Annotated in this window: 47 protein-coding genes and 1 pseudogene (1 of these 48 only partly in view); 25 read left to right on the plus strand and 23 right to left on the minus strand. The window is 71.8% G+C overall.

The genetic code is table 11. The annotated features are described in order from the left end of the window. Positions 1-451, minus strand: the 5' portion of a protein-coding gene (locus tag ACZ60E_RS39335) for a chemotaxis protein CheB (protein ID WP_469446874.1). The gene continues 149 nt to the left of window position 1, outside the view; 451 of the gene's 600 nt are visible here — the first part of the coding sequence; its start codon is at positions 449-451; its stop codon lies beyond the left edge, outside the window. A gap of 1,708 nt (positions 452-2,159) precedes the next feature. On the opposite strand from ACZ60E_RS39335, the gene ACZ60E_RS39340 reads away from it, so the two are divergent. Then, positions 2,160-3,434, plus strand: coding sequence for an arsenic transporter (locus ACZ60E_RS39340; RefSeq protein ID WP_469446971.1), 1,275 nt, complete (start codon positions 2,160-2,162; stop codon positions 3,432-3,434). Positions 3,435-3,601: 167 nt separating this feature from the next. Beyond that, complete coding sequence (locus ACZ60E_RS39345) at positions 3,602-5,500, plus strand: glycoside hydrolase family 9 protein (RefSeq protein WP_469446875.1); 1,899 nt, start codon at positions 3,602-3,604, stop codon at positions 5,498-5,500. A gap of 247 nt (positions 5,501-5,747) precedes the next feature. Here the strand turns inward: ACZ60E_RS39345 and ACZ60E_RS39350 are convergent, their stop codons facing one another. Beyond that, positions 5,748-6,698, minus strand: a complete 951-nt coding sequence (locus tag ACZ60E_RS39350; RefSeq protein ID WP_469446877.1) for a helix-turn-helix domain-containing protein — start codon at positions 6,696-6,698, stop codon at positions 5,748-5,750. Positions 6,699-6,762: 64 nt separating this feature from the next. Here ACZ60E_RS39350 and ACZ60E_RS39355 point away from each other — a divergent pair, with 64 nt between their 5' ends. Next, positions 6,763-7,578 (plus strand): phytanoyl-CoA dioxygenase family protein, encoded by an 816-nt coding sequence (locus ACZ60E_RS39355; protein WP_469446879.1) that lies wholly within the window; start codon positions 6,763-6,765, stop codon positions 7,576-7,578. An 18-nt stretch (positions 7,579-7,596) separates the two neighbouring features. Here the strand turns inward: ACZ60E_RS39355 and ACZ60E_RS39360 are convergent, their stop codons facing one another. From ACZ60E_RS39360 to ACZ60E_RS39370, 3 genes are all read right to left on the minus strand, one after another. Beyond that, on the minus strand, positions 7,597-8,244 hold the full coding sequence (locus ACZ60E_RS39360; protein WP_469446881.1) for an HAD-IA family hydrolase: 648 nt from the start codon (positions 8,242-8,244) through the stop codon (positions 7,597-7,599). 45 nt (positions 8,245-8,289) lie between these two features. Then, positions 8,290-9,306, minus strand: coding sequence for an NAD(P)-dependent oxidoreductase (locus ACZ60E_RS39365; RefSeq protein WP_469446883.1), 1,017 nt, complete (start codon positions 9,304-9,306; stop codon positions 8,290-8,292). A 94-nt stretch (positions 9,307-9,400) separates the two neighbouring features. Continuing rightward, entirely contained in the window at positions 9,401-12,307 is a 2,907-nt protein-coding gene (locus ACZ60E_RS39370) for a helix-turn-helix transcriptional regulator (protein ID WP_469446885.1), read from the minus strand. Between the two features lie 606 nt (positions 12,308-12,913). Here ACZ60E_RS39370 and ACZ60E_RS39375 point away from each other — a divergent pair. Then, on the plus strand, positions 12,914-13,795 hold the full coding sequence (locus ACZ60E_RS39375; RefSeq protein ID WP_469446887.1) for an endo alpha-1,4 polygalactosaminidase: 882 nt from the start codon (positions 12,914-12,916) through the stop codon (positions 13,793-13,795). 58 nt (positions 13,796-13,853) lie between these two features. On the opposite strand, the gene ACZ60E_RS39380 is transcribed toward ACZ60E_RS39375, so the two are convergent. Both ACZ60E_RS39380 and ACZ60E_RS39385 read right to left on the minus strand, forming a co-directional pair. After that, complete coding sequence (locus ACZ60E_RS39380; protein WP_469446889.1) at positions 13,854-14,369, minus strand: flavoprotein; 516 nt, start codon at positions 14,367-14,369, stop codon at positions 13,854-13,856. A gap of 9 nt (positions 14,370-14,378) precedes the next feature. Beyond that, on the minus strand, positions 14,379-14,870 hold the full coding sequence (locus ACZ60E_RS39385; RefSeq protein WP_469446891.1) for a DUF1348 family protein: 492 nt from the start codon (positions 14,868-14,870) through the stop codon (positions 14,379-14,381). A gap of 140 nt (positions 14,871-15,010) precedes the next feature. On the opposite strand from ACZ60E_RS39385, the gene ACZ60E_RS39390 reads away from it, so the two are divergent. The 3 genes from ACZ60E_RS39390 to ACZ60E_RS39400 all read left to right on the plus strand — a co-directional run bounded on the left by ACZ60E_RS39390 (position 15,011) and on the right by ACZ60E_RS39400 (position 17,858). Then, on the plus strand, positions 15,011-15,646 hold the full coding sequence (locus ACZ60E_RS39390; RefSeq protein WP_469446893.1) for a TetR/AcrR family transcriptional regulator: 636 nt from the start codon (positions 15,011-15,013) through the stop codon (positions 15,644-15,646). A 121-nt stretch (positions 15,647-15,767) separates the two neighbouring features. Next, complete coding sequence (locus tag ACZ60E_RS39395) at positions 15,768-17,228, plus strand: aldehyde dehydrogenase family protein (RefSeq protein WP_469446894.1); 1,461 nt, start codon at positions 15,768-15,770, stop codon at positions 17,226-17,228. A 180-nt stretch (positions 17,229-17,408) separates the two neighbouring features. After that, positions 17,409-17,858 (plus strand): nitroreductase family deazaflavin-dependent oxidoreductase, encoded by a 450-nt coding sequence (locus tag ACZ60E_RS39400; RefSeq protein ID WP_384802187.1) that lies wholly within the window; start codon positions 17,409-17,411, stop codon positions 17,856-17,858. 50 nt (positions 17,859-17,908) lie between these two features. Here ACZ60E_RS39400 and ACZ60E_RS39405 read toward each other — a convergent pair whose 3' ends face one another. Next, on the minus strand, positions 17,909-18,901 hold the full coding sequence (locus ACZ60E_RS39405; protein WP_453794274.1) for a cation diffusion facilitator family transporter: 993 nt from the start codon (positions 18,899-18,901) through the stop codon (positions 17,909-17,911). Between the two features lie 95 nt (positions 18,902-18,996). Here ACZ60E_RS39405 and ACZ60E_RS39410 point away from each other — a divergent pair, with 95 nt between their 5' ends. The 3 genes from ACZ60E_RS39410 to ACZ60E_RS39420 all read left to right on the plus strand — a co-directional run bounded on the left by ACZ60E_RS39410 (position 18,997) and on the right by ACZ60E_RS39420 (position 20,934). Then, positions 18,997-20,025: a glutathione S-transferase family protein gene (locus tag ACZ60E_RS39410; protein WP_469446897.1), complete on the plus strand. Its 1,029-nt coding sequence runs from the start codon at positions 18,997-18,999 to the stop codon at positions 20,023-20,025. Between the two features lie 79 nt (positions 20,026-20,104). Next, on the plus strand, positions 20,105-20,404 hold the full coding sequence (locus tag ACZ60E_RS39415; protein ID WP_366785589.1) for a DUF4235 domain-containing protein: 300 nt from the start codon (positions 20,105-20,107) through the stop codon (positions 20,402-20,404). A 62-nt stretch (positions 20,405-20,466) separates the two neighbouring features. After that, positions 20,467-20,934: a peroxiredoxin gene (locus ACZ60E_RS39420; RefSeq protein ID WP_210886757.1), complete on the plus strand. Its 468-nt coding sequence runs from the start codon at positions 20,467-20,469 to the stop codon at positions 20,932-20,934. Positions 20,935-20,989: 55 nt separating this feature from the next. Here the strand turns inward: ACZ60E_RS39420 and ACZ60E_RS39425 are convergent, their stop codons facing one another. After that, complete coding sequence (locus ACZ60E_RS39425; protein ID WP_107022308.1) at positions 20,990-21,382, minus strand: VOC family protein; 393 nt, start codon at positions 21,380-21,382, stop codon at positions 20,990-20,992. 249 nt (positions 21,383-21,631) lie between these two features. Between ACZ60E_RS39425 and ACZ60E_RS39430 the strand changes: the two genes are divergently transcribed. After that, positions 21,632-22,663 carry a 7-epi-alpha-eudesmol synthase gene (locus ACZ60E_RS39430; RefSeq protein ID WP_469446900.1) on the plus strand — a complete coding sequence of 344 codons (1,032 nt, stop codon included), beginning with the start codon at positions 21,632-21,634 and terminating at the stop codon, positions 22,661-22,663. Between the two features lie 184 nt (positions 22,664-22,847). Here ACZ60E_RS39430 and ACZ60E_RS39435 read toward each other — a convergent pair whose 3' ends face one another. The 9 genes from ACZ60E_RS39435 to ACZ60E_RS39475 all read right to left on the minus strand — a co-directional run bounded on the left by ACZ60E_RS39435 (position 22,848) and on the right by ACZ60E_RS39475 (position 36,169). Further along, the gene (locus ACZ60E_RS39435) at positions 22,848-24,104 is read right to left on the minus strand and encodes a cytochrome P450 (RefSeq protein WP_469446901.1); all 1,257 of its coding nucleotides are present in this window, start codon (positions 24,102-24,104) and stop codon (positions 22,848-22,850) included. Further along, complete coding sequence (locus ACZ60E_RS39440; RefSeq protein WP_384801954.1) at positions 24,101-24,715, minus strand: GTP-binding protein; 615 nt, start codon at positions 24,713-24,715, stop codon at positions 24,101-24,103. The genes ACZ60E_RS39435 and ACZ60E_RS39440 overlap by 4 nt, the downstream gene beginning before the upstream one ends. Next, on the minus strand, positions 24,696-25,067 hold the full coding sequence (locus tag ACZ60E_RS39445; protein WP_384801957.1) for a DUF742 domain-containing protein: 372 nt from the start codon (positions 25,065-25,067) through the stop codon (positions 24,696-24,698). The genes ACZ60E_RS39440 and ACZ60E_RS39445 overlap by 20 nt, the downstream gene beginning before the upstream one ends. Next, on the minus strand, positions 25,064-25,474 hold the full coding sequence (locus ACZ60E_RS39450) for a roadblock/LC7 domain-containing protein (protein WP_384801960.1): 411 nt from the start codon (positions 25,472-25,474) through the stop codon (positions 25,064-25,066). Before ACZ60E_RS39450 ends, ACZ60E_RS39445 begins: the two co-directional genes overlap by 4 nt. 5 nt (positions 25,475-25,479) lie before the next feature. Beyond that, positions 25,480-27,096 (minus strand): ATP-binding protein, encoded by a 1,617-nt coding sequence (locus ACZ60E_RS39455; RefSeq protein WP_469446903.1) that lies wholly within the window; start codon positions 27,094-27,096, stop codon positions 25,480-25,482. Positions 27,097-27,491: 395 nt separating this feature from the next. Next, complete coding sequence (gene ccrA, locus ACZ60E_RS39460) at positions 27,492-28,796, minus strand: crotonyl-CoA carboxylase/reductase (RefSeq protein WP_469446904.1); 1,305 nt, start codon at positions 28,794-28,796, stop codon at positions 27,492-27,494. Positions 28,797-28,846: 50 nt separating this feature from the next. Continuing rightward, positions 28,847-29,860 (minus strand): alpha/beta hydrolase, encoded by a 1,014-nt coding sequence (locus ACZ60E_RS39465; RefSeq protein WP_469446906.1) that lies wholly within the window; start codon positions 29,858-29,860, stop codon positions 28,847-28,849. Between the two features lie 13 nt (positions 29,861-29,873). Beyond that, a complete protein-coding gene (locus ACZ60E_RS39470; protein WP_469446908.1) occupies positions 29,874-34,292 on the minus strand; it encodes a beta-ketoacyl synthase N-terminal-like domain-containing protein in 4,419 nt (1,472 codons plus the stop codon). Continuing rightward, on the minus strand, positions 34,289-36,169 hold the full coding sequence (locus ACZ60E_RS39475) for an AMP-binding protein (protein ID WP_469446910.1): 1,881 nt from the start codon (positions 36,167-36,169) through the stop codon (positions 34,289-34,291). Before ACZ60E_RS39475 ends, ACZ60E_RS39470 begins: the two co-directional genes overlap by 4 nt. Positions 36,170-36,468: 299 nt before the next feature. Between ACZ60E_RS39475 and ACZ60E_RS39480 the strand changes: the two genes are divergently transcribed. The 4 genes from ACZ60E_RS39480 (at position 36,469) to ACZ60E_RS39495 (ending at position 40,377) form a co-directional block, all read left to right on the plus strand. Continuing rightward, positions 36,469-37,902: an MFS transporter gene (locus tag ACZ60E_RS39480; protein WP_469446911.1), complete on the plus strand. Its 1,434-nt coding sequence runs from the start codon at positions 36,469-36,471 to the stop codon at positions 37,900-37,902. Positions 37,903-38,029: 127 nt separating this feature from the next. Continuing rightward, a complete protein-coding gene (locus tag ACZ60E_RS39485) occupies positions 38,030-39,319 on the plus strand; it encodes a PucR family transcriptional regulator (protein WP_469446912.1) in 1,290 nt (429 codons plus the stop codon). Between the two features lie 126 nt (positions 39,320-39,445). Continuing rightward, complete coding sequence (locus ACZ60E_RS39490) at positions 39,446-39,808, plus strand: DUF1304 domain-containing protein (protein ID WP_469446914.1); 363 nt, start codon at positions 39,446-39,448, stop codon at positions 39,806-39,808. Beyond that, entirely contained in the window at positions 39,805-40,377 is a 573-nt protein-coding gene (locus ACZ60E_RS39495; RefSeq protein WP_469446915.1) for a TetR/AcrR family transcriptional regulator, read from the plus strand. Before ACZ60E_RS39490 ends, ACZ60E_RS39495 begins: the two co-directional genes overlap by 4 nt. A gap of 227 nt (positions 40,378-40,604) precedes the next feature. Here the strand turns inward: ACZ60E_RS39495 and ACZ60E_RS39500 are convergent, their stop codons facing one another. Continuing rightward, positions 40,605-41,669, minus strand: coding sequence for a GlxA family transcriptional regulator (locus ACZ60E_RS39500; RefSeq protein WP_469446916.1), 1,065 nt, complete (start codon positions 41,667-41,669; stop codon positions 40,605-40,607). Between the two features lie 70 nt (positions 41,670-41,739). On the opposite strand from ACZ60E_RS39500, the gene ACZ60E_RS39505 reads away from it, so the two are divergent. Both ACZ60E_RS39505 and ACZ60E_RS39510 read left to right on the plus strand, forming a co-directional pair. Next, entirely contained in the window at positions 41,740-42,690 is a 951-nt protein-coding gene (locus ACZ60E_RS39505) for an NADP-dependent oxidoreductase (protein ID WP_469446918.1), read from the plus strand. Between the two features lie 373 nt (positions 42,691-43,063). Then, complete coding sequence (locus ACZ60E_RS39510; RefSeq protein ID WP_453794994.1) at positions 43,064-43,444, plus strand: STAS domain-containing protein; 381 nt, start codon at positions 43,064-43,066, stop codon at positions 43,442-43,444. A 34-nt stretch (positions 43,445-43,478) separates the two neighbouring features. Here ACZ60E_RS39510 and tuf read toward each other — a convergent pair. After that, positions 43,479-44,670 (minus strand): annotated as a pseudogene (gene tuf, locus ACZ60E_RS39515) (elongation factor Tu). Positions 44,671-44,937: 267 nt separating this feature from the next. On the opposite strand from tuf, the gene otr(A) reads away from it, so the two are divergent. From otr(A) to ACZ60E_RS39535, 4 genes are all read left to right on the plus strand, one after another. Then, a complete protein-coding gene (gene otr(A), locus ACZ60E_RS39520) occupies positions 44,938-46,938 on the plus strand; it encodes a tetracycline resistance ribosomal protection protein Otr(A) (protein ID WP_469446920.1) in 2,001 nt (666 codons plus the stop codon). 120 nt (positions 46,939-47,058) lie between these two features. Further along, positions 47,059-47,709: a DUF4230 domain-containing protein gene (locus ACZ60E_RS39525; RefSeq protein WP_384802045.1), complete on the plus strand. Its 651-nt coding sequence runs from the start codon at positions 47,059-47,061 to the stop codon at positions 47,707-47,709. 203 nt (positions 47,710-47,912) lie between these two features. Next, entirely contained in the window at positions 47,913-48,587 is a 675-nt protein-coding gene (locus ACZ60E_RS39530; RefSeq protein ID WP_384802048.1) for a VanZ family protein, read from the plus strand. A 200-nt stretch (positions 48,588-48,787) separates the two neighbouring features. Beyond that, positions 48,788-50,059 carry an RICIN domain-containing protein gene (locus tag ACZ60E_RS39535; protein ID WP_469446921.1) on the plus strand — a complete coding sequence of 424 codons (1,272 nt, stop codon included), beginning with the start codon at positions 48,788-48,790 and terminating at the stop codon, positions 50,057-50,059. 375 nt (positions 50,060-50,434) lie between these two features. Here the strand turns inward: ACZ60E_RS39535 and ACZ60E_RS39540 are convergent, their stop codons facing one another. Further along, a complete protein-coding gene (locus tag ACZ60E_RS39540) occupies positions 50,435-50,671 on the minus strand; it encodes a hypothetical protein (RefSeq protein ID WP_210886817.1) in 237 nt (78 codons plus the stop codon). A 195-nt stretch (positions 50,672-50,866) separates the two neighbouring features. On the opposite strand from ACZ60E_RS39540, the gene ACZ60E_RS39545 reads away from it, so the two are divergent. The 3 genes from ACZ60E_RS39545 to ACZ60E_RS39555 all read left to right on the plus strand — a co-directional run bounded on the left by ACZ60E_RS39545 (position 50,867) and on the right by ACZ60E_RS39555 (position 53,879). Next, complete coding sequence (locus ACZ60E_RS39545; protein ID WP_469446923.1) at positions 50,867-51,904, plus strand: PHP domain-containing protein; 1,038 nt, start codon at positions 50,867-50,869, stop codon at positions 51,902-51,904. Between the two features lie 51 nt (positions 51,905-51,955). Beyond that, the gene (locus ACZ60E_RS39550) at positions 51,956-52,621 is read left to right on the plus strand and encodes an HAD family hydrolase (RefSeq protein WP_469446924.1); all 666 of its coding nucleotides are present in this window, start codon (positions 51,956-51,958) and stop codon (positions 52,619-52,621) included. 295 nt (positions 52,622-52,916) lie between these two features. Continuing rightward, positions 52,917-53,879, plus strand: coding sequence for an SDR family NAD(P)-dependent oxidoreductase (locus ACZ60E_RS39555; protein WP_469446926.1), 963 nt, complete (start codon positions 52,917-52,919; stop codon positions 53,877-53,879). A 99-nt stretch (positions 53,880-53,978) separates the two neighbouring features. On the opposite strand, the gene ACZ60E_RS39560 is transcribed toward ACZ60E_RS39555, so the two are convergent. Both ACZ60E_RS39560 and ACZ60E_RS39565 read right to left on the minus strand, forming a co-directional pair. Beyond that, positions 53,979-54,248: a hypothetical protein gene (locus tag ACZ60E_RS39560; protein WP_384802063.1), complete on the minus strand. Its 270-nt coding sequence runs from the start codon at positions 54,246-54,248 to the stop codon at positions 53,979-53,981. 103 nt (positions 54,249-54,351) lie between these two features. Then, complete coding sequence (locus ACZ60E_RS39565; RefSeq protein ID WP_469446927.1) at positions 54,352-55,938, minus strand: ROK family protein; 1,587 nt, start codon at positions 55,936-55,938, stop codon at positions 54,352-54,354. A 167-nt stretch (positions 55,939-56,105) separates the two neighbouring features. On the opposite strand from ACZ60E_RS39565, the gene ACZ60E_RS39570 reads away from it, so the two are divergent. Further along, positions 56,106-57,422 (plus strand): ABC transporter substrate-binding protein, encoded by a 1,317-nt coding sequence (locus ACZ60E_RS39570; RefSeq protein ID WP_453794986.1) that lies wholly within the window; start codon positions 56,106-56,108, stop codon positions 57,420-57,422. The last annotated feature ends 6 nt before the right edge of the window (positions 57,423-57,428 follow it).

Here is a 57,428-nt window from a genome sequence, read left to right on the forward strand (position 1 = left end):
CGCGCGACTTGACTGCGTCCAGTCCCATCGCGCCGTCGCTGCCCGTGCCCGTTAGCACACAGGCGATCGCCCGCCGTCCGTAGGAGGCGGCGACCGATTCGAAGAGGAGGTCGGCGGAAGGGCGCACGAAGTGGACCAGTTCGGTGCGCGACAGTGCCAGGATGCCGTCGGGCCCGATGAGGAGATGCCGGTCCGGAGGGGCGATGTAGACCGTGCCGGCCAGCGCGCGCTCGTCGTCCTCGGCGAGCTTGACCGCAAGCTCGGTACGGCGGGTGAGGACGTCGGCGATCACTGTCCGGTGCCGCGGGTCGAGGTGCTGGACGACCAGCACCGGCACGGGCAGATCCGGTCGCAGGCCCCCCAGGACCGTGATGAGCCCCTGCACGCCGCCGGCGGACGATGCGACAGCGACGATGGCGAACTCATCCGTGGGGTGATTCGCTGCCGTCACATGGCCAGCCTATCGGAGTCGGGTCCGGGTGATGCGGTGCGGGACGAGGCTTCGGGCGGGCGGCGAGATTGCGCATGATGGTTCTTCGCAAGAAGTCAAGCCCTTCGGGGAGGGGTCATTCCGAAGAGAGGAGGACGTCCTACGCAAATCGCTTCTTCCGTCGTAAGTGCCTTGCTTCTCCTCAGGCTCGTCGCGATTCGTCACCCTTGCTCCCGGTGACCGTGGACATCTGCCGTCGCCCGCCCCTCCGACCCGAGGACGGCGGCCCACCGACCTCACGGTGATGCCGCCACACCCCGGGACACCACACCTCACAGCAGTGCCGCTGCACCGCGACCTCGCCGAGTCCGCGCCCATCGGGCGCACGGGCACAGGGCTGTCGAGCTCCACGTGTCGAGTTCCACGGAGAGATCGACGCCGCCGCGCACGTCACAACGGAACCGGACGCGGCGCGGGACGACCCGGACCCTTCGGTCGCCATCGGCCTCGGCCCCGTCGAGTTCCCGGACCGCTCCGGCCTGACGCTATCGTGCCGTGCTCGTAGCCGGGCCCCGGGCCCGGGGCGGACACCTGCCGCCAGTCTCCCCGTCCCGGGATCCGCAAGATCCTCGGGATCGTGCCTCAGCGAGGCCTTCACCGTGTCCGCCCGCAGGCTCTTTCCGGCGGTCGGAGACCACGGCGTCTGCCGCGTCCCCCGCCCGGACAGGCGCCCGAAGCGCAGGAGCGTGCGCCTTCGCTCCCCCCACCGACCCCCAGGACCAGCGGGACGAGGACGCATCCGCCGCCGACGAGCACGGCCAGGGCGAGGCCCCGGCGCCGACAGCGCCTGCCGGAACGGCCGGGCCCCGCGCCCACGTGGCGCAGAAGCCTCAGAGCGTGGCGGAGGCCCGGGCGCGGGGCACGACCGAGGCCCTGGGATCGAACATGCGTTCGACACCTAGTCGGCAGCCACGTGCGTCCCGGCGCCGGGACGCGAACCGCTACCCCGGACGCGAGCGTGGCGCACCCCCGTGTGGACCGGAGTCGAGACCGGGGCCGGAGTCCAACGGGGTACCGGCGGCCGGGTGAGTGGCGCCCGTGCCGGCCTCGGCAACTGCCCCGACGGGCCCGCGCCCACGGTGGAACCCGGTCGGGGGCCGGCACCTGCACGGGGATCCCGACTCCCCCTGGGACTCGTACCCCAGGCGGAGTCGGGATCCGCGTCGAGGTCGGCGGCTCCGGGTTCGGCGGCCGACCGGGGCTCGTTGCCCAGGACGCGCCGGACACCCTGCCGCGGACCGGACTCCCGACGAGAGCCCACACCCGGCCCGGACTCGGAACCGTGGCCGAAGCTCGCGCCCGACGCCGACCCGGCCCGATACCCGAATACGCCCCTGCTCCCGAACACGAGACCTCGGCCTAACGGAAGCCGACTCGCCGACAAGCCGCACCTTGACGCAGCGAACCCTCAGGCGACAAAGAAGGTTCTCAACCCCCTTCACCCATGGCGCCTTGCAGAGAAACAATTGTCAACAGCGAGCCGGGGCAATGCAATTCGGTATGAGCACGGACACCGCTTTTCCGTTGCGACAAGCAACCGAGAGTGAGCAGAAGGACTGGGCGACGACACTCGCACCCCCGTCCACCTCGGCGCTCCGTGGTCTGATTCGATTGCACAGACCTACCGACCGAACCACCGAAATCGACAATCACCTTCCAAGGACGAACCCTGAGCTCGACACTCGCGACCGCCCTTTCCGCTCTTCTGCTCGTAGCGGTACTGGCCGGTGCCGTGATCCGGCCGTTCGGTCTGCCGGAGGCCACCGTGGCCGTCCCGGCCGCCGGACTGGTGATGGCCACCGGCGCCATCTCCCTCGACCACGCGCGGGCCGAGGCCGAACTGCTCGGCCCGGTGGTGGGCTTTCTCGCCGCGGTGCTCGTACTCGCCAAACTCTGCGACGACGAGGGCCTCTTCCGGGCCTGCGGCGCCTGGCTGGCCCGTACGTCGAAGGGCCGGCCGCAACGCCTGCTGGCCGCCAACTTCCTGCTCGCGTCGGTCATCACGGCCGTACTGAGCCTGGACGCCACGGTCGTCCTGCTCACCCCGGTGGTCTTCGCGACGGTGGCCCGCCTCGGCGCCCGCCCGGGGCCCCATGTGTACGCGTGCGCCCATCTGTCGAACACGGCATCACTGCTGCTGCCCGTCTCCAACCTCACCAACCTGCTCGCGTTCACGGCCAGCGGGCTGAGCTTCACCCGGTTCGCCCTGCTGATGGGTCCCGCGTGGGCGGTCGCCATCGCCGCCGAGTACCTGGTCTTCCGGCGCTTCTTCGCCGCCGAACTGGCCGAACCCGGCGATCTGGACGGGGACTCACCGGATGGGGCCGAAAGCGATCCCGTCGACATGCCCGTGTTCGCGCTGGCCACGGTCGCCTGCACCCTCGCGGGCTTCGTCGTGACGTCCGCGGTCGGGATCGAACCGGCCTGGGCGGCCTTCGCGGGAGCCCTCGTCCTGGCCGTCCGGGCGCTGGCCCGCGGGCGCACCACCCCGCTCGCCGTCATGCGGGCCACCTCGCTGCCCTTCCTCGCCTTCGTCCTGGCCCTGGGCATCGTGGTGCGCGCCGTGGTGGACAACGGCCTCTCGGACGCGCTCGGTCACCTGGTCCCCGACTCGTCGGGCCTGCTCGCACTGTTCGGCATCGCGGTCCTCGCCGCCGTGCTGGCGAACCTCATCAACAACCTGCCCGCGGTCCTCGTCCTGCTGCCCCTGGCCGCGGCGGCGGGCCCCGGACCGATTCTCGCCGTCCTGCTCGGGGTGAACATCGGCCCGAACCTCACCTACGCCGGGTCGCTGGCGACCCTGCTGTGGCGGCGGATCGTGCACCAGCACGACCACAGCGTGAACCTCGGTGAGTTCACCCGCCTCGGCCTGCTCACCGTGCCCGCCACGCTCATCCCGGCCGTGGTGGCGCTCTGGCTCTCGCTGCGTGCGTTCGGGGCCTGAGTTCATACGTTCGGGACCTGAGTCACGCGTACGGGCGAGGTCGCGCGAAGGGCATTGACGCTGTGACATGGCCATGCAATGCTCCGGTTTTGGGAGCGCTCCCACCACTTTGTCGTCCACGCCGGACGCCGTCCATGGACCCCATTCCAGGCACCGGGAGACGCTCCATGCTCATGTTCCCTCACGTGCACCGCCGCCACCCCACGAATCCTCGTACCGGAAGTACCGGAAGTACCGGAAGCACCCGGAGTACCGGGCGACGCACGACCGCCGCGCTGCTGGCGGCCGTCCTGCTGACCGGCGGTCTCGCCCTCGCGCCCGGCGCCGCCGGAGCGCCGTCCGCCGTCGATCCCGCCGCGGCCACCACGCCGGTACGGGTCAACCAGGCGGGCTACCTGCCGGACGGGCCCAAGCGCGCCACGATCGTCACCGCGGCCTCCGAGCCGCTGAACTGGCAGTTGCGCAGCGCGTCGGGCGCCACCGCCGCTTCGGGCCGGACCGTCGTGCACGGCGCGGACGCGGCCTCGGGCGAGTCGACCCACGTGGCGGACTTCTCCGCGTTCCGCAAGGCGGGAGCGGGCTTCGTCCTGGTGGTCGACGGGTGGAGCAGCGCGCCCTTCGACATCCGCGCGAACCTCTACGACACCCTGCGCACCGAGTCCCTGGCCTTCTTCTACCACCAGCGCAGCGGCACGCCGATCGAGGCCTCCCTGGTGGGTCCCTCGTACGCCCGGCCCGCCGGGCATCTCGGGGTCGCTCCCAACCAGGGCGACACGAGCGTCCCGTGCCAGGCGGGAGTGTGCGACTACACCCAGGACGTGCGGGGCGGCTGGTACGACGCTGGCGACCACGGCAAGTACGTCGTCAACGGCGGGATCTCCGTCTGGCTGCTCGTCGACTCCTTCGCGCGCGCCCAGCGGGCGGGCACCGCGTCCGCGCTCGGCGACTCGACCCTGCGGATCCCCGAGCGCGGCAACGGCGTCCCGGACATCCTGGACGAGGCGCGCTGGGAGCTCGACTTCCTGATGCGGATGCAGGTGCCCGAGGGCAAGCCGTACGCCGGTATGGCCTTCCACAAGATCCATGACGCGGCCTGGACGGGTATCCCGACACGGCCCGAACTGGACCCCCAGCCCCGCGAGTTGCACCGCCCGTCCACCGCGGCCACGCTCAATCTCGCCGCGACGGCCGCGCAGTGCGCGCGGGTGTTCCGGCCGTACGACTCCACGTACGCGAAGCGGTGCCTGAGCGTGGCGCGCACGGCGTGGACCGCGGCGCAGGCCAACCCCGCGCTGTACGCGCCGGATTCGGACAGCACGGGCGGCGGCCCCTACAACGACACCCAGGTCACCGACGACTTCTACTGGGCGGCGACCGAGCTGTACGCGGCGACCGGTGAACGTACCTACCGGGACGCGGTCACCTCTTCGCCCTGGCACACCTCGGCGGACGCGCTCACAGCGACCGGTTTCAACTGGGCCGACACCGCGGCCCTCGGCCGGCTGACCCTGGCGACCGTGCCGAACGGGCTGCCCGCCTCCGACATCCGGCGCGTACGGGTGTCCGTGACCGCCGCAGCCGACGGGCACCTCGCCACGATGGCCCGGCAGGGCTACGCGGTGCCCATCCCCGCGAACGGATATGTCTGGGGCTCCAACAGCCAGGTCACCAACAACGCGATCGTGGTGGCCACCGCCTATGCGCTGACCGGTCAACAGCGTTACCGGGCTGGGGTGCTGGAGTCGATGGACTACCTGCTGGGCCGCAACACCCTGGATCTCTCCTACGTCACCGGCTACGGCGACACGTACGCCAAGAACCAGCACCACAGGTTCTGGGCGCACCAGTACGACGCCTCGCTGCCGAACCCGCCGGCCGGCTCCCTCGCGGGCGGTCCCAACAGCGGTCTGCAGGACCCGGTGGCGCAGGAGCATCTCGCCGGATGCGCCCCCGCGGCCTGCTACATCGACGACATCGGTTCGTACTCCACCAACGAGGTGACGATCAACTGGAACGCCCCGCTGGCGTGGCTGGCGGCCTTCGTCTCCGAACGCCGCCACGGCTAGGGCCTGTCTGACAATTCCCGTCGTCGCCCGGAGGGCGGCCGGGCGGCGTCAGGTGCGTGCTCTGGGGGTCCCCCCGGCCGGAGGCTGGGGGAGTGCCGGGCGCAGAGCCTCGTACTGGACGTACTTGGCTCTGTGCCCGGTGCGGCGAGTGGGGGTCCCCCGGCCGGAGGCTGGGGGAGCGTGCATGGCGTCGCCCGGCAGACGGGAATTGTCAGACAGGCCCTAGAGCCGCAGACAGGGCACGCCGTCAGTGCCGGAGCCCCGCACGGTACGCGCCGGGCGGGGCTCCGTAGCGCTGCCGGAAGACGCGGTTGAAATGGAACGGGCTGGTGAACCCGGCGGCCACCGCGACCCGTTCCACCGGCAGGTCGGTCGCCTCAAGGAGCCGCGCCGCGTGCAGCAGCCGGGCGGCGAGCAGCGCCCGCATCGGTGACTGGCCGAGCTGCTGGGTGAAGAGGTGGGCGAAGCGGGAGGGCGAGAGCGACACCCCGGCGGCCAGGGTGTCGACCGTGTGCGGCGCTCCCGGGTCGGCGGCGATGCGTGCCTCGGCCCGCCGGATCCGCGCGTCGACGCCCGGCCGGTCCGCCTCCCCGCCCGCGATCACGGTGGCGGTGGCGGTCGTGAGCAGGACGATCGACTCCAGGGAGCAGAGGGCGAGTTCGCGGGCGGCGGTGCCGTGGGCGACGGCGACCCGGCCGTCCCCGGGCTCGTCGGATCCCTCAGGCCCCCGGGCCGACCCGGGCTCCACGGCAGGCGGGGAGCCCTCCCCCGTCCACCGCGCGTCGGCGAGCATCCGCCGGAACGCCTGTTCCAGCCGGTCCCGCACCCCGGCCGGTACCGGCGTGACGGCATACAGCCGGTCACCGAGCAGATGGGGGCGCAGCCGGTCCGCCCAGGCCGGGCGGGCCTGGCAGTGGACCCACCAGAACGTCCACCGTGCGGCGTCCGGCGCGACCGCGTAGCGGTGGGGCACGCCGGGGCCGAGGACGACCAGGTCGCCGGCCCCCGACAGCGTCCGGGTGGCCCCCTGGGCCAGCAGTCCCGCGCCGTCCGTGGTCCAGGTGAAGAGCCAGCTGTCGGCGCCGCCCGGCCGGTCGACGCCGTAGCCGGGGCGCTCGTCGAAGCGGCCGACGGTCACCAGGCCCGGCGGCGGGGACGGCGCAGCAGTCTCGGGCAAGTCGTCAGCACGCACAGGCATCCTCCCAGAAAGCGCTTGTCCCTAGCGTGGGGCATCCAGGACAGCGGAGCGAGAGGGTCGTCGCATGAGTGGTCGTACGACAGTCACGGACAGGAGCCTCGTCGGGCGCTTCGAGGAGGACGGCTTCACGGTGGCGCGCGGGCTGTTCGCCCCGGCGGAGATCGAGGCGCTGTGCGCCGAGTTCACCGCGCTGCACGCGGCCGGACCGGTTCCGGGACACTTCCAGCCCCGCGCGGTCGGAGCCGCCTCGGCCGCCGACCCGCTGGACGTCCACCCCCGGGTCATGCAGCCGCACCGCATCAACGACCTGGCCCGGCGATTCCTCCTCGAACCCCGGCTGCGCGAGGTGCTCGAACTCCTGCTGGGGGAAGAGGTGTTGGCGGCCCAGAGCATGTTCTACTTCAAGCCGCCCGGCGCCCGCGGACAGGCCCTGCACCAGGACAACTTCTATCTGCGGACCGAGCCGGGCACCTGCGTGGCCGCCTGGATCGCCTGCGATGCGATCGACCGGGGGAACGGAGGTCTGGAGGTCGTCCCAGGCACCCACCGCATGGATGTGTTCTGCCCCGAAGAGGCCGACGAGGGGCTGTCGTTCGCCCGCGAGTACGTGCCACCGCCGCCCGGTCTGTCCGCCGTACCGGTCGACATGGCACCGGGGGACGTCCTCTTCTTCAACGGCAGCCTGGTGCACGGTTCCCCGCCCAACCGCAGCACCGACCGCTTCCGCCGCTCGTTCATCGGCCACTACGTCGGCCGCTCCACGGAACGCATCGGCCGCTACTACCCCACCCTCACCATGAGCGGAGACCCCGTCCCCCTGCTGGAGAGCGAGGGCGCGGGCCCGTGCGGCACCGAGTTCGCACCGGTGGGACCGCACTGAACCCGGGCACCCGCCGGGTCAGGAGCGCAGCAGGTCCGCGGCACTCAGGTCGAGTACACCATCGTGCCAGGTAAGCCCGCGCAGATCGCGTACGACGACCTGGGCGCCGGTGTCCAGGCCGCGCGGCCCGACGCCGATGACGTACGCACCTGCCGTCTCCCCCGCCTTGGCACCGGCGACGGCGTCCTCCAGGACGACGGTCCGCGCCGGGTCCACCCCGAGGCGGGCCGCCGCCGCGAGGTAGCCGTCGGGGGCGGGCTTGCCGTTCGTGACGTCGTCCGCGGTGACGAGCACGGGCGGCAGGGGAAGACCGGCGGCGGCGAGGCGGGCGCGGGCCAGCCCGGTGACCCCGGAGGTCACGACGGCCCAGCTGCCGTCCGGCAGGCTCGTCAGGAGGTCGAGGGCGCCGGGCAGCGCGGTCGTGGTGGCGGCCGCCTCGATCTCCAGACGGTCGATCTCGGCGAGGGCGGCGGGCCGCTCCCCCGGATCGGTCACCAGGAGCGCGACGGTGTCGGCGGAGCGCCGTCCGTGCACCATCGCCGTGACCTGCTCGGCGGACAGTCCGCGGGCCCGGGCCCAGCGGCTCCACGCCTGGTCGACGCCGAGATCGGAGTCGACCAGCACGCCGTCGTTGTCGAAGAGGAGACCGTCACAGGGAATCCTCATGTCCGGGATCGTGTCCGGGATCTTCATGTCCGGGGTCCGGGCCTTTCAGACGACGGGTCGGTTGCGGTAGCGGCCGACGAGTTCACGGGCGGCGGCCTGCATCCGGGCGGGCGGCAGCCCCCGGGCCAGCAGGGTCAGATCGTCGACGACCATGTCGCCGATGCTCAGGAAGGCGTCCGGGATGCCGCCCGCGCGGTGGGCGGAGAGGACCAGGCCCTCCAGGGAGCGGGCGGGTTCGTCGGCCGCGACGGGTTCGTCGGGCCAGACGTCGATCCCCGCGAGGAGGCGGCCCTCGGCGACCCGGGCGAGCAGCGCCGGGAAGTCCACGACCGGTGCCCGGCTGACGAGGACGAGCCGCGCCCCGTCGGGCAGCAGTGCCAGTTCGCGCTCGCCGAGCAGATGGCGGCTGTCGTCGGTGACGGTGGCGAGCACGAACACGAAGGTGCTGCGGGCCAGCGTCTCGTCGAGCGTGGCCGGCACCAGGCCCTGCTCGCGCAGGACGGCCGGCGGCAGCCAGGGGTCGTAGACGCGCAGGGTCGGGCGGAAGGGTGCGAGGAGCGGGTGGAGGCTGCGGCCGAGGTTCCCGAAGCCGATGAGGCCGATGTCGGCGCCGCGCAGCAGTACGGAGCCGGCGGTGCCGTCGGACACGTACCGCTCACGTCCGGCGCGGAAGGCGCGGTCCTCGCGGCTGATGCCGCGTGCAAGGTCGAGGGCGAGCCCGAGGGCGTACTCGGCGACGGCCTGGGCGTAGGCGGGTCCGCAGCCCAGGACGTGGATGCCGCGGCGGAAGCACCCGTCGTAGTCGACGTTCGGGAAGAAGTTGCCCTCGATGTTGAGCAGGGCTCTCAACTCGCCCGCGTGAGCGAGGCGTTCGGCGGGCAGGTCGGGCTGGCCGACGACGGCGAAGGCGTCCGGCAGCGCCCGGTCGAAGGCGTCCTCGCTGTCGGGCTCGACGACGGTGAAGCGGTCGTGGAGCCGGTCCAGGGTGTCCGGTCTGAAGATGCGTTCGACGGGGTGGGGGTCGGGGCGCAGGATCACGAGCGGCTTGTGCGGGGTGCTCACGGCTCTCCTTGCATCCGTCACGGTTCTCCTGGCCTCCGTAGGCACGGTAGCCCGGCGCCGCCGGTGCGGCAGCACGGCCGGTCGCTACCCGCGCTCAGGCCTCTGGAACCTCACGCAGCGCGTCGGGCAGGACGTCGCGCAGCTGGGCGCGGGCCGTGACGCCCAGCTTGGGGAAGATCCGGTAGAGGTGGAAGCCGACCGTGCGGGGTGACAGGAAGATGCGTTCGCCGATCTCGCGGTTGGTCAGGCCCGCCGCGGCGAGCCGGGCGATCTGCAGTTGCTGCGGGGTGAGTTCGGACAGGTCCGTCTCCTGGCCGGGGGTGGCGGTGGTGTGGACGCCCGCCGCCCGCAGTTCCGCGAGGGTGCGTTCCGTCCACGGCCGGGTGCCGAGGTTCTCGAAGACCTCAAGAGCGGCGGAGAGCAGGGGCCGTGCCTCGGTGGCGCGTCGGCGGCGGCGCAGCCATTCCGCGTAGTCGAGCCGGGTCCGGGCGCGCTCGAAGGGCCACCGGTCGCCCGTCGGACGGGCGAGCGACCGCTGGAAGTGCCGTTCGGCGTCGTCCGGTTCGGCCAGCAGGGCGTGCGCGCGGTCCACCAAGGCGGCGAGGCGCGGGGACACCTCGCCCTCGGCGTGCCGCCGTCCGGCCGCGTCGAGGACGGCCCGTGCCTCCTCGGCCCGCCCGGTGCGCACGGCGACGGCCGCGAGGTCGGCGAGGTGGTAGTCGGAGGCGTGGAAGTGCAGGGGTTCGCCGTCCTGGGTGAAGACGGCGCGGAACCGGTCGTACGCCGTCGCGTGGTCGCCCTCCGCCTGTGCCGCGGCGCCCAGCGCGTAGTGGGCCCGTACCTGCAGACTGCGGCAGGTGGGCAGGTCCACGCCGTGGACGGCACGCCGGACCGCGGTGCGCGCCGCGTCCGCGTCGCCGCGCAGGGCGAGCAGGGTGGCACCGAGGATGGGCGAGCCCGCGACCACGTTCTCCAGACCGCCCTCGGCCGCCGTGCGGTACGCCTCGTCGAGGGAGGCGCGGGCCGCCGTGCGGTACGCCTCGTCGAGGGAGGCGCGGGCCGCCGTCCACGCGCCGCTCTCGTACTGGGCGAGCGCCAGGGCCTGGGCCACGGTGGCGTTGGCTCCGGCGGTCGGCGACCGGCGCAGGTGTTCCAGCGCGGCGCCCAGGAGCCGGACGGCCTCGCCTGTCTCGTCGAGCACCCAGGCCGCCGCGCCCCAGGTGATCAGCTGGGAGAGGGGCCGGTCCCGTACGGGGCCGCTCTCCTCGTCGGCCGGCGGACGGTCCCGGCCGGTGCCGTCCTGGTCGGTGCCGTCCCGGTCGGTACGGTCCCGGTCGGCGTGGAGCAGGGCGAGGGCCTGGGTCCGGTGACGCAGGGGGTCCGTGCCCGCCAGGATCCACAGACGGTCGCTGTCGTCCTCCTGCACGGGGACGCGTTCGGCGATGCGCACGATCTTCTCGCGGTGCGCGGGCTCCCCCGAGTTGTACGCCGGTGTGGTGGCCGTCGCCAGGGCGTCCAGGGCAAGGACGGGGTTCTCCTCGGTCGCGGCGTCCGCGAGCGGCAGCAGATAGCCGAGCGAGCCCTCGAACTGGGTGGTGACCGCGAGCGCCCAGCCCGCGCGCAGCGAGGCCTCGGCGAGCACGGCGGGGTCCTCGGTGAGCGCGGTGACCCGACCGGTGATCTCGGCGACCCAGCGGGGGTGCCCCGCGTACATCGCCATGGTCGCGGCGCGGACCAGGCGGCGGGCCCGGTCGGCGGGGTCGGGGCTGAACTGGGCCGCGCGTTCCAGCGCGGTGGCGGCGGACGCGTACCCGCCACGGCGCTGAGCCCGGCCCGCGCCGGCCTCCAGTTCCTCGGCGACGCCCTCGTCCACGCCCTCGACGGCGGCGGCGCGGTGCCAGGCGCGGCGGTCCGGGTCGCCGGTGAAGACCTCGGCGAGGGACAGATGGGCCGCGTGCCGTTGTGCGTAGGTCGCCGACTGGTAGACGGCCGAGCGGATCAGCGGGTGCCGGAAACGGAGACGGCCGTCGTCGATGCGGATGAGTCCGGCCCGCTCGGCGGGGTACCAGTCGGCGGGGGTCGTGTCGGGGGCCGCGGCCGACAGGATGAGGGGCAGTTCGGCGGTCTCCGCGGCGGCGGCCAGCAGGAGCAGTTGCCGGGTGGCGGGCGGCAGGGCGGGCAGGTCCTGGGCGAAGATCGCCTCCAGCCGGTCGGTGAGGGGCAGCGAGTCCCGGGCGGCACGCGGGTCGCGGGCCACGGCCCTGGCCAGCTCGACCAGCGCCAGGGGCACCCCGGCGGCCTCGTCGAGGATGCGGGAGCGGGCCCGGCCCGCGGGGGCCTCCGGCTGGAGGTCGAGGAGGCGTCCGGCCGACGCGGCGTCCAGCGGGTCGACGCTCAGCAGCGGGAACTCGCGGGCGAACTGCGCGGGTACGGACTGGTCGCGGGCCGCCACCAGCATCGCGACGGGCTCGCCCTCCAGGCGCCGGGCCACGAAGGCCAGGGTGTCGAGCGTGCCCACGTCGAGCCAGTGGGCGTCGTCCACCACCAGCAGCACCGGGCCGCGTGCCGCGAGGTCGGAGAGGAGGGTGAGCGCGCCGAGGGAGGTGAGCAGCGGATTCTGGGCGCTGTCGGGTTCCGCGTTCTCGTCCAGTCCGAACACGCCGAGCAGGGCGGTCCGTTGACGGGCGGGAAGCTCTTCGGCAAGGTCCAGCACCGGGCGCAGCAGCTGGTGGAGTCCCGCGAAGGGCAGCCCCGACTCGACCTCGCAGCCCGTGCAGCGCAGCACCCGTACGCCGGCTGCGCGGGCGGTCCGGCAGGCCTCGTCCAGGAGGACGCTCTTGCCCGAGCCCGGGCCGCCGGTGACCACCAGCACACCGGTTCCGGGCAGGTCCGTCGCCGACTCCGCCGAGGACAGCCCCTTCACGAGCGCGGTCAGCAGGGTCAGTTCGCGGTCCCTGCCGACGATCCAGGCACCGTCGTCCGTCTCCGCCGCGTGCTTCACGCGTCTCCTTCCGCAGATGTCGTGACCCTCGCCACTCCGGAAGAAATGCCCGACCGTCACACGATATGCACGATTGTCCCGCACGAACCCATTCCCCAGGGCACCGGGTACCCCACGACTCACAGCACCCCCACTGCCCCAGGGCCACGAGGAACCGCGCACCCAGCCCCACGAACCCGCGGCCGAATCCCGTCCGACACCCCACCCACCCCAGGGCCACGAGGAACCGCGCACCCAACCCCCACTAACCCGCACCCGACCCCCGTGCACCACCCCCACCCACCCAGGGGCGCGGGGAACTGCGCGCTCAACCCCCACGAACCCGCACACGACCCCCGTGCACCACCCCCACCCACCCAGGGGCGCGGGGAACTGCGCGACCAGCCCCCACCGACCCGCACCCGACAAGCCCACCGCGGCCCGGGGCCCAAACCCCGCGAACTTGACGCACAACCCCCCACACGCTTTGATCCAAACGTGCCGAGCCCCACAACCCGGCACCCAGAGGTGCGCCCAGCCGGTGGACAAGCTCCGCAGTCCGGCCAAAGTCGCCAGGACCGTCACGGAGTCCGAGGCGGGGCCGCACTCGCGATCGATGGAGCGGACATGCCCGCCAAGCGTGGCCCCCGCACGGGATTTCTCAGGGCCGCCACCGCCCTGGTCGCCCTCGCGGCCCTGGCCTCCTGCTCGTCCGACGGGGACACCAAGGACCCCGCCGACACCACGGGCAGCCCGAACAGCACAGGCAGCGCAGACAGCACGGAGTCGAGTTCCGGACCCGTCCGGCTACCCCCCGTACCCGACGGTTTCGACTACCAGATCGGCGGCGCCTACACCCCGCCGTCCGGCGTCGAGATCGTCGCGCGCGACCGCGGCGCCAAGCCCGCGCGCGGTCTCTACAACATCTGTTACGTCAACGCCTTCCAGGCCCAGCCCGACGAGCTGGACGACTGGCCCGACGACCTGCTGCTGCGGGACAAGAAGGGCGAGGTCGTCATCGACGCCGACTGGGACGAGGCGCTCCTCGACATCGGCACACCCGCCAAGCGCAAGCGCGTCGCGGCCCGGGTCGACCGGTGGATCGACGGCTGCGCGGACAAGGGCTTCGACGCGGTCGAGCCGGACAACTACGACAGCTACACCCGCTCCGACGGCCTGCTGAACGCGGACGACGCGGTGTCCTTCATCAAGCTGCTCTCGCAACGCGCGCACGCGCAGGGGCTGGCCATCGCCCAGAAGAACACCGTGGAGCTGGCGGACCGTCGCTCCGGCGCCGGGCTCGACTTCGCCGTGGTGGAGGAGTGCGGCGCGTACGACGAGTGCGGTGCGTACGCGGACGCCTTCGACGACAAGGTCGTCGTCGTGGAGTACACCGACAAGGGCATGAAGAAGGCCCTGGCGGGCTTCGGCGACCGGCTGAGCATCGTGCGCCGTGACCTGCAGGTGTCGACGCCCGACAGCGACGACTACATCCGCGAGACCGGCTGACCGGCTGACCGGCTGACCGCAGCCCGGTACCGGACGGGTACCCGACGCCCACCGCGGGTCAGTGCTCCAGCAGATCCAGCGCCTGCGCCCAGTGGAACCCGGGCTGTTCGGGTCCGCCGAAGGCGTGCTCCCCGAACCGGACCCCCATCCCGCGCAGCCTCTTCAGGCTGTCCCGATAGGCGGGGTGGGCGGTCAACGCCTCGCTCACACAGGGCAGTACGGAGATCGGCACCCCCATCCCGTACGCCTCGCAGAGCGTGCCGAGGGCGAGCGTGTCGGAGATGCCGGCCGCCCATTTGTTGACGGTGTTGAAGGTCGCGGGCGCCACGGTGACGGCGTCCGGGTCGGGGAACGGGCGCGGATCGCCGGGCGAACGCCAGGCCGATCTGACCGGCCGGCCCGTCCGCGTCTCGACCGCCGGGACGTCGAAGAAGCCCGTCGCCACCGGGGTCGCGATCACGCCGACCTCCCAGTTCCGCTCCTGCGCCAGGGAGATCAACTCGCCGATGCCGTCGGCGACTCCGGCCGCGCAGACGACGACGTACAGGAAGGGTGTCCGGGCCTGTTCAGTCACCCGGGAACCCTACTGAACCGGGAACGATTCCCCGCGCTCCCCCGATGCCCCCGCTCCCCCGCGCTCCGCGTCCGGCCGCGGGCCGAGGATCCGGCGCTCCTTCTCCTCGATCAGTACGTCGTTGATGCTGGCCTCGCGCCGGGTCATCAGGCCGTGCTCGTCGAACTCCCACAGTTCGTTGCCGTACGAACGCCACCACTGGCCGTCGGCGTCACGGCACTCGTACTGGAAGCGGACCGCGATGCGGTTGCCGTCGAAGGCCCAGAGGTCCTTGCGCAGGGCGTACTCCTCCTCGCGCCGCCATTTCGCGGTGAGCAGTTCCACGATCTGGGCGCGGCCGGTGACGAAGGTGTCGCGGTTGCGCCAGACCGAGTCCTGCGAGTACGCGAGGGAGACCTTCAGCGGATCGCGGGTGTTCCAGGCGTCCTCGGCCGCCTGGACCTTCCGTGCGGCGGTCTCGCGGGTGAAGGGCGGCAGGGGCGGGCGGTCGGCGTCGGTCATACGGGGTCCCCTCGGAGTGAGCTCGCCGGTGGGCCGGCACAGGCTGGAGAACGTACGTTCTCCGCGGTCGCTGCTAACGTAGAGAACGGTGGTTCTCACGTCAAGACGGGCCACCGGAACACCGAGGAGTGAGCCGGTACATGGAGAGCGCGGTCGCCAGGGAGCAGGCCCTGGACGCGGCGGAGACCCTGTTCTACGGGCGCGGCATACAGTCCGTCGGCATGGACGACATCCGTGGCGCCTCCGGGGTCTCCCTCAAGCGGCTCTACCAGCTGTTCCCCGCCAAGGAGCAGCTGGTGGTGGCCTATCTGGAGCGGCGCGACCTCCGCTGGCGAGGGCGGCTCGCCGCGTACGTGGACAGCCACGAGGACAGTCACGAGACCGGTCACGCGGACGCACGGCAGCGCGTCCTCGCGGTCTTCGACTGGCTGGGCCGGTGGTTCCGCGAGCCCGACTTCCGCGGCTGCGCCTGGATCAACTCGTACGGGGAGCTGGGCGCCGTGTCGGAGCCGGTGGCCGAGCGGGTCCGCGCCCACAAGCGGGCCTTCGGGGAGTATCTGGGCCGTCTCGTGGACGACGCGGGACTGCCCGCCGAGCTGGCCGGTCAACTGCAGCTGCTGGCGGAGGGCGCGATGGTCACCGCCGCCGTCGAACAGAGCGCGGAACCCGCCGCCCGGGCGGGGCGGGCGGCCGGCGCACTGATCGACTCGTACAGCTCGACCGACCGCTCGACAGACCGCTCGTGCGACCCGAACGGCGTGCCGGCCGGCCATTGACTGACACCCCGCCGGGTTGCAGACTCCAATTGAAGATTCAATGGACGATTGTTCACCAGACGAACGCGGGCGTTCCGTCGCGGAGCGCGTCGCGCGCGTCGCCCGACGGGAAGAGCCGCGCATGACCCTCCATCGTGACCTGCTGATCGGCGGCAAGGACCAGCCCGCGGTCTCCGGCCGCACCGCCGAGGACGTGAATCCCTACAGCTCACAGCTGTACGCCACGGTCGCCGCGGCCGGCGTCGAGGACGTCACCCGGGCCGTGGACGCCGCCGACGCCGCGTTCGAGGGGTGGGCCGCGCTCGGTCCGGCGCAGCGGCGCAAGATCTTCCTCGCCGCGGCCGACCTCCTGGAGTCCCGCACCGAGGACGCCGTACGGATCATGGCGGGCGAGGTGGGCGGCACCCGGCCCTGGGCCATGTTCAACGTCGGTCTCGCCGCGAACATCCTCCGCGAGGCAGCCGCCGCGGTGACCGCCCCGCGCGGCGAGGTCCTGAGCGCCCAGGAGGAAGGCGCCCTGGGGCTCGCGATCCGTGAACCCGTCGGTGTCGTGGCCGCCTTCTCGCCGTGGAACGCGCCGGTCATCCTGGGGGTGCGGGCCGTCGCCGCGCCGCTCGCCGCGGGCAACACCGTGGTGATGAAGCCCAGCGAGGACGCGCCGATCGCCTGCGGTCTGTTCATCGCGGACATCCTGCGCGAGGCGGGCCTGCCCGACGGCGTACTGAACGTGATCACGAACGCCCCCGAGGACGCCGCCGCCGTCGCCGAGGCCCTGGTCGCCGACGAGCGTGTACGGGCCGTCAACTTCACCGGCTCCACGGGTGTCGGCCGGATCATCGGGGTGCACGCGGCCCGGCATCTGAAGCCCGCGGTCCTCGAACTCGGCGGCAAGAACTCGGTGATCGTGCTGGACGACGCCGACGTCGACTACGCGGTCGACGCGGCCGTGTTCTCCGTCTTCATGAACTCCGGTCAGATCTGCATGTCCGCCGACCGGATCCTCGTGCACGAGAGCCTGGCCGAGGAGTTCACGGCCAGGTTCACCGCGAAGGCCGAGTCGCTCGCGTCCGGCGACCCGGCCGATCCGCACACCGTCGTCGGCCCGCTCGTCACCCGGGACGCCGCAGGCCGGGTCGCGGCGCTCGTGGCGGACGCCGTCGCCAAGGGCGCGACCGTCCTCACCGGGGGTGCCGCCCCCGAGGGAGCCGTGCATCCGGCGACCGTCCTGACCGACCTGCCCGAGGAGGCCGAGCTGTACCGCGGGGAGGCCTTCGGTCCGCTCGCCGTGATCAGCACGTTCGCCACGGACGACGAGGCCGTCTCCTTCGCCAACTCCACGGAGCACGGGCTGACCTGCGGGATCATCACCGAGAACGGCACCCATGGGCTCAGGGTCGCCCGCCGCATCCGTACCGGCATCGTGCATGTCAACGACCAGTCGGTCGCCGACGAACCGAACGCCCCCTTCGGCGGGTTCAAGGGCAGCGGGTACGGGCGCTTCGGCGGACGCTGGGGCATCGAGGCGTTCAGCAACACCCGCTGGGTGACCCTGGCCACGCAGCAGGCGCACTTCCCCTTCTAGATCGGACACGGCTCAGGGGTGACTCGTACGGGCGTACTCGGGCAGGTGTGAGGGTGAAACGGCTCGTGCGGGATGAAAAGAGCGAGGCGAGCGTGTTGGAATCCGAGTCGGCAGGAGCCGGCGGCAGTCGGCACGAGCCTGCACGAGTCGTACACGACGACGATCGATGGGATGGATGACATGCCTCTTGAGGGTGAGTACGAGCCCAGTCCCACCCAGTGGGTGCGCGATCAGGTGGAGCTGTACGAGCGCTCCGGCGGTACCGAGGGAACGACGCTGCGGGAGACGGGCCGCCCCGTGATCGTGCTGACCACCCGGGGCGCGAAGAGCGGGAAGATCCGTAAGACGCCGCTCATGCGGGTCGAGCACGAGGGCAGTTACGCGGCCGTCGCCTCGCTGGGCGGCGCGCCCAAGCACCCCGTCTGGTACCACAACGTGGTCGGCGACCCCCATGTGGAGCTGCAGGACGGCCCGACGCGCCAGGACATGACCGCGCGCGAGGTGACCGGCGAGGAGAAGGCCCGGTGGTGGGAGCGGGCGGTCGCCGCCTTCCCGGACTACGCCGACTACCAGAAGAAGACCGACCGCGAGATCCCGGTCTTCGTCCTGGAGCCCGCCGCCGGCCACTGACCGGCCCGAAAAAGGTGTGCATGAACAGGTGAACGTCGGGCACCCGATGTTCAGGTCCCGCCGCGCTCCCCCGTCGCGGCGGGGCCATTTTCGTGTGCGGCTTCCTGTGCGGCCGCGCGGCGCGCCAGCCGGGCGTCGGTCACGTCGAGGAAGATCTGGTCGACCTGCGGGACCAGATTGCGGACGGACGCCTTGATGCGTACGGCGACGAGTTCGACCTCCTCGCTGTCCAGACCGGGCGTCAGGTCGACGCGGGCGGCCACCAGGGTCGAGTCGGGGCCGAGCTGCATGGTCAGCAGGGACTCCACGGAGTCGATCTCGGGCTGCGCCTCCAGCAGGGCACGGATGCGGTTGCTCGACTCCTCGTCGGTGGCCTGCCCGATCAGCTGGTCGCGCGCGTCACGGCCCAGCCGGTACGCCACGTAGACCAGGAGGCAGCCGATGGCGATGGAGGCCGAGGCCTCGTAGACGACCTGGCCGGTGACCATGTGCAGGGCCATGCCGGCGATCGCGAGGAGCACGCCCAGTACGGCGGTGCCGTCCTCGGCGATGACGGTACGCAGCGCCGGGTCACGGATCTCGGAGGAGAAGCCGCCCTGTTTCTGCACCTGGCGGACCGCGCGCAGCAGGGACCCTCCCTCGGCGAAGAGCGCCACGACCAGCACCACGAGCCCCGCGACATATCCGCTGCGGGACTCCGAGGTCTCGCTGCCCAGGGCCTCGAAGCCCTGGAAGAAGGAGAAGCAGCCGCCCATCAGGAAAATGCCCACGGCGGCCAGCAGTGACCAGAAGAAGCGTTCCTTTCCGTAGCCGAACGGGTGACGGTTGTCGGCGGGCCGCCTGCTGCGGCGCAGGGCGGCCAGGAGGAAGACCTCGTTCAGGCTGTCGGCCACCGAGTGCGCGGCCTCCGACAGCAGGGCGGGCGATCCGGCGAACAGGCCGCCCACGGCCTTGGCCACGGCGATCACGAGGTTGGCGGCCAGTGCCACCAGCACGGTGACACGGGTACGGCGGTCCGAAGGGGAGGAAGGCTTACGGTTCACCTCCGCCGAATGCCCCACTCGCCCTGCCTCACACGAGGTGACGGCGGTTTTCGGGGAAGTCGTACGGAGGCCGACGTACGAAAGGGAGACGCTTCATGGGCGATATCAAGGGCACCGGCGAGGGCAACAGCGCGCTCGGGAAGAAGTCCTTCAAGCGGTCGAAGAGCCATTTCGCGGACCGGGTGACGGCCGACGGACGCGACGGCTGGCCGGTCGCGGCCGGGCGCTACCGGCTGGTCGTGAGCCGGGCCTGCCCCTGGGCGAGCCGCGCGGTGATCTCGCGGCGGCTGCTGGGGCTTGAGGAGGCCCTGTCGATGGCGGTCACCGACCCGATCCAGGACGACCGCAGCTGGCGCTTCACGCTGGACCCCGGGGGCCGCGACCCGGTGCTGGGCATCCGCTACCTCGCCGAGGCGTACGAGGCGCGGGAACCGGGCGCCCCGGGCGGTGTCAGCGTGCCCGCCCTGGTGGACGTGGAGAGCGGGCGGCTGGTGACCAACGACTACCAGCAGTTCACCCTGGACCTCGCGACCGAGTGGCGGGACCTGCACCGCGAGGGGGCGCCGGACCTCTATCCGGAAGGGCTCCGCGACGAGATCGACGAGGTCGTGGAGGAGGTGTACGAGGACGTCAACAACGGGGTGTACCGGGCCGGGTTCGCGACCGGCCAGGAGGAGTACGCGGCTGCCTACGAGGGTGTGTTCCACCGGCTGGAGCTGCTGTCGGGGCGCCTCGCGGAGCGGCGGTACCTGGTCGGGGACACGATCACCGAGGCGGACATCCGGCTGTTCACGACCCTGGTCCGCTTCGACGCCGTCTACCACGGCCACTTCAAGTGCAACCGCCACAAGCTGACGGAGGATCCGGTGCTGTGGGCGTACGCCCGTGATCTGTACCAGACGCCCGGGTTCGGGGACACCGTCGACTTCGATCACATCAAGCGGCACTACTACCAGGTCCACGAGGGCATCAACCCGACCCGCATCGTGCCGCTCGGCCCCGACCTCTCCGGCTGGCTGACCGCGCACGGGCGCGAGGAGCTGGGCGGGCGCCCGTTCGGGGACGGAAGTCCGCCGGGTCCCGTGCGCGAGGGCGAGGAGGTGCCGGCGGCGGGCCGGCCCTGAGAGGAGCGGGGCCGCGTATTCGCCGCTGAACTGGACACTCGCCTGGTGTCCCGGACAACAGCTACCGAAGGAGAGCCAGGTGTCGAAGAAGAAGAAGAGTCTGCCCGTCGTCTACAAGCCCGTCGGGTTCCTGCTCGGCTGGACGAGCGGAACCCTCGCAGGACTGGCGTTCCAGAAGGTCTGGAAGATGATCCGCCACGAGGACGACGCGCCCGACGCGCTGGACAAGGACCGCGGCTGGGGCGAGGTGCTGTTCGCGGCGGCCGTCCAGGGCGCGATCTTCGCGGTCGTCCGCAGCGCGGCGGACCGCACCGGCGCGAAGGCCATCGAGCGCTCCACCGGAGTGTGGCCCGGCGACGACAAGGGGGGCCGCGACTGACCTCCCGTACCGTCCAGTACGGTTGGCCTTCCTACAGGTGGCCGACAGTCAGGGAGCCAGTCGTGACGAACCAGGCAGCGGTGGGCGACACCGTCGAGGACTTCACCCTCCCGGACGAGACGGGCACGCCCCGGCAGCTCTCGGAGCTGCTGGGCGAAGGCCCTGTCGTGCTCTTCTTCTATCCGGCGGCGCTCTCCTCGGGCTGCACCGCCGAGGCGTGCCACTTCCGCGACCTGGCCGCCGAGTTCACGGCCGCCGGGGCGCGGCCGGTGGGCATCAGCGGTGACACGGTCGAGCGCCAGCAGGAGTTCACCGAGAAGCACACCCTCGGGTATCCGCTGCTGTCCGACCCGGACGGCAAGGTCCGTGAACTGTTCGGGGTGAAGCGCGGTTTCTCGCTGGCGCCCACCAAGCGGGTCACCTTCGTCATCGCCGAGGACCGGAAGATCCTCGAAGTGGTGCGCAGCGAACTCCGGATGAGCGCGCACGCGGACCGCGCCCTGGCGGCCCTGCGCGCGCACCGCGCCTGAACGACCCGGCCCTGCCTGCGGGCTCAGCGTTGTCCGGACCCGGTCCTGCCTGCGCTCAGCCCTGCTTGGGTGCGGTCGCCGCTTCCAGGCGCAGGGTGAACGAGTGGCCCGACGGGTCGGCGTAACCCCGTTCCTCGTACGGGCCGCCCCCGTCCTTGGCCTCCAGCGCACGCCCGCCCAGGCTGATGACCTTGCGCTCGGCCGCGTCGAGGTCGTCGACGTGGAAGTCCAGGTGCGCCTGGAGCGAGTTCTCGGGGCGCGGCCAGCTGGGCGGGGTCGCGTTCACGTCCCGCCGGAACGCCATCCGCATGCCGTCGGCACCCTGGATCTCCACCCGGTTCGCCGTCGCGTCGGTCTCCTCGCCGTCGAGGAACTCCTTGTAGAACGCGGCGAGTTTCTCGGGCTCGGAACAGTCCAGAACCACGAACCCTGCCACTACCAGTGCCATATCTCCTCCGAAGACCGGTCGAGCGCGAACGGCCCTCCGCCCACTGCTCGTCGACCGGGTACCCCGTCGCGTGGCATACAGCCCGGGCAACAGGCCGCGGCATAGATCATTTACGATCAGGGCAGCCTCGTAGCGCACATCGAGTCAACTTTCGCCTCAGGAAGCGCAGTTCGAGTCAGCGGACGTCACTTTGGCACGCCCGCGCGCAGGAGTGGGGGCCCTGTGAACTCGTCTCAAGGAAGGACGCGAATGCCGCAGGACGTCAGGTTCGACCTCCCCTTCGCCACCCCGGTCAGCGCCCATCTCGACTACGCCCAGTCCCGCCATCTGCGCTGGGTGTGGGACAAGGGCCTGGTGCGCAGCAACGCCGGATTCGAGGAGTACCGGTCCTGGGATCTGCCCCAGGCCGCCGCCCGCACCTACCCCCACGCCTCCGCCGACGACATGGTCGTCCTGATGAACTGGTTCTCGCTGGCCTTCCTCTTCGACGACCAGTTCGACTCGGGCAGGCCCGACCGTGCCGACCGCATAGCGGAGGTGGCGCGGGAACTCATCGTCACCCCGCTGCGGCCCGCGGGCATCACCCCTCGGGTGGTCTGCCCCATCACGGTCGCCTGGGCCGAGGTCTGGGCCCATCTTTCGGATGGCATGTCTCTGACATGGCGTACGCGGTTCGCGGCCTCCTGGGGCCGTTTCCTGGTGGCGCACACCGAGGAGGTCGACCTCGCCTCACGCGGCCTGACCGGCACGCTCGACCTTCAGGAGTACGCGGCGTTCCGTCGCCGCACGGTGGGCATCCACCACAGCATCGACGCCGGGGAGCGCAGCCGCGGCTTCGAGGTGCCCGCCGAGGCGGCGGCGCATCCGCTGATGGAGAGGATGCGGGACCTCGCCGCCGACACCATCGGCTTCATGAACGACATCCACTCCTTCGAGCGCGAGAAACGCCGGGGGGACGGGCACAACCTGATAGCCGTCCTGCACCGGGAGCGCCGCTGCGGCTGGCAGGAGGCCGCCGACGAGGCGTACCGGATGACCTCGGAATGCCTGGCCGAGTACCTCGAACTGGAGTCGCAGGTACCGAAGATGTGCGACGAGCTCGGCCTGAACGAGGAGGAGCGCGGCAGGGTCCGGATGGGCGTCGAGGCGATCCAGCACTGGATCAACGGCAACTACGAGTGGGCGCTGACCTCGGGCCGCTACGCCGCCGACAAGGAAACCCCCGCCTCCCAGGCAGAACTGGCGGGCAAGGGCTCCCTGGACGACCTCCTGGCAGTCTGACAACGATTTCCTGACGCCCCTCTTCAGCACCGCTGAAGAGGGGCCGCCTTTGAGGGGCGCGGGGAACTGCGCGCCCGGCCCCCACGCACCCGCGGACGACACACGACCCGGAACAGGCCGAAGGCCCGCCGCCCGACGAACGGGCAAACGGGCAAACGGGCCTGGGGACTACGGGGCTACGGGGCTACGCGGCGAACTGAACCGGCAACCGGTCCAACCGCGCCTCCCACGTGGACGCGGTAGCCGTGAGCTCCTCCGGAGCGACCGCGAGCCGCAACCCCGGCAACCGATGCAGCAGCACATCGACGGCCGTCTCGATGATCGCCTGCCCGATGTTCTGCCCGGGGCATTCGTGCGGCCCCCCGCTGAACGCCAGATGCGACTGATTGCCGTGCACGGAGACACCCACGTCGGGCCGGATCTCCGGATCGATGTTGCCGGCGGTCAGCCCGAGCACCAGCAGGTCGCCCTCCTGGAGCCGGTGCCCGCCCAGTTCCATGTCCGCGGTCGCGAACCGCCCCGGCAGGACGGCCAGCGGCGGAGTGTTCCACATGACCTCCTCCACGACGGCGGAGATGTTCAACTGCCCGCTGACCAACCCGGAGAGCCGCCCCGCGTCGGTGAGGACCAGTTGCAGCACCCGGGCCAGCAGGTTGCTGGTCGTGGTGTGCGCGGTGATCAGCACCAGCCGCAGATGGTTGACGATCTCGTCCTCGTCGAGGTCGGCGCGGTGCTCCAGCAGCCCGGTGGTGAAGTCGGACCCGGGCTCCACCCGCTTGCGCTCGGTGAGTTCGCCGAGGATCTGCATGATGCGGTCGTTGTGGGCGAGGGCTTCCGCACCACCCTTGATGACCTGCGCGGACGACTCGGCGAGCCGCCGCCCCTCGCTCTCCGCGAGCCCGAACACCCTGGTCAGTACGAGCATCGGCAGGTACTCGGCGTACTCGGACACCAGGTCGGCGCTGCCCGCGTCGGCGAACGCGTCGATCTGCTTGTTCGCGAAGTGCGTGACATGCCGGCGGATGCCGCGGCCCGAGACGGCCTGCAGATTGTCGGTGACGGCGCTGCGCAGCCTGCGGTGCGGCTCGCCGTCCTGCGAGACGCAGTCGGGCCGCCAGCCCACCATCTGCATCAGCGGGGACGCGCTCTCGACGCGGCCCTCCTTCCAGTCCCGCCAGATCCGCGAATCCCGGCTGAACTGGCGGGGGTTGTCGAGCACCCGCCGGTTCTCCCGGTAGCCGAGCACCAGCCAGGCGGGCACGTCGCCCTCCAGCAGGACCGGCGCGACGGGCCCGTGCTCCTTGCGCAACCGCCCGTAGATGCCGATCGGGTCGACGGCCGCCTCGGGCCCGTAGAGCCGGGTGGGGTCCCCTCCCCCGCCGTGCGCGACCGGGCAGCCGCGCGGGGCGTCGGGGCCGTCGTTCAAGGGCTGGTCGGTCATCGCGACTCCAGTGCGACTGCGGAGCGTTCCTTGAGGTGCCGGATCAGCGCGATGAGCACATCACGGCTGGAGGCCCGGTCGCGCGCGTCGCAGGCCACCACCGGGATGTCCGGGGAGATGTCCAGGGCGTCCCGGATCTCCTCGACCGGGTGGTCCTTGGAGTCCGGGAACACGTTCAGGGCGATCACGAACGGAACGTTCTGCCGCTCCATCTCCTCGATGGCCCGGAAACTGGAGGCCAGCCTGCGGGTGTCGACCAGGACCACGGCTCCGAGCGCGCCTTTGAAGAGGCCGTTCCACAGGAACCAGAACCGTTCCTGCCCGGGGGTGCCGAACAGGTACAGCATCAGCTGGTCGTTGAGGCCGATCTTGCCGAAGTCCAGGCTGACCGTGGTCTCCTGCTTGTCCGCCACCCCGATCAGGTTGTCGACGTCGGCGCTGGCCTGGGTCAGCGTCTCCTCGGTGGTGAGGGGCTTGATGTCGCTGACGGACCGGACCATGGTGGTCTTTCCGGTACCGAATCCGCCGGCGATCATCACCTTCACCGAGCGGGCACCGGCCGCGCCGTCGGCCGGGTCGCGGTCGGGATGGTCAAAGCCTTTGAAGTCCACTGAGTACCTCCTCAAGGAGCGCGAGGTCGGGCCCGCGACCGGCGCCTGACGCCGGGATGGGATCACGGGCCTCAACGCGGCCTGCGTCCAGCAGATCGGCCAAGAGCACCGCGAGAATGTTGAAGGGCAGTCCGAGGTGGGCGCCGAGTTCGGCCACCGACAACGGATCACGGCAGCGCCGGAGGATCTCCTCGTGTTCGTGCTGCAGGCCGGGACCGGCCGCCCCACGGGAGGTGATGAGGGTCGCCACGTCTAGGCTCGACGCCGAACCGCCCGGTCCGCTGCGACCGCCCGTGAGGACGTAGTAGCGCTCAAGACCGGACGGGTCCGCGGGTCCACTGGGACCACTCATCCAGAGTGCTCCTCCACTCGCGCAGTGGTGCCGAGGAGCTCACCCATCCTGCGGGCCAGGTCCCTCATCTGGTGGCCGAGGAGGCCCTGGTCGAGCCCTTCCCTGGCCAGGACGCCGAGGTAGGTCTCCACGCCCGCGCGCACCACGAAGAGATGGCCGCCGTCGACCTCGATCATCGCGAGGCGCAGCTGCCCGGCGTACTTGGGGAACTGCTCGGCCACCGGCTGGGCCAGCGCCTGCAGTCCCGCCACCACGGCGGCGAAGCGGTCCACGTCGTCGGGGTCGTCGGCCCCGTAGGAGGTGATGGCCTTTCCGTCGCTGGAGGCGACAAGGGCGAAGCGGATCTCCTTGATGCTCTCGACCAGATCGCGGAGCGCCCAGCTCACGTCGGTTCCCTGTTGCGTCATGAGGACTAGTCGCTCTCTTCCGTGCGGTGCTCTGTGGACTCGGCGCCGGAGGCCGGCTCACGGTCGGGCATCGGCTCACGCCCCGCCGTGGCGAAGGCGGCCAGGCCGGTGAAGGACGCGTCCGGCGGTACCGCGTGCGAGGCGGTGGTGACGGAGTCGTCCTCCTGCACGGCCGCCTTCGGCCGCTCGGACTCGGTTCGCCTGCGGCGCCTGGGCAGACCGCCGGGCGTGGTGTCCCCGGTCTCCTCCGGTTCCGCGGCCGGGTCCGCCGTGTCGCTCCCGACGGCCTCGGTGTCCGGCGCGGCCGTGACCTGGGCGGCCGGGGCGGGCGCGATGACGGCGGCGGGCAGCGGGCTGAAGTACTTGTGAGGTACCACGATGACCACCGACGTACCGAGCCAGGGCGAGTCGGCGAAGGTGACCCTGATGCCGTACCGGCGGGCCAGCACTCCCACCACCCGCAGACCGAGGTGCGCGTCCTCGGACACGCCGCCGATACCGGGGCCGGGGGCCACGCCTTCGAGCGCCTGGAGAGCCTCCTGCTTCTTCTCCTCGCTCAGACCCTTGCCGGAGTCCTGGATCTCGACGCCGACGCCGTTCGGGACCTCCTTGCCCGAGACGATCACGGGCTCGGTGGGCGGCGAGTAGCGCGCCGCGTTGTCCAGCAGATGGGCGAAGATCAGCGTGAGGTGGTCCACCAGACCGCCGTCGACGCCGAGTTCGGGCAGGAACTGCACCTGGACGCGGTCGAAGTCCCTGATCCGGCCGATGCCGCCGCGCACCACACTGAGCAGCCGCTGCGGCTCCTGCCACTGGCGGCCGGGCCGGTCGGTGCCGCCGAGTACGCCGATGCTCGCCGCCAGGGAGTCGGCGGGGCCGAGCTCCTGGTCCAGCTCCATCAGTCCCTGGGCGACGGACGGCAGCCTGCCGTGCTCGCCCTGCATCTCGTGCAGCCGGCCGCGCAGCTTGCTCGTCAGTACGTGGATACGGCTGCCGATGCTGATGACGGCCTGCTCGGCGGAGGTGGAGCGGTCGAGCTCCTGCTCCACACCCATGAGCGCGGTCCTGAGTGCCTTGCGCAGCGCGGCCTGCAGGTCGGCGCCCACTTCGGCGCCCTGGCCGGCCGCGGGCAGCAGGTCGTCGATGGAGTCACCGGCTCTGAGCCGCTCCAGAGCTTCGGGCAGCAGGCCGTCGGCGAGCCGGGCGACCGCGGCGAGCTGGCGGTCCAGCTGTTCCTGCCAGGCCCGGTTCTGCTCGGCGATCCGCGTCTCGTAGGCCGTGGCCTGTTCGGCGAGCTGTGTGTCGTGGGCGGCGCGCTCGGCGGCGTGTTTCCGTTCGAGGCCGGCCACGTGCTGCTGCCACTGCTGGGAGTGCTCGGCCTGCGCGTTTCTGAACTCACTTGCGCTGCTGCGCAGTTGACGCTGGGAGCGGATCAGGAGCCGTACGGTGACGGCGCTCGCGGCCGTGACGACGACGCCGGAGACGATCGCGGGTATTCGGACCTGGTCGGAGCCAACGACCGCGGCGACGACGGTACCGGCCCCTAAAGCCAGTGGCAGCAGCCACCAGCTGTACCAGGGGACCGGTGCCCGCGCCGCCGGTGGCGGAGTGGCAAGTTCCATCTGCATCCTTCAAAGCAACACGATCGAACAGGGGGAAACTCGGGGGGCTGCACTCGTCACGGAGTGGTCGACCCTGTGACAGGCATGCGTGGACAGCGAGTGACGACCGTTTGCTGTTGCGTCAACTCGCCGCACTTCAGGGAACCTTATCGGTTTTGATCTCCACCTGATCACCGTGGCCAGCCCCTCGCCGTGAAGGTCTGGTTACGCTCCCACCAGGCTCTTTGAGTCGACAAATCCGTTGACCAACCACCATGATCCAACTTGGGCGGGGTAAATAGGTGCATACGCCACGGGCCGCTGGCCGGGATCTTCCCCTCTCATGGCCGAGGCCCCGCCGTGAACGACGGGGCCTGCACACGCCCGAGCTATTACCGCGGGTTACTACGATTTGATCACGCCGGGCGGGCGACCAGCTCCCTGCGGACGGGGTCGGTGACACCGAGGCCGGGCGCCGGGGCCAGCGAGAGCACGCCGACCTTGCCCAGGTGGGTGTTGCTCTGGACCAGTCTGGCGGCCTCCGCCGTGTCGGTGAGGGGGTAGGTCTCGGTGAGCGCGGGGACCAGATGGCCGAGGCCGAGGAGACGGTGGACGGCGGCCTGCTCATGGAGGTTGGAGCCATGGCTGCCGATGACGCGCTTGAGCCGCATCCACAGATAGCGGTTGTCGAACTCGTGCTGGTACCCCGTGCTGGAGCCACAGGTGACCACCGCGCCGCCCCGGCGTACGACGAAGACGGAGACACCGAAGGTGGCCCGGCCCACGTGCTCGAAGACGATGTGCGGGTCCTCCCCCGTCGCGGCCCGGATCCGTTTGCCGAGGCGCTTGCCGACGACGGACGGGTCCGCGGGCGCCTCGCCGCCCGTGAGCCCGATCTCCTCCCGGTTGATGACCACGTGACACCCGAGGCGGCGGGCGTACTCCGCCTTGCGTTCGCTGCTGACCACACCCACCGCGATCCCGCCGCCGTTGCGGACGAGTTGGACCGCGTACGCGCCGAGCCCGCCGGCCGCTCCCCAGATCAGGACCACGTCGCCCTGGGTCATCCGGGCGCCCCGGTCGCTGACGAGCATGCGGTACGCCGTGCCCGCGCACAGCGGGTTCGAGGCAGCCTCCTCCCAGGTCAAGTGGGCCGGTTTCGGCAGGAGTTGGCTGGCGCGGGCGACGGCGTAGTGGGCCAGTCCGCCGTAGTTGGTCTCGAAGCCCCAGGCCAGCATGCCGTTGCCGAGCATGCCGTCGGCGTGGGTCGCCGGGTCCTCCTCGTCCACATAGACCGGGCTCACCACGACGTGGTCGCCGACGTGCCATCTGCGCACGCCCGAACCCGCGCGGACGACGACCCCGGACGCGTCCGAGCCGATCACGTGGAACGGCTGGTCGTGCCGGGCCGCCCACCGGTCCTGGCGGCCGAAGTGCTTCAGAAAGGAGAAGGTCGGGATGGGCTCGAACATCGCCGACCAGACGGTGTTGTAGTTGATGCCGCTCGCCATGACGGCCACCAGCACCTCGTTCGGGGCGAGTTCGGGCATCGGTACGTCACCGAGGTGGATCGACTTGCGGACGTCCTTGTCGGCCACTCCGGCGAAACTCTCCACGTCCTCCGCGCGCAGATGGGCGGCGGTGTAGCGGCCGGGGGTGGGGAGGTGTGCCAGTTCCGTGCGGTCGGCTCCCGCGACGACGGCCTGCGCCAGCGCGTCCATGGTGGTTCCTCCTTGGGTGGGGGTCGGCTCGGGTCCGCTCGGACCGGGGGTCAGCTCAGGCCGAGGCCTTGCGCGAGCGTCGGCCAGGACGCCTTGAACTCCTGCCGCCAGTTCGGCCAGGCGTGCGCTCCCCCGCTGTAGAAGTGCACCTGGGCCGGGATGCCCAGAGCGTCCAACTGCGCGGTGAAACGGTGGGCTTGAGCCCAGAGCGTGCCTTCCAGCAGGGCGCCTTCGAGATTGCCGAAGTCACCGCCCGGCAGACCGCTGCCCTGCGAGATGTACAGCCCGGTGCCCTGGAGGGCGCGTGCCTGCGCGTAGGGGTTGTGCCGGTTCCAGTTGTCCCGGTTGAACAGGTAGCTGCCCCACAGGGTCAGCGGGAGCAGCAGCTCCCGGGCGACGATGGCGTTGAGCACGGTCGGCATGCCGAGGGCCGTGGTGTCGAGGATCCCGCTGTACGAGGCCGCCGCGCCGAAGGTGCCGGGGTGCCGTGCGGCGAAGGCCAGGGCGCCGTAGCCGCCGGTGGACACGCCGGCGACGGCACGCTTCGTCCCGGCCCGGAACCTCTGCTGCAGCACGCCCATCAACTCGTCGACCTGGAACGTCTCGTAGTCCGGGGCGCCCGCGCTTCCGTAGTTCCACCAGTCGGTGGGGATGCCGGTGGGCCCCGACGAGGGCATCACGGTGAGGACGTCCTGCCCGGCGAGGAAGTCGACGACGTCCGTCTCCCTGGTCCAGGACGTGTAGTCGTCGTGGGCGCCCTGGAGGAGATACAGGACGGGCCAGGTGCGGTCGGGCTGCGCGGCGTAACCGGTCGGCAGGACGACCCGTACGGGCAGGGAGGCGCCGGCCGCCGGGGAGGCGATCGTGAGGTCGACGGTCCGGGCGTCGAGCCATGTCTCGCCCACGACGGTGGCGGTCGCGGCGGCCTTCGCGAGGGGGGCGGCGGCTTCGACGGGGGCGGCGGGTGCGGGTGCGGCGGCCGTCGGCGGGGCGGTGAGTACGACGCCCGTGCCGAGCAGGGCCGTCGTCACCGCGAGAGCGGCACATCTGCGCTTACGAGTCATGGGGCAAGTCCCTTCAGGAGTCCCGCAGATCGCGTGTCAGCAACCGGGCCAGGTGGTCGACGACCGGTGGGTCGAGCAGTGACAGATGATGGCCCGGCAGCGGGACCACGGTCAGGTCGGTGCAGTGCGCGTCCCAGCCGAGCGTCGCGTCCTCGCGCTCGTAGCGGGGGTCCCGGACGGTGTGCGGGGCGGGTTCGCTCGCGCGGTAGAGCAGGGTGCGGCCCGCGTATCCGCCGGGACGGTGGCGTTCGCCGCTGCGCAGGTCCAGGTAGGAGCTCCGCTGGTGTTCCAGGACCGATTCCGGTAGCTCGACGGTGTCCCTGAGCACCTTGATGACGAGGTCGATCCTTGCGGTGTCGTCGAAGTCGTCGAGGTCGGCGAGTTCGTCGTACGGGAGGTCCAGTGCCGTGCCGTACGTGCGTTCCACGTAGGTGGCGAAGCCTTGGAAGTGGCGCAGGGCCTGCTCGGCCGGAGGGACGGTGGCGGGGAGGGGGAGGACGGAGTCCAGGAGGATGAGGGCGCGGACTGCGCCGTGGGGGGTGAGGAGTCCGGCCGCCTCCTGGGCCACCAGGCCGCCGTACGACCAGCCGCCGATCGTCCATGGGCCGTCGGGGCTCGTCTCCCGTATGCGTCGGGCGAACTCCGCGGCGCGGCCCGGTACGTCGCCTGGTTCCGCCTGTCTGTCGAACCCGTACAGCGGGCGGTCGGCTTCGAGGCTTGCTGCCAGGCGGGTGTAGACGGTGGCGTCGCCGCCTGCGGCGTGGGCGAGGAAGAGGGGGGTGGCTCCGCCGGTGGAGGGGTAGGTGCGCAGGGTTTTTGGGTGCGGGTGCGTTGTGGCTGGTCGCGCCGTTCCCCGCGCCCCGGGCGGGGCGGTTGGGTGCGGGTTCGTTGTGGCTGGTCGCGCCGTTCCCCGCGCCCCTGACGGGGCCTTTGGGCGCGGGTTCGTTGTGGTTGCTCGCGGCGTTCCCCGCGCCCCTGACGGGGCGGTTGGCTGCGGGTTCGTTGTGGCTGGTCGCGCCGTTCCCCGCGCCCCTGTCGGGGCGGTTGGGTGCGGGTTCGATGTGGTTGCTCGCGCCGTTCCCCGCGCCCCTGTCGGGGCGTTTGGGTGCGGGTTCGATGTGGTTGCTCGCGCCGTTCCTCGCGCCCCTGTCGGGGCGTTTGGGTGCGGGTTCGATGTGGTTGCTCGCGCCGTTCCCCGCGCCCCTGACGGGGCGGTTGTTCGTGGTTCTGGCGGGGTGGTCGTCAGTAGGTCCGTTACCACACTTAGCGTTGCCTGTTTCAGGAGCGTGGCTGGAGCCACGTCGATGTTGAACTCCTGTTGGATGGCTGTTCGTATGCGTACGGCCGTGAGGGAGTCCAGGCCCAGGGCTGTCAGGGGGGTGTCGGGATCCAGGTGATCGGGGGCGTAGCCCATCACCCCTGCCACGCACAGGCGGAGTCGGTCGAGCGGGGTCGCGGCGGGGCCCGGCGCGACCCGGCGCGGGGTCTCGGGCAGGGTCTCCTCGCCCGCCCAGAAGCGGCGGTGGCGCCAGCGGGGTGACGGGACGTCCACGATGCGGCCCCCGGGGGCCAGCCCCTCCCGCGGCCGGGTCACGCGCACGCCGTGGACGAGCAGCGTGGCCAGCGAGGTACGGAAGCCCACCGCGTCGTCGGTGCCGCGGCGCAGTGTGGGGACGACGAGCGCGTCCTCCGCCCCCGCGTCGTTCAGCGTCTCGGTGAGCGGATGCGACTGCGTGGCGTGCGGGGCGACTTCGACGAAGACCCGGTGTCCGTCCTCGGCCGCCGCCCGCACCGCCTGGGCGAAGCGGACGGGGTTGCGCAGGTTGGCCGCCCAGTACGCCGTGTCGCAGGGGACGGCCTTCCGGGGGTCGTCGAGCGCCGTGGAGTAGCGACGGCAGCGGGGGGACGAGGGCCGGAGTTCGCCCAGCTCCCTGGTGAACTCCGGTAGCAGTGGCTCGACTTCGGGCGAGTGTCCGGCCGCGGACACCCCCAGCGAGCGGGCGAAGCCGCCTGCCTCGGTCACCCGGGCGACCAGTCCCGCGACGTCCTCGGCCGATCCCGTGACCACGCTCTGGGTCGGCGAGGCGTGCACGGCCACCTGGAGGGTCCTGAACTCCTGCGCGGATATGGGGATTTCGGAGGCCGGGAGGTCCACCACGGCCATGGCTCCGCCCCTCAGACGGGCCAGTAGGCGGGAGCGTACGGCGACTGTGCGGGCGCCGGTCGCCGGGTCCAGTTCGCCGGACACGACCGCCGCCGCGATCTCGCCGAGCGAGTGGCCGATGACGGCTGCGGGTTCCAGACCGTACGAGCGCCACAGTTCGGCGAGGGCGACCTGGATGCCGTACAGGACGGGCATGACGGTGGCGGGGGTCGACAGGTCGGCGTCGGGGCGCAGTCCGGCCCGCAGGGAGAGGTCCGCGTGTTCGCGCAGGAGGGGTTCGAGGCGGTCGACGGCCGCCGCGAACACGGGCTCCGCCGCGAGGAGTCGGCTGCCCATGCCCGGCCACTGGGAGCCGTAGCCGGAGAAGACCCACACCACCGGTCCGGGTCCGCCGGGGGCTCCGTGGCCCGTGATCAGGTGGGGCGAGGGGGCGCCGTCGGCGAGGCTAGTGAGTGCGGTGACGGTCTCCGTGCGGTCGCGGGTGACGAGGGCCGCGCGGTGCCGGCCGCGGCCGGTGCGGCCCGCGAGGGTACGGGCGAGGTCGGCGTCGCGGACGCGTCGGCTGCCGGGGGTGTCGAGCCAGGCGGCCAGCTCGCCGGCGTACGCGCGCACTCGGTCGGTGGTCGGGCCGTCGAGCAGGAGCAGCGCGGGCCGCTCGGGCCGCCCGGGTCGCTCGGCGGTCCCGGCCGCGGGCGGCCTCGTACGGGTGGGGCGGTGTTCGGTGAGAACGGCGTGGGCGTTCGTGCCGCCGAAGCCGAAGGCCGAGACGCCCGCGGTGGCGGTGCCCGAGTAGCGGGGCCAGGGTTCGGGCGAGGTGACCACGCGCAGCCCGAGCGCGTCGAGGTCGGCGTGCGGGCCCGGCCGGGTGAAGTGCAGCTGGCCGGGGATCTCGCCGTGGTGCAGGGCCAGGACCGTCTTGACCAGGCCCGCGATACCGGCGGCGGCCTCCAGATGGCCGAGGTTGGTCTTGGCGGAACCGATGAGGAGGGGCTGTTCCGGGGCGCGGTCACGGCCGAGGACGGCACCGAGGGCGCTCGCCTCGATCGGGTCGCCGAGGGCGGTGCCGGTGCCGTGGGCCTCCACATAGTCGACGCTCGCCGGAGCGGTGTGCGCCTCGGTGAGGAGGGCGCGCTGGGCCTCGGCGTTGGGGGCCGTGAGCCCGTTGGAGCGGCCGTCGGAGTTGACGGCGGTCGCGCGGATCACCGCCAGGACGCGGTCGCCGTCGCGTTCGGCGTCCGTGAGCCGCTTCAGGACGACGACCCCGCAGCCCTCGCCGCGTACGATCCCGTCGGCGGCGGCGTCGAAGGCCTTGCAGCGGCCGTCCGGCGCGAGGGCGCCCGCGCGCTGGAAGCCGAGGGTGACGGCGGGGGTCAGGAGCAGGTTCGCTCCGGCGGCCAGTGCCGTGTCGCTCTCGCCCGACGTCAGACTGCGTACGGCGTGGTGCACGGCGACCAGCGACGACGAGCACGCCGTGTCGACGGACAGGCTGGGACCGCGCAGGTCGAGCGCGTACGACAGGCGGCCCGCGGCGACGCTGAGGGCGGCGCCGGTGGCCGTCCAGGCGTCCACGGCACGGGGGTCGGCGGTCGTGAGGTGCGCGTACTCGTTGCCGCTGATGCCCACGAAGACACCGGTACGGGTGCCCGCGAGCGCGTCGGCGGAGAGGCAGGCGTGGTCGAGGGCCTCGCGGGTGACCTCCAGGAGCATGCGGTGCTGGGGGTCCATGGCGGTGGCCTCGTGCGCCGGGATGCCGAAGAACTCGGCGTCGAAACCGGCGACGGCGTCGAGCCCGCCGAGGAAGGCACCGTGCCGGATCACCTCGTCCGGCAGCTGGGCCGGGTCCGGTACGAAGGGGTCCCAGCGGCCCTCGGGAAGCGTGCCGACGGCGTCCTGACCCCGGGTGAGGAGCCGCCAGTAGGCGTCGGCGGAGGTGACACCGCCGGGGAAGCGGCAGCCCACGCCGACGACGGCGACCCCGGGGACTGCGAAGGGAGCAGGTGCTGGGGCGGGGTCGGGGGTCGTCGTCGGTTCGTCCTCGGCCAGGTACTTCGCCAGCGCTTCGATCGTCGGCGCGTCCCACAGCAGTGTGTCCGGCAGCCGCCGGCCCGCCAGTTCGCCCAGCGCGGCCGTCAGGGCCAGCGCGTCGCGCGAGGTCAGACCGGCCTCGGCCAGTGGCCGGTCGTCGGTCAACTCGCCCGGCGGCAGCCCGTACCAGCCGTGCAGCCGTTCGGCGACCAGCGCGCGGACCGCCGTGCGCGACGCGCTCATCGGGGCCCGAACCCGCCGTCGAGGAACCGTGTCCGCGTGGCCGCGCGGGACACCTTCCCGCTGCTCGTGCGCGGGACGGAGCCGGGTGGTACGAGCAGCAGTGCGCCCAGGCGCAGCCCGTGCCGGGCCGAGACGGCGGCGCGTACGGCGCGTTCGGCGGCGCTGCTGTCCTCCGCCGTCGGGTCGGCGTCCCGCCGGTGCTCGGCGACCACCACGAGTTCCTCGCCCACGGCATCGGGCCGGGTCACTCCGAAGGCGGCGAGATGGTCCCGGCGGACCAGGGGGACGACCGACTGCACGGTCTCCTCGATGTCCTGGGGGTAGTGGTTGCGCCCGTCCACGACGAGTACGTCCTTGAGGCGGCCGGTGACGAGCAACTGCCCCTCGTGCAGGGCGCCGAGGTCGCCCGTCCGCAGCCAGTCCTCCCCCGCGCCGAAGCCGAAGGTCTCGGCCGTGAGTCCGGCCTGCTTCCAGTAGCCGAGGCCGATGTTGGGTCCGCGCAGCTGAATCTCTCCGACGTGCCCGGCCGGCAGTACGCCGCCGTCGGCGCCGGCGATCCGCAGCTCCTGCCCGACCGGGGTGCCGCACGCGACCAGCACGGTCGACTCCGTGTGTCCGTCGTCCGCCGTCGTCACCTCGATCCGCCCCGCCGCGAGGGCGTCGGCCCGGCAGGCGACGGCCGAGAGGGGTTCGTCCACGGGGCTCGCGGTCACGAAGACGGTGGCCTCCGCGAGGCCGTACGCCGGGCAGTGCGCCGTGGGGGCGAGGCCCGCCGGCGCGAAGGCCCTGCGGAAGCGTTCCACCGTGCCGGCCCGTACCGGTTCGCTGCCGTTGATGAGCACCCGTACGCGGTCCAGGCGGAGTTCGTCGACGTCCTCGGGGGCCGTGCGGGCCACGCAGTAGTCGTACGCGAAGTTCGGGGCCGCGCTGATCGTGCCCTCGTACGAGCCGAGGAGGCGCAGCCAGCGGGCGGGGTCGCGGAGGAAGTCGGCGGGGTCCATGAGGACGGACGGGAAGCCGCCCACGACGGGCGCGGCGATGCTGAGGACGAGTCCCATGTCGTGGAAGAGCGGCAGCCAGCCGACCGTCGTGCTCGTGCGGGGGTCGGCGACGAACGCGTCCAGTGCCTGGCGGGCGTTGGCGACGACGTTGGCGTGGCTGATCATCACGCCGGCCGGGCTGCGGGTGGAGCCGGACGTGTACTGGAGGTAGGCGATGTCGTCGGGCAGCGGCCTCGGTTCCGGACTCGCTTCCGGGCCACCTTCCGGACTCGACTGCGGCTTCGGCTCCCGGCTCAGCCTGGGGCTCACCCCCGGGCTCGGCTCCCGGCTCGGCTCCGGTCGGCCGCCGTCGCCGTACGCGCCGAACCCGTTGCGCCGGAGCGGGAGTTGGTCGACGGGGATCACCGGGACCTCCGGGAGCCTGCGGTCCCGTACGAAGTCGCGGATCGCGGGGGTCGCGGTGGAGTCGGTGAGCAGACAGGCCGGTTCGCAGTCGGCGAGGACGGCCGCCAGTCTGCCTTCGTGGCCCGGGAGTTCGGGTCCGAAGAGGGGTACGGCGATGACGCCCGCGTACAGGCAGCCGAGGAATCCGGCGACGTAGTCCAGGCCCTGGGGCAGGACGAGGGCGGCCCGTTCGCCGGGGGACGCGACGGTGGCGAGGCGGGCCGCCACCGCTCTGGCCCGGGCGTCCAGGGCCCGCCAGCCGAGGGTGCGGTGCAGACCGCCCGAGGAGCTGTCGGGAAAGGCGACATGGCTGAAGGCGCGCTGCTGCGGACGGTGTTCGGCCCAGTGCCTCAGATGGCCCGTGAGGGAATGGTCCGTGAGGGAGGCGTCGTCGGCGGGCCCGGCGGAGTTCGTGGGGGCTCCGGAGGTCATGGCGGCTCCAACTGGGTCGGCGGCGGAGCTGATCGGGACGGCGGGCGGTGCCCGGTGGGGCGGGCACCGCCCGCGAACGGACACCGGTCCGGCGTGGGCACCGGCTTGGAGCGGTGACCCAGGTTCCGCCTGTGGGCCACCGGTGGGTTAGAGGACGTGCTGACAGTTCGACTCGCGCGTTCTGTCAGTTCCCTGACAAAAACGCGGTGCCGGTTCCACGCCGTGGGCCAGAGCACGGACACCCTGGCCCCGCCGACAATCCGTGCGGACGAACCGTGCGACGGCGGAAGGAGCGGCTGGTGGGACGTGCACGGCTGCTGGCGCTGTTCTCCCTGCTCACCCTGACCGGCTTCATCACGACGCTCGACAACACGGTCATCAATGTCGCCCTGCCGACCGTGCAGCGCGAACTGGGCCTGACGGTCCCGGACCTGGAGTGGGTGGCCGCCGGCTATGTACTCAGTTTCGGCGCACTGCTGCTGCCCGGCGGCCGGCTGACCGATCTGTGCGGACGCAGGCCCGTGCTGGCCGCCGGGATCGTCGTCTTCACCGCCTCCTCTGCGGCGTGCGCCCTCGCGGACAGCGGGGGCGCGCTGATAGCGGCCCGTACGGTGCAGGGAGTCGGGGCCGCCCTGGTCATTCCGGCCTCGCTCGCGGTCATCGCGGTGGACCTGCCCGCGCGGCTGCGTTCGACGGCCGTGGGTCTGTGGACGGCGGCGCTGGCCGTGGCGCTGGCGCTGGGGCCCGTGGTGGGCGGCTTCGTCACCGAACGGTGGGGCTGGGGCTGGGTGTTCGCGCTGAACGTCCCCTTCGGTGTGCTCGCCCTGCTGCTGATGCCGGCCGTGCCCGCCAGGTCCGCGCCCCGCCGCAGCGGTCTGGACGTGCCCGGCGTCCTGCTGTCCGTACTCGCGCTCTATCTGCTCACGTACGCACTCGTGCGCGGCCAGGAACACGGGTTCACCGCCGCGCCCGTGCCGCAGTGCCTGGCCGTCTCGGCGGTCGCCGTCTGCGCGTTCGTCCTCGTGGAGACCAGGACCGCGCGGCCCCTCGTCGAACTGCGGCTGCTGCGCGACCGGTTCCTCACCGGCGGGATTCTCGCGCAGGTGCTGTGGGGCGTCGGCGTCAACGGGGTGTTCTTCTTCACCGCCCTGTACCTCCAGCGGGTGCTCGGCTTCTCCCCCACCGAGGCGGGGCTGGCCTTTCTGCCGCTGGCGGGCGCGCTGCTGCTCGGGACGCCGGTGGCCGGGCGGGCGGCCCGCGCTCTGGGCGCCCATGTGTCGATCGCGGGCGGGCTCGGTCTGGTCTCGGTCGGACTGCTGTACGTCTCCGGCGTGGGCGCGGGGGCCGGGTACTGGGATCTGCAACCGGGGCTGCTGCTGATCGGCTGGGGGTCCGCGCTCACCACTCCCCTGACGGTTCGGTCCCTGCTGCGGGTCCCGCAGGACGGGATGGGGATGGCGACGGGCCTGGTGAGCGCGGCGCGCGAGGTCTCCGGGGTGTTCGGGGTGGTCCTGGTGGGTGTGGTCCTCACCCGGCGCGAGCGGGCCGGACTGCGGTCAGGGGCCGATCCGCGCGACGCCTTCCTGGAGGGCTACGACCTGGGGCTGCGGATCGCGGCGTGCTGTGTGCTGGCGGGCGCGCTGGTCACGTTGCTGACGCTGCGCCGCCGCGGCCGTCATCGACGTCCACGGCGGGTCGTGGCGCGCTCCAGGACTCCCCTGGTCATGAAGTGACGAACCCGCGGTTGTCGTGAAGTGACAAGTCCCGGGTGCGTCTCTGTCAGCCCGCGATGAAGCTGGGCGGAAAGCACGCGGGTAACGTCGATGTGCCCCACTTCCCGTGTGCGGAAGGAGCCGCCGCGTGAACGGATTCCGCATACCGGCGAGTGAGGCCGGGATGACGGCCTTGACCGCCACCGCCACTGCCACTGCCACCACCAGCGCCGCCACCGTCGCCGAAGCGGTGGACGGCCCGTTCAAGTCGTTCCCCTCGGGCCTGCACGACCAGCTCAGACCGTTCTTCGCCGACATCACCGAAGAGGTCGTACGGGCGATCAGGACCGAGATCCCGGAATACGCGCGGCCGACGGACGACACGTACATGCAGGTCGTGCACCAAGGGGTGGAGCACGCCCTGCAGGGGTTCCTGCAGCGGATGGCCGAGCCCGACAGCGACGGGGAGCCGGTGCGGGCGACGTATCAGCGCATCGGCCGGGGCGAGGCGGACGAGGGGCGCAGTCTCGACGCGTTCCAGTCGGCCCTGCGCCTCGGCGCGCGGGTGGCCTGGCGCCGCATCAACGCCCTGGTCGACGCCGATCTGCTGCCGCGTCATGTGCTGGCCGCGTTCGGGGAGGCGCTGTTCCTGCACCTCGACGAGATGGCGGCCGCGACGACGACCGGGTACACGGAGGCGCGGCTGCACGCGGCAGGCGAGCTGCGGCAGCGGCGTACGCGGCTGATCGACCTGCTGATCGTGGATCCGCCCGCGTCGGTCGCGGCGATCACGGAGCTGGCGCGCACCGCGCAGTGGCCGGTGCCGCGCTCGCTGGCGGTGGTCGTCATCGACCGAGGGGCACGGGTTGCGGGGCCGCCGCCCATCGTGGCGCCGGAGTTCCTGGCACGGTTCGACGTGCAGCCCGCCGTGCTGGTGGTCCCCGACCCCGAGGGCCCCGGGCGGGCGCGTTCCGTCGCGGGGGCACTGCAGGGGTTGCGGGCCGCCATGGGCCCCAACGTCGCCCTCCAGGAGGGCGCGAGGTCGCTGCGGTGGGCCACCGAGGCGCTGGACCTGGCCCGGCGGGGCGTGCTCCCCGACACGCAGATGGTGCGCTGCCGGGACCATCTGGCCACGCTGCTGCTGTTCCGCGACGAGGCCCTGGTGGACGCGATGGCCGACCGGCATCTGCGTCCGCTGGACGGCGTGCGGCTGCCGCAGCGGGAGCGCCTCGCGGAGACGCTGCTCAGCTGGCTGCAGTGCGGGCACAACGCGAGCGAGGTCGCCGCGCGGCTGGCCGTCCACCCGCAGACGGTCCGCTATCGCATGCGCCAGCTGGACGAACTGTTCGGCGACCGGCTCCACGACCCGACGGCCCAGTTCGAAATGCAACTGGCCCTGCGCGCACAGAACTTACGACGGGCCGCGCGTACGCGGTGACGTTCAGGGGTGAGTGCGGCGGACTCCGGGGACTTCCTGGACAGCTGTCCATGTACAGTGGACACCTGTCCAGAAAACATGGACATCTGTCCAGGATGTTCAGACCCCCTGAAGGAGCCCACCCCCATGCAGACGCTCGCGAATGTGCTGGTCGGCCTTGTCGCCGTTCTGCACGTGTACATCCTCGTTCTGGAGATGTTCCTGTGGGAGCGGAAGCCGGGGCGTGGGCTGCACGGGTTCGATGCGGAGATGGCTCGGGCCACCGCGCCACTCGCCGCCAACCAGGGGCTCTACAACGGGTTTCTCGCGGCCGGGCTCATCTGGGGGCTGATCGCCGACGACCCGACGGGCTTCGCCGCCCAGGTCTTCTTCCTGGCGTGCGTGGTCGTCGCGGGCCTGTACGGGGCGGCCACCGCCAACCGGCGCATCCTGTTCGCACAGGCCCTGCCCGGCGCACTCGCCCTCGCCGCCGTCCTCGTCGCCCGGTGACCTCCGACCCCCGGGCCGAACGCACACGGGCCAAGCTGCGCCGGGCCCTCCTCGACGAGTGCGCCCTGCGGCCGCTCACCGAGGTCGGCGTCGCGTCGCTGGTGCGCGCGGCCGGGGTCGGGCGGGCCACGTTCTATCTGCACTACGCCGACCTGGAGGCGCTGGCCGTCGACGCCTGCGCCGACGTCGTACGCGACGCCGTGGACGCGCTGCACGCGTGGCGGGGCAGGCCCGATCCCAGGGCGGCGCCGGACGCTCTGCTCGGATTCTTCGCGGGGCTGCCGGCGCACGCGCCGTTGTATCGCGCACTGTTGGCACCGGGGGGTGGGGGGCCGCTGGGGCGCGTCCTCCATCAGGACCTGCGCGCCCGCAGCCTCGCCGAACGCGAACTCGCCGGTGCGCCGCAGGCACCGCTCGTCGCCTCCGCGGTCGCCGCGGCCTTCGCGGGCGTCCTCGCGGACTGGCTCCACGGCCTCGTGGAGGGCTCCCCGGAGGAGATCGCACACAAGGTATGGCGGCTGCTTGTCGCGCTGCACGCGGTGCGGTGGGAGGGGGCGGGTGACGGATGAGATTCGCCTGCGGCTCCGGTGGGGGCCGTTCGCGCAGTTCCCCGTGCCCCTTTTGGGGGCGCGGGGAACTGCGCACCGGGGGTCCGGGGGCGGAGCCCCCAAGGCGGTGACGGGGAGCCGGACCGGGCAGCACAGGCACTTCCAGGGGCGCGGGGAACTGCGCAGCGGGGGCCCGGGGGCGGAGCCCCCGAGGTGGTGACGCGAGGCACGGCCGGTCCGCGCGGGCGTCAAGGCCGGCGGCCCGTCTGGAACGTGCGGCGGTACGCCTGCGGCGACACCCCGATCGCCGCATGCAGATGCTGCCGCAGCGACGTACCCGTCGCGAACCCCACCTCACCCGCGACCTGATCCACCGCCAGATCGCTGGTTTCGAGCAACTGCCGCGCCCGTACGACCCGTTGCTGGATGAGCCAGCGCCCCGGACTCATCCCGACCTCGTCGTTGAAGCGGCGCGCGAACGTACGCAGACTCATCCGCGCATGGTCGGCCAGCTCGGTCAGGGTCAGCGGCTCACCGAGCCGTTCCAGCGCCCAGTGCCGGGTCGCCGCCGTGCTCGTCGCCGTCGGTCCGGGCACCGGCTGCTCGATGTACTGCGCCTGGCCGCCGTCACGCCAGGGCGGCACCACGCAGGACCGCGCCACCCGGTTGGCCAGCTCACTGCCGTGGTCCTTGCGCACCAGGTGCAGGCAGACGTCCACCCCGGACGCGGCCCCCGCCGAGGTGAGCAGGGAACCCTCGTCCACGAACAGCACATCGGCGTCGAGGTCCACCTCCGGGAACATCTGCCGGAACAGCCCGGCCAGCTGCCAGTGCGTGGTCGCCCGGCGCCCGACCAGCATGCCGGCCGCGGCCAGCACGAAGGCGCCCGTGCAGATGGAGACGATCCGGGTGCCGGGGCGGATGGCCCGGAGCGCGTCGGCCACCGCCTCGGGAAGGTCGGTACTCAGGTCGGTCAGCACGAAGGGCGGGATCACCACGGTGTCGGCCGTACGCAGCACTTCGGGCCCGTGCTCGACGGTGATCGAGAAGTCCGCGTTGCTGCGGACCGGCCGCCCGTCCACCGTGCAGGTCAGCACCTCGTACCGGCCCTCGGCGGAGCCGAACACCCGGTTCGGGATGCCGAGTTCGAAGGGGTAGACCCCGTCGAGGGCGAGCACGACGACTCGCTCCACCTGTCCCTCGTACCCCTGGCGGTCGGGGCGTGCGGAGTCCGTCGGCCGCTCCTCGTGCACGGGGCGCCCCCCGCAGTACGTCTGCGCCTGTGTCTGCATCTGCGTCCCTGTCCGCTGCATGGCACGATCTTATCGAACAATGGCAATCATGCCATTTCCTCGGTCTCCGAAGCCGGGCAGGCTGAGACGCATGAGCACTGCGAACACGATGCGCGCGATCAGTCAGGACGTCCTCGGCGGTCCCGAGGTCCTCAAGGAAGTGGAACGGGAGATCCCTCGGCCGGGTCCCAGCGAAGTACTGGTCAGGGTGCACGCGGCGGGCCTGAACCCGACCGACTGGAAGCATCGGGCGAACGGCAACTTCCTCGGCGAGCCACCGTTCGTCCTCGGCTGGGACGTCTCCGGGGTCGTCGAGGCCGTCGGTCTCGGCGTCACCATCCACCGGCCGGGCGACGAGGTCTTCGGCATGCTGCCCTACCCGTACGGCGTAGGGGCGCACGCCGAATACGTCACCGCGCCGGCGCGGGCCTTCGCCTGCAAGCCGGCCGAGGTCGACCACACACAGGCGGGAGCCGTTCCCCTCGCCGCGCTGACCGCCTGGCAGGCACTGGTCGACACGGCGGACGTCCAGCCGGGGCAGCGGGTGCTGATCCACGCCGCGGCCGGCGGGGTGGGGCACCTGGCCGTCCAGATCGCCAAGGAGCGGGGCGCGTACGTGATCGGTACGGCCAGCTCGGGCAAGCACGAGTTCCTGCGCGGACTGGGCGCCGACGAGCTCGTCGACTACCGGGAGACCGATTTCGCCGAGGCCGTGCGTGACGTCGACGTCGTCCTGGACACGGTCGGGGGCGACTACCGTTCGCGTTCACTGCGGACGCTGCGCCCGGGCGGGCTGCTGGTGTCGATCCTGCCGTCGGGGTCCCCGGAGCTCGCCGAGGAGGCGGCGGGGCTCGGTGTGCGGGCGGTGGAGATGCTCGTGGAGGCCGACCAGGCGGGGATGAGCGCCATCGCCGGGCTCGTCGCCGCGGGGACGCTGCGCGCCACGGTCGCGGAGGTCTTCCCGTTGGCCGAGGCGGCGAAGGCGCACGCGCTGGGCGATACCGGGCGGACGGTGGGCAAGCTCGTACTCCAGGTGCGGTAGTTCTTCCGGTAGCTCTTCGCAGGGCCCCGCGACATCATCGATGATGTCGCGGGGCCTTCCTGGTGACCCGGGCCCCCCTGCGGCGACGTGACCTGCGGGCCGACCCGTCCGGCCGCGCGATGGCCCGCGTCCGCAGGGCGCTGTCCGCGCACCCGGGGGCGCACCGCGGGGCGCACCGCGGGGCGCATTGAACGTGCGGCACGTCTCCTAAATGACAGACATATGTCAATCGAACATGCTGAAATTCCCTCTAACGAGGGTAACTTGCAGGGTGAGGGACGGTGGAGCGGTCTCAAGCTGCGCCACGTCGGCTCTATGCTCACGGAACGACGTCACCCTGGTCCCCGGTGACCCTGTTGGAGGTGATGTCGTCGTGTGCAGCAAACCCGGGCCGCACTCCCCGCACCTGCGCGTGCACCAAGAGCGCGGACACACCGTGCTGGAATTCCACGGCGAGATCGACATCCTCGCCGCGCTGGACATCATTCCGGCGCTGGACGCGGCGACGGGACTCCCGGCCGCCCGGGTCGTCCTCGACCTGCGGCACATCGAGTTCTTCGACTGCTCCGGCCTGCGTCTGCTGTACCGGGCCCGCCGCCGGGTCCTCGCCCAGGGCGGCAAGGTGCACCTGGTCTGCACCCATCCGCTGACCCTGCGCATCCTGCGCGTGACCGAGCTGGCGAAGGTCATGCCGCCGCTGTCGAGCATGGACGAGGCCCTGGGGCGCCCGGAGGCCGCCTCGGAGTACTCGTAGAGCCCGGAGTTCTCCCGAGCAGTACGCCTCCCGGCTACTTCAGGATCTTGGTGACCTGGCCCGCGCCGACGGTCCGCCCGCCCTCCCTGATCGCGAACTTCAGCCCCTCCTCCATCGCGATCGGCTGGATCAGCTGGACGTGCATGGTCGTGTTGTCGCCCGGCATGACCATCTCGGTGCCCTTGGGCAGGGTGACGACTCCCGTGACGTCCGTCGTACGGAAGTAGAACTGCGGCCGGTAGTTGTGGAAGAAGGGCGTGTGCCGGCCGCCCTCGTCCTTCGACAGGATGTACGCCCTCGCCTCGAACTCGGCGTGCGGCGTGACCGAACCCGGCCTGATGACGACCTGCCCGCGTTCGACCTCCTCGCTTCACGCCCCGCAGGAGCAGCCCGACGTTCTCCCCGGCCCGGCCCTCGTCGAGCAGCTTGCGGAACATCTCGACGCCCGTGACCGTCGTCTTCGTCTTCTCCTCGTGGATGCCGATGATCTCGACCTCCTGGTTGATCTTCAGCACTCCGCGTTCGATGCGGCCGGTGACGACCGTGCCGCGGCCCGTGATGGTGAAGACGTCCTCGATCGGCATCAGGAAGGGCCGGTCCACGTCCCGTACCGGCTCGGGCACGAACTCGTCGACGGCGGCGAGGAGTTCGAGCACGGACGCGGTCCACTGCTCGTCGCCCTCCAGGGCCTTGAGCGCGGAGACCCGCACGACCGGGACGTCGTCGCCCGGGAACTCGTACTCCGTGAGCAGGTCGCGCACCTCAAGCTCGACCAGTTCGAGGATCTCCTCGTCGTCGACCATGTCCGTCTTGTTCAGGGCGACGACGATGTACGGGACGCCGACCTGCCGTGCCAGCAGGACGTGTTCCTTGGTCTGCGGCATCGGCCCGTCGGTCGCGGCGACCACGAGGATCGCGCCGTCCATCTGCGCCGCTCCCGTGATCATGTTCTTGATGTAGTCGGCGTGTCCCGGGCAGTCGACGTGCGCGTAGTGCCGCCGCTCCGTCTGGTACTCGACGTGCGCGATGGAGATCGTGATGCCGCGCTGCCGCTCCTCGGGCGCCTTGTCGATCTGCTCGAACGGCGTGTACGGGTTGAGGTCGGGGAACCTGTCGTGCAAGACCTTCGTCACGGCCGCCGTGAGGGTCGTCTTGCCGTGGTCGATGTGACCGATGGTGCCGATGTTGACGTGCGGCTTGGTCCGCTCGAACTTCGCCTTGACCACTGCGAGCCCTCCTGATCACCCGGTGACACGGGCGTGCTCCGCCCGGTCCGCTCCGCTCGGTCCGCTCTCCTCGCCTGTTCGGTACTTACTCGGTACCGCCGTTCGGGCGCCCTGTCCACGGACGGGAAATTCGGTTGCGGCCGACCCACGGGAACGGGCCATCATGCCCGTGGACCACTCCCCGACCCGCCTCAGGAGCTCGCATGCGCCGATTCCTCGGAACCCCTCGCCCCCGTCGGACGATCGTTCTTGAGGACTCGACCACGCATGAACTCCTGGAACACCGCGCGTCTCTCGCGCACCCGCGACACCCGCACCCTGAACATCGGCATCCTGGCGCACGTCGACGCCGGTAAGACCAGCCTCACCGAGCGGCTGCTCTTCGACGCGGGCGTCATCGACCGGCTCGGCAGCGTCGACGCCGGCGACACCCGAACGGACGACGGCGCGATCGAACGGCAGCGCGGCATCACCATCCGCTCGGCCGTCGCCGCCTTCACCGCCAAGGGCGCCGACGTGGACGTGCACGCGGACATGCACGCGGACGTGGACGTGGGCCAAGCCGGGCACACCGCCGGTGACGTGCAGATCAACCTGATCGACACCCCGGGGCACTCCGACTTCATCGCGGAGGTCGAACGTGCCCTGGAGGTCCTCGACGGAGCGGTCCTGCTGCTGTCCGCCGTGGAGGGCGTGCAGGCCCAGACCCGGGTGCTGATGAAGACCCTGCGCCGGCTCCGGCTGCCGACGCTCGTCTTCGTGAACAAGATCGACCGCGCGGGCGCACGGGAGGAGGGCCTGCTGGACGACATCCGGCGCAGGCTGACGCCGCTCATCGTGCCGCTCACGGGGGTCCGCGACCTCGGCACCTCCCGCGCCAGGGTCGTACCGCGCCCCGTGGACGAGCCGCGTACGGCGGAGACGCTCGCCGACGCCGATCCCGGCATCCTGGCGGCCGTCGTGGACGGACCGCCGCCGACTCCGGACGAACTGCGCGCCGCGCTCGCCGCACGGACCGCCGACGGCTCCCTGCACCCGGTCCTCTTCGGCTCCGCGCTCGGCGGCCAGGGCATCACCGAACTCGTCGAGGCCGTGACCCGGTTGATCCCGGCGCCCGGCCCCGTGGAGGGAGCGGGTCTCGGAAAGGCGCTCGGCACGGTGGAGCCACGCGGCACGGTCTTCGCCGTACGCACCCGGCCCGACGGTGAGCGCACGGCCTATCTCCGCCTGTACGAGGGTGAGGTGACGCCTCGTCAGCGGCTCACCCTGCTGCGGCGCGAGGCGGACGGCAGGGAGCGGAAGGTGCCCGGCCGGGCTCTCGGCCTCGACGTCGTGGGCCGGCCGGGACCGCTCACCGCGGGCAACATCGCCGCGGTGACCGGCCTGCACGGCGTCCGGGTCGGCGACCGCCTCGGCCGGGTCCCGGACCGCGCCCCGCAGTTCGCCGCCCCCACCCTGGAGACCCTGGTCCGCGCCCGGGAGGCCGGACACGCGGCGGCGCTGCGCACCGCCCTGCTGGCCCTGGCCGACCAGGACCCGCTGCTGCACGCGCGCCCGGGGCCGTCCGGCAGCACCGCGCTGCTCCTGTACGGGGAGGTGCAGAAGGAGGTCATCGCCGCCACCCTCGCCCAGGACTTCGGCATCAAGGCCGAGTTCGAGCCGAGCCGGATCCGGTGCCTGGAGCGGCCGGTGGGCACCGGGGAGGCGTACGAGGAGGTCCGGCGGCACGGCCACACCGGGTTCTGGGCGACGGTCGGCCTTCGCGTCGGGCCCGGCCCGCACGGCAGCGGCACGGTCTTCGCGTACGAGACCGAACTCGGCGCCCTGCCCCGCGCGTTCCACCAGGCCGTCGAGGACACCGTGCACGCCACCCTGCTCGACGGCGGCCCGCACGGCTGGCCGGTGACGGACTGCAGGGTCACGCTCGTCCGCTCCGGCTACGTCGCGCCGCTCAGCACGGCGGGCGACTTCCGCGGGCTCACGCCGGTGGTGTTGCACCGCGCTCTGGAGCACGCGCACACACAGGTGTACGAGCCGTACCACTCCTTCGAGGCCGACCTGCCCCTCGACGCGCTCGCCCCCGTCACGGCCCGACTCGCCGCCTGCGGGACGGAGTTCGGCGAGACGACGGGCGGCGGCACCTCCTGGCTGGTCACGGGCCGGTTGCCCGCCCGGCACGTGCGCGACATGGAGCTGCGGCTGCCCGGTCTGACCCACGGCGAGGGCGTCTGGTGGTCACGCCCCTCGGGGGACCGTCCGGTCCGGTGACCGGCGACGGGCCGGGGCCGCGCGTCCGCACGCGACGGACGAAGACGAAGGGGCGCGCCAACACGCCTGTCTGGCCGGGCATTTGGCGGGCACAAGGAAGGAGGAAGGAGGACGGTCCACATGACGACGTCTCTTAAGCGCATGCCCGGATGGGCGAAGGTCGTGAGTGCCGTCGTGCTGGTTCTGGCAGTGCTCTTCGCCGGCCTTCGGTGGAGTCTGCTGCCCGGACTGGGCGACGTGTTCGGTGAGGAGACCCATGACCGGACGGGGCCCACGCTCCTCAAGTCCATCCAGGACATCAGCCGTTACGACGCCGCCTCGGGCAACTTCCAGGTGGTGGTGGATCTGGAGAAGGACACCAAGTATCTGCCGGACGCGGTCCGTGGCACCCGCACCCTGTACGTGGGCGCGGGCACCGTCGACTCCTATGTCGACCTCGGAAAGATCCGCGACAAGGATGTGCAGGTCAACGAGGACCGCACATCGGCCACGCTCAGGCTCCCGCACGCGGCCCTGGGCAAGCCGGCACTGGACCCCGACCACTCGTACGCCGTCTCCAAGCAGCGCGGTCTCCTCGACCGGCTCGGCGATGTGTTCTCGGACAACCCGAACGACGAGCGGGCCGTGCAGCGGCTCGCCGCCCGGCACATCGGTGACGCCGCGAAGGACAGCGAGCTGACCGCCCGCGCCGAGGAGAACACCACCAGCATGCTCAAGGGGCTGCTGGGCTCGCTCGGGTTCAAGGAGGTGCGTGTGACCTACGGGACCTGAGCCGTCCGAGCCCTCGATCAGGCGCCGTCCGCCAGGCCGGCGCCCCGTGCACGACCGCGCCCGCGAGCAGCCCCAAGTGCAGCTCGCGGGCGCATTCGCGTGTCCTGCCCGGATGCTCCCGACGGGCCGGATACAGCGGCATCTTCGACCGATCAAAGGGTATGCGGGTTCCACCACACCGCAGTCCCAAACTGGAGGGTTGCATGGCCCGCGAAGCGCTACGCCCCCGTACCGCCTTTGGTTTCCGCTCGGCGTCACGCTCGGGCCCCGACAAGACGGACTCCCGCGCCGCGAAGCCGCGTCTCCGCCTCGGCACGAAGAACGGGCGGCCGTCCTCGAAAGCACCCCGCAAACCGTCGTCCAAGCCGCCGCGCCCGTCGTCCTCGAAGGCGGTCCGCGAGCGGCGCCGGCCTCCCCTGGTCGTGCGCTTCCTCGTCGTCCTCATCGCCTTCGCCGCGATGGTGGCCTTCGCGGCCGTGCTGGCCAAGCTCACGCTCCAGCCGTCGCCGGCCTCCGAGGCGCTGACGCACAACAACATCCACCCGGGGCGCTCCCTGCGCGCCTATCTCGACCAGCCCGAGCTGCGGGACGCGGTCAAGCAGATCGGTGGCAACATCGTCCTCGGCATCCCCTTCGGCGTGCTGCTGCCGCTGCTGGTGCCCAAGGCGCGCGGCGTCCTGCGGGTGACCCTGCTGACCGCCCTGGCGATGCTGCTGGTCGAGGTGGTGCAGGGCACGTTCATCACCGGACGCGCCTTCGACATCGACGACGTCATCCTCAACACCTCCGGCGCCCTGATCGGATATCTGCTCCTCGGCCGGCGGATGAGCCGCGCCGTGCATCCGCGACGGCGGGAGCGCAAGGCGGCTGCGGCCTGAAGCAGCCAAGGGGCCGAGCCCGTAGAGGAGTTGGGGCCTTCCGGGGCTGAGGCGGGGCGTTCGCGGGGTGTGAACAGCTGGTCTGTACCAGAGTCTTGACGCACCCCTTACTTCACTTCTTAAATCAAGAGTCGAAGCGCGCACCCCCCACCTCAGTCGGCTCCTCCCCCACGGGGATCGCCGTACGGAAGGGAGACGTCGTGGACTCGCCACGCCTGCTCCGCAGATACCTCCTCGCCGCCCTGTCCGCCGCACTCCTCGCGTCCGTCGCGGTCGGACCCGCCCAGGCGGACCCGGCCCGGGCGGCACACGTCCAGGCGGACCCCGCTCCGAGCGCCGCCGCGGCGGTGACGTTCCAGGACACCTTCGACGGTGCCGCCGGTTCGGCCCCCAACTCCTCGAAGTGGCAGATCGAGACCGGCGACAACGTCAACAACCACGAGCGGCAGTACTACACGGCCGGCAACAACAACGCGAAGCTCGACGGCCAGGGTCACCTGGTCATCGAGGCCCGCCGCGAGAACCCGAACAACTACCAGTGCTGGTACGGGCGTTGCGAGTACACCTCGGCCCGGCTCAACACCTCCGGCAAGTTCACCACCACCTACGGACGGGTCGAGGCCCGGCTGAAGGTGCCCCGCGGGCAGGGCATGTGGCCGGCGTTCTGGATGCTGGGCAACGACATCGGACAGGTCGGCTGGCCCAACTCCGGTGAGATCGACATCATGGAGAACGTGGGCTTCGAGCCCGGAACCGTGCACGGCACCCTGCACGGCCCCGGCTACTCCGGCTCGGGCGGCATAGGCGCCGGCTACTCGCTGCCCGGCGGACAGGCCTTCGCCGACGCCTTCCACACCTTCGCGGTCGACTGGTCGCCCGAGCGGGTCACCTGGTCCGTGGACGGCACCGTCTACCAGACCCGCACCCCGGCCGACCTGGGCGGCAGGCAGTGGGTGTTCAACAAGCCGTTCTTCCTGATCCTCAACCTCGCGGTGGGCGGCTACTGGCCGGGCGACCCGGACGGTTCGACCCCCTTCCCCTCGCAGCTCGTCGTGGACGAGGTGAAGGTGACGACGGGTGACAGCTCCGGCGGCGGCTCGGCCATCAGGGGCCTCGCGGGCAAGTGCGTCGACGTGGCGGGCGCGAATCCCGCCAACGGCACGCCCGTCCAGCTCTACGACTGCAACGGCACCGCGGCCCAGCAGTGGAGCGTGGGCTCGGACGGCACCGTCCGCGCACTGGGCAAGTGCCTGGACGCCGCCGGGGGTGGCACGGCCGACGGCACGCCCGTCCAGCTCTGGGACTGCGCAGGCGTACCCGCCCAGCAGTGGGTCGTCAGCGGAGCTCGCGACATCGTGAATCCGCAGGCGAACAAGTGCCTGGACGTCACGGGCAACAACTCGGCCAACAGCACCCGGCTGCAGCTGTGGACCTGCACGGGTGCGGCCAACCAGAAGTGGACGGTCGGCTGAGAGGCGGACGTCCAGCAGCGGCAGAGCCAGGCCCGGGGATCGCCCGGCCTGGCTCTGCTCGTACGTACGACGCTTGCGCGTGGTCCGTGTGTCACGCGGCACGTCCGCCCCTGCCGGACGTGCCACTCCCCTCCTCGGGTCACGCGCGCTGCAAGATCAAAGTGCCCTTGTCGCCAGGGCCCCATGCACGGCCGTGTCCGCTTCCGCGGCCCGCCGATGCGCGGGGTCGCGCCACCCGCGACGGCTCACCACCGCGCGCACACCACAGCGCCACACGCCCCCCTCGGACTCCTCTGGCGCCTACGGCCCCTCCAGCCACTTCGGCCTCTCCGGCCTGTCGGAATTCACCCGGCCGCGCCGACGGCCGATCCACCGCTATCGCGGATGCCAGGTGAGCTTGTCCCCGCCGACCCAGCGGACCACGGCAGGATCATCGGCGTCGTGCACCGGGATGCCGTACGCCGCGGCGGCCACCAGGACGTCCGTGAAGCTCTTGGCCTCACCGATGACGGCGCCGTCGATCTCCACGATGCGGAAGGGCGGATCGCCGGGCTGCACGCCCAGGACCGTGATCCGCGGATACGAGATGTGAGGGCTGGCGATTTCAGTCATGATCCCACCGGTTCCACACGCGTGCCGCCGATAAGCCTGCCCGGGCGGCGGTGTCGGTCGTCGTGGCGCTCGGCGGCGACGGCGGCCGTGACTGTGGCTGCGTCCGTGGCCGTACGAGGTTCGTCTCTCATGGTGGCACAGGGCAGGCCGGTCGGCTGCCGTGCGGACCCGGCCCGGCTGGGCCACGCTTGATCCATGGACCCGGCCGAGGCGCTGGACCGTATCGCCTTCCTGCTGGAGCGGTCCCAGGCCCCCACCTATCGCGTACGGGCGTTCCGCACGGCGGCGGGCGTCGTCACGGAGCTGTCCGCCGACGAGGTGGCCCGGCGGGCGGCCGACGGGTCGCTGGAGTCCCTGAAGGGCATCGGGCCGAAGACCGCACAGGTGGTGCGCGAGGTGCTGGCCGGGCAGCCGCCCGGCTATCTGGAGAAGCTGGAGCAGGAGGCGGCGGAACCCCTCGTCCTGGGCGGCGAGGAGCTGGCGGCCCTGCTGCGCGGCGACTGCCATCTGCACTCGGACTGGTCGGACGGCGGCAGTCCCATCGAGGAGATGGGCCGTGCCGCGGCCCGCCTCGGGCACGAGTGGGCGGTCCTCACGGATCACTCGCCGCGTCTGACGGTGGCCCGCGGTCTGTCCCCCGAGCGGTTGCGGGAGCAGTTGGACGTGGTGGCGGAACTGAACGAGCGCTGGGCCCCCTTCCGGCTGCTCACCGGTATCGAGTGCGACATCCTCGACGACGGGTCGCTGGACCAGGAGCCGGAACTGCTGGACCGGCTCGACGTCGTCGTGGTGTCGGTGCACTCCAAGCTGCGGATGGACGCGACCGCGATGACCCGCCGGATGGTCGCCGCCGTACGGAATCCGCACGCGGACGTACTGGGGCACTGCACGGGGCGGCTGGTCACCGGGCGGGGGCGGCCGGAGTCGGAGTTCGACGCGGACGCCGTGTTCGCCGCCTGCGCCGAGACGGGCACGGCGGTCGAGATCAACAGCCGCCCCGAACGGCTCGATCCACCGCGGCGGCTGCTGCGCCGGGCGGTCGCGGCGGGCGTGCTGTTCTCCGTGGACACCGACGCGCACGCGCCGGGACAGCTCGGGTGGCAGGTGTACGGATGCGCGCGGGCCGAGGAGTGCGGGGTGCCTCCGGAGCGGGTGGTCACCACCTGGCCGGCGGAGGAACTGCTGGCCTGGACGCGGGATCGCATGACTCCCGCGGGCGTACGAGCCCCGTGACGCGGTACTGGGACACGTGGACGACGCACCACCGCGGCGAAGGGACGACGTATGGAGCGGGCAGCCGTATTCGATGTGGACGGCACTCTTGTCGACACCAACCATCTGCATGTGACGGCCTGGTGGGAGGCGTTCCGGCAGGCCGGGCACGATGTGTCGATGCACGACGTCCACCGGGCGGTGGGCCTCGGTTCCGACGACCTGATCGCGCATCTGCTGGGCGACGGACGGGACACCGGGCAGGACGACACGATCAGCGCCGCCCACAAGACCGTCTACGGCACGTACTTCGAGCGGCTGCGCCCGTTCCCCGGCGCCGGTGACCTGCTGCGGCGCCTCGACAGCGAGGGCTGGACGGTCGTGCTCGCCACCTCGGCCGGCGGGGCGGAACTGGCGGCACTCCGGCGGGCCGTCGACGCCGACGACGTCATCAGGGCGACGGCCAGTTCCGACGACGTGGACTCCGGGAAGCCCGCGCCCGATCCGGTGGGGCACGCACTTGAACTCGCCGGAGCCTCCGCCGAGCACTCGTTCTTCGTCGGTGACACGGTCTGGGACATGCGCGCGGGCACCAGAGCGGGTGTCCTGTGCGTGGGAGTGCTGTGCGGGGGCATCCCGCGCGCCGACCTGGAGAAGGCCGGGGCGACCTCCGTCTACCGGGATCCGGCCCATCTCCTGGCGTCGCTGTCCAAGAGCCCGCTGGCGACCGGAGGCTGACCGGCTCGTGACGCAGATCACGGTCTAGACCGCCCCGACCTGGGAACACCCGTCGGTAGTTTCCCGTTAAATCAGCTGTGGGTGCGGATGGGACAGTGTCCCCGGGCCTCACCTTCCGCCCACAGGGAAGATCGTTCGGCTGAAGCCCTGTGGAGCACACCGCCGAGAGGCGACCGCCATCCGTGGCCACCCACAGACGGCCCCGACCGCGATTCCCCCGTCCGGTCGGGGCCTTTCCCGTTCTCCGGGGGCGTCGCTTGACTTCGAGAGCGCTCCAATCCGTAGCGTCACCCGTATGACCACTGCACAGCACAAGATCGGTTCGGGCTTCGACCGGCACAGCACCGCGGACGACGTCCTCGCCGGCATCGACCTCACGGGCAGGCTGGCGATCGTCACCGGCGGCTACTCGGGGCTCGGCCTGGAGACGACCCGCGCGCTCAGCAAGGCGGGTGCCACGGTCGTCGTTCCCGCGCGGCGCCGGGCGGTCGCCGAGGAGGCGGTCGCCGGTATCGACGGCGTCGAGGTGGACGAGCTGGATCTCGGCGACCTGGAGAGCGTGCGCACGTTCGCCGACCGCTTCCTCGCCTCGGGCCGCACCGTCGACCTCGTCATCGACAACGCCGGGATCATGGCCTGCCCCGAGACCCGCGTCGGCCCCGGCTGGGAGGCGCAGTTCGCGACCAACCACCTGGGTCACTTCGCGCTGGTCAACCGGCTCTGGCCGGCGATCGCCCCGGGCGGCGCCCGGATCGTCTCCGTCTCCTCGACGGGCCACCACACCTCGGACATCCGCTGGGACGACCCGCACTGGAACCGCGGCGACTACGACAAGTGGGAGGCGTACGGACAGGCGAAGACGGCCAACGTCCTGTTCGCCGTGCAGCTCGACGCCCTGGGCAAGGACTCGGGCGTACGGGCCTTCGCGCTGCACCCGGGCGGCATCCTCACGCCTCTCCAGCGCCACCTCCCCCGGCAGGAGATGGTCGAGCGCGGCTGGATCGACGAGAACGGTGTGCCGCTGAACCCGGAGGGCTTCAAGTCCCCCGAGCAGGGAGCGGCCACCCAGGTGTGGGCGGCGACCTCTCCGCAGCTGTCCGGCATGGGCGGGGTGTACTGCGAGGACTGCGACATCGCCGAGATCGCCCCGGCCGACGGTACGCGGGTCGGCGTACGCGAGTACGCGATCGACCCGGCGTCCGCGGCCCGTCTGTGGGCCCTCTCGGCGGAACTCACGGGCGTCGACGCCTTCGCCTGAGACGTGGCCGCAGCAGCAGCGGCAGCGGCAGCGGCAGCGGCAGCGGCTCAACAGGGCGCCCCGCGGCGCGTTGCGGGCTCAGGCACGCGGGGCAGGCGCTCAGGCGGGAGACTCCTCAGGCTCCGGGTCCTCGGGGTGGACCGTGCTCGTGCCCGAATCGCCCTGCCGGCCGGTGCCCGCCTCGTCGGTGTCGGGGACGTCGGTGTCGGGTTTCGCCCGTACGCCGCCGTCCCCGTCCTCGTCCGGCCCCGACTCGGGCGGCGTGATGACGTCCCAGGGGTCCTCGCCCTCCTGCACCTGCTGGTCCGGCAGGTCCCGGGGTACGGGTCCTTCGCTCTCCTCGGGCGTCCTGGTCCCGTATTCGCTCACGGTGCGCTCCCCTCCTCGTCGGGCCGCGCGGGGCGGAAGTCCCCGGTCGGCCAGGGTGCGGGTACCTGCCGGGACCACCCGGCAAACCCGGGAGCCCCGGGCGTCAGTGCGGAGCGCGCTCCTCCAGGGCCGCGCGCCAGGCCGGTGGCGGGGTGTCCCCCGATCCCGGTCCCGTGCCCGGCCGACGGCCGCCGCGGGCGAAGAAGTCGGCCAGCGGAAGGATCGCCGCGCCGACCGTGACCGCGTCGGGCCCGAGGGCGCCGAGCTCGATGGTGACCCGCTCGGCCGGGTGGCGCAGCGCGTACGAGACGGCGTGGGCGCGGACGGCGGGCAGGAAGCGGGAGCCCAGCTGGAGTCCGGCCCAGCCGCCGATGAGGATGCGTTCGGGCTGGAAGAGGTTGATCAGGTCGGAGAGGCCCGCGCCCAGGTACTCGGCCGTCTCCTCCAGCACGGCCAGCGCCACGGGGTCGGGCGCGGCACCGGCGACGGCCGCGCCACCGGCGGACCCGCTGCCGCTCGCCCCACTGCCGGCCGCCGAACCGCTGACTGTGGCACCACCAGCAGCCCCACCAGCAGCTCCACCACCGGGAGTCCCCTCAGGCACAGCCCCACCACCGGCCGCACCACCGCCAGTCGCCCCACCAGCCGCTGCCGCACCATCGGCCGCCGAACCGACCGGGGACACTGACACTGACGCGGATGCGGATGCGGACGCGGACGCGCCGGGGCCCCTGGCCGCCGCGCCGCGCACCCCGCCCTCCGTCCCGCCCTCGACCGGATAGGCCGCCGCCAGCATGGCCGTGAGGGCCGTCTCCTCGTCGACGCCCTTGGGCGGCCGTCCCCCGGCCTCCTCCCAGCGTTGCAGCAGGGCCTCGGCCCCGGCGTACGCCTCCAGACAGCCGAGCGCACCGCAGCGGCAGCGGCGCCCCCTGACCCGTACCGTGAGGTGTCCCCATTCCACGGCCCGGCCCAGTTCCACGTCGTCCGAGACCAGGCTGGCGCCGACACCCGAGCCGAAGAGGACCACGACCGCGTTGCGCGCGCCGCGCCCCGCGCCGAACCACATCTCGGCCTGGCCGAGAGTCTTGGCGCCGTTGTCGGTGAAGTACGGGACGGAGTCGGGCAGTCCGCAGGCGGTACGGAGCAGGGACTCCAGCGGGACGGCGGGCCAGCCGATGGTCTGGCCGTGCACGACGGCGCCGTCCGCCGCGGTGCGTTCCACGATGCCGGGTACGCCGATGCCGACGCCCAGCAGTCGTTCGGGGGCGATGCCGGCGGTGGCCAGTACCTCGGCGACGCCGTCGCGGATGTGGCCGACGATGACGTCGACGTCGTACCTCTGGTGCTCCAACGGGCGTTCGGTGCGGGCGAGTTCGGTCAGTGACAGGTCGAAGAGCTCGACGCGGACGCGGGTCTCGCCGACGTCCACGCCGATCATGTGGCCGCTGGCGGGGGCGACCCGGAGCAGGGTGCGGGGCCGGCCGCCGTCGGAGTCGACGCTGCCCGCCTCCTCCACCAGGCCGTCGGCGACCAGCTCGGCGACGACGTTGCTGATGGAGCCGGAACTGAGCCCGGTGGCGGGCCCGAGTTCGAACCGGCTCATCGGTCCGTCGAAGTAGAGCCTCCTCAGCACGGCCGTGCGATTGCCTCGTCGCAGGTCACGTACCGTTCGCCCGTTCCGCCCCGCCATGTGTTCCCTTCCCGCCGTACCCCCGACCTGCAAGATACCGCTGCGCCAACCCTTGACGCGACTTTCTTACGGAGCTTAACTCACGTCCTAAATTAAGCCGTGAGGGTCGTTCGAGAAGTGAACGCACGACACCTCCTGCTTTCCCTCAGGAAGGGACGCCTGACGTCATGCGCAGAACCCGAGCCGCGGCCGCGAGCGCGGTCACTGTCTCCTTGCTGGCCGCCGTGACCGCGTGCGGCGGTGGCTCGTCGACGGACGGCGGGTCCAACGACTCGCCGAAGTCGCTCACCTACTGGGCCTCCAACCAGGGCCCGAGCATCGAGGCCGACAAGAAGATCCTCACTCCCGAGCTGAAGAAGTTCGAGAAGCAGACCGGCATCAAGGTCAAGCTGGAGGTCATCCCCTGGTCGGATCTCCTCAACCGCATCCTCGCCGCGACGACGTCGGGCCAGGGCCCGGACGTCCTCAACATCGGCAACACCTGGTCCGCCTCGCTCCAGGCGACCGGGGCCCTGCTGCCCTGGGACGCCAAGAACTTCGGGAAGATCGGCGGCAAGGACCGGTTCGTCGGGTCGGCGCTCGGTTCGGCGGGCGAGACCGGCTCCGATCCGGCGGCGGTCCCGCTGTACTCGATGGCGTACGCGCTCTACTACAACAAGAAGATGTTCGAGGACGCGGGGATATCCGGACCGCCCGCCACCTGGGACGATCTGGTCGCCGACGGGAAGAAGATCTCCAAGGACGACAAGTGGGCGCTGGGCGCCGAGGGTGCGAACCTCTCGGAGAACATCCACCACGTCTTCGTCTTCGCCAAGCAGCACGGCGCCGACTTCTTCGACGCCGAGGGCAAGCCCGACTTCACCTCCGACGGGGCCGTGGCGGCGGTCAAGCAGTACGTCGACCTGATGGGCAAGGACAAGGTCGTCGCGCCCGGCAACGCCGAGTACGCGCAGAACCAGTCCCTCCAGGACTTCGCCAAGGACAAGACGGCGATGGTGCTGTGGCAGACGGCGGCGGCCACGCTCAAGGCGCACGGCATGAGCGACGACGAGTGGGGCGTCGCGCCGGTACCGGTGCAGTCCGGCACCCCGGGCGCCGACACGGCCGTCAACTCGATGGTGGCGGGCATCAACATGGCCGTCTTCAAGAACACCGACAACATCGACGGCGCCCTGAAGTTCGTGAACTTCATGACGAGCGTGGACGAGCAGACGGTCCTCAACAAGACCTACGGGTCCATCCCGCCGGTCAAGGCGGCCCAGCAGGACCCCGCGTTCAACACGCCCGCCCTGAAGGTCATCCGGGACACGCTCGCCAAGAGCGCGGCCCCGCTGCCGCAGGTGGCGAACGAGTCGCAGTTCGAGACCGCGGTCGGCACGGCCGTCAAGGAGCTCTTCGCGGACGCGGCGGCCGGCCGGCCCGTGACGACGGCCTCGGTCAAGGAGAAGCTCGACGAGGCCCAGCAGCAGATGCCGAAGAAGTGAGCGTTC

The sequence above is a fragment of the Streptomyces sp. NPDC102514 genome (genome assembly GCF_055584525.1).

Bases quoted from the DNA above. Each gene is read 5' to 3' on its own strand.
- ACZ60E_RS39435 (WP_469446901.1), bottom strand. From the start codon at position 24,104: ATGACCGACCAGCCCTTGAACGACGGCCCCGACGCCCCGCGCGGCTGC.
- ACZ60E_RS39450 (WP_384801960.1), bottom strand. From the start codon at position 25,474: ATGACGCAACAGGGAACCGACGTGAGCTGGGCGCTCCGCGATCTGGTC.
- ACZ60E_RS39490 (WP_469446914.1), top strand. From the start codon at position 39,446: ATGCAGACGCTCGCGAATGTGCTGGTCGGCCTTGTCGCCGTTCTGCAC.
- ACZ60E_RS39395 (WP_469446894.1), top strand. From the start codon at position 15,768: ATGACCCTCCATCGTGACCTGCTGATCGGCGGCAAGGACCAGCCCGCG.
- ACZ60E_RS39540 (WP_210886817.1), bottom strand. From the start codon at position 50,671: ATGACTGAAATCGCCAGCCCTCACATCTCGTATCCGCGGATCACGGTC.
- ACZ60E_RS39350 (WP_469446877.1), bottom strand. From the start codon at position 6,698: ATGCCTGTGCGTGCTGACGACTTGCCCGAGACTGCTGCGCCGTCCCCG.
- ACZ60E_RS39410 (WP_469446897.1), top strand. From the start codon at position 18,997: ATGGGCGATATCAAGGGCACCGGCGAGGGCAACAGCGCGCTCGGGAAG.
- ACZ60E_RS39400 (WP_384802187.1), top strand. From the start codon at position 17,409: ATGCCTCTTGAGGGTGAGTACGAGCCCAGTCCCACCCAGTGGGTGCGC.
- ACZ60E_RS39570 (WP_453794986.1), top strand. From the start codon at position 56,106: ATGCGCAGAACCCGAGCCGCGGCCGCGAGCGCGGTCACTGTCTCCTTG.
- ACZ60E_RS39525 (WP_384802045.1), top strand. From the start codon at position 47,059: ATGACGACGTCTCTTAAGCGCATGCCCGGATGGGCGAAGGTCGTGAGT.
- ACZ60E_RS39465 (WP_469446906.1), bottom strand. From the start codon at position 29,860: ATGACTCGTAAGCGCAGATGTGCCGCTCTCGCGGTGACGACGGCCCTG.
- ACZ60E_RS39545 (WP_469446923.1), top strand. From the start codon at position 50,867: ATGGACCCGGCCGAGGCGCTGGACCGTATCGCCTTCCTGCTGGAGCGG.
- ACZ60E_RS39500 (WP_469446916.1), bottom strand. From the start codon at position 41,669: ATGCAGCGGACAGGGACGCAGATGCAGACACAGGCGCAGACGTACTGC.
- ccrA (WP_469446904.1), bottom strand. From the start codon at position 28,796: ATGGACGCGCTGGCGCAGGCCGTCGTCGCGGGAGCCGACCGCACGGAA.
- ACZ60E_RS39505 (WP_469446918.1), top strand. From the start codon at position 41,740: ATGAGCACTGCGAACACGATGCGCGCGATCAGTCAGGACGTCCTCGGC.
- ACZ60E_RS39445 (WP_384801957.1), bottom strand. From the start codon at position 25,067: ATGAGTGGTCCCAGTGGACCCGCGGACCCGTCCGGTCTTGAGCGCTAC.
- ACZ60E_RS39385 (WP_469446891.1), bottom strand. From the start codon at position 14,870: ATGACCGACGCCGACCGCCCGCCCCTGCCGCCCTTCACCCGCGAGACC.
- ACZ60E_RS39355 (WP_469446879.1), top strand. From the start codon at position 6,763: ATGAGTGGTCGTACGACAGTCACGGACAGGAGCCTCGTCGGGCGCTTC.
- ACZ60E_RS39345 (WP_469446875.1), top strand. From the start codon at position 3,602: ATGCTCATGTTCCCTCACGTGCACCGCCGCCACCCCACGAATCCTCGT.
- ACZ60E_RS39555 (WP_469446926.1), top strand. From the start codon at position 52,917: ATGACCACTGCACAGCACAAGATCGGTTCGGGCTTCGACCGGCACAGC.
- ACZ60E_RS39550 (WP_469446924.1), top strand. From the start codon at position 51,956: ATGGAGCGGGCAGCCGTATTCGATGTGGACGGCACTCTTGTCGACACC.
- ACZ60E_RS39470 (WP_469446908.1), bottom strand. From the start codon at position 34,292: ATGAGCGCGTCGCGCACGGCGGTCCGCGCGCTGGTCGCCGAACGGCTG.
- ACZ60E_RS39360 (WP_469446881.1), bottom strand. From the start codon at position 8,244: ATGAGGATTCCCTGTGACGGTCTCCTCTTCGACAACGACGGCGTGCTG.
- ACZ60E_RS39565 (WP_469446927.1), bottom strand. From the start codon at position 55,938: ATGGCGGGGCGGAACGGGCGAACGGTACGTGACCTGCGACGAGGCAAT.
- ACZ60E_RS39430 (WP_469446900.1), top strand. From the start codon at position 21,632: ATGCCGCAGGACGTCAGGTTCGACCTCCCCTTCGCCACCCCGGTCAGC.
- ACZ60E_RS39530 (WP_384802048.1), top strand. From the start codon at position 47,913: ATGGCCCGCGAAGCGCTACGCCCCCGTACCGCCTTTGGTTTCCGCTCG.
- ACZ60E_RS39425 (WP_107022308.1), bottom strand. From the start codon at position 21,382: ATGGCACTGGTAGTGGCAGGGTTCGTGGTTCTGGACTGTTCCGAGCCC.
- ACZ60E_RS39455 (WP_469446903.1), bottom strand. From the start codon at position 27,096: ATGGAACTTGCCACTCCGCCACCGGCGGCGCGGGCACCGGTCCCCTGG.
- ACZ60E_RS39375 (WP_469446887.1), top strand. From the start codon at position 12,914: ATGCCCGCCAAGCGTGGCCCCCGCACGGGATTTCTCAGGGCCGCCACC.
- ACZ60E_RS39475 (WP_469446910.1), bottom strand. From the start codon at position 36,169: ATGACCTCCGGAGCCCCCACGAACTCCGCCGGGCCCGCCGACGACGCC.
- ACZ60E_RS39390 (WP_469446893.1), top strand. From the start codon at position 15,011: ATGGAGAGCGCGGTCGCCAGGGAGCAGGCCCTGGACGCGGCGGAGACC.